Origin of the sequence: Leisingera sp. ANG-Vp (assembly GCF_000813725.1) — a bacterium.
Taxonomy (GTDB): domain Bacteria; phylum Pseudomonadota; class Alphaproteobacteria; order Rhodobacterales; family Rhodobacteraceae; genus Leisingera.
In genome coordinates this window covers 1-55,602 of record NZ_JWLD01000019.1, presented here as the reverse complement: position 1 = coordinate 55,602, position 55,602 = coordinate 1, and the positions used below count along the sequence as shown (strand labels likewise).

The 55,602-nt window shown below is 62.8% G+C and carries 53 protein-coding genes and 3 tRNA genes (1 of these 56 only partly in view); 17 read left to right on the top strand and 39 right to left on the bottom strand.

What is annotated here, in order from left to right; translation table 11 throughout:
- From prfA to RA20_RS07615, 3 genes are all read left to right on the top strand, one after another.
- Positions 1 to 1,048 carry the 3' portion of a peptide chain release factor 1 gene (prfA, locus tag RA20_RS07625; RefSeq protein ID WP_039126269.1) on the top strand. Its footprint begins 8 nt before the window's first position, so the window shows 1,048 of its 1,056 coding nt (coding positions 9-1,056); the start codon falls outside the window, past its left edge; the stop codon is at positions 1,046 to 1,048.
- Positions 1,049 to 1,064: 16 nt separating this feature from the next.
- Complete coding sequence (prmC, locus tag RA20_RS07620; RefSeq protein WP_193748795.1) at positions 1,065 to 1,916, top strand: peptide chain release factor N(5)-glutamine methyltransferase; 852 nt, start codon at positions 1,065 to 1,067, stop codon at positions 1,914 to 1,916.
- Between the two features lie 212 nt (positions 1,917 to 2,128).
- A complete protein-coding gene (locus RA20_RS07615; protein ID WP_039126262.1) occupies positions 2,129 to 2,854 on the top strand; it encodes a DUF4167 domain-containing protein in 726 nt (241 codons plus the stop codon).
- 27 nt (positions 2,855 to 2,881) lie between these two features.
- On the opposite strand, the gene RA20_RS07610 is transcribed toward RA20_RS07615, so the two are convergent.
- The 9 genes from RA20_RS07610 to lptF form a co-directional block, all read right to left on the bottom strand.
- Complete coding sequence (locus tag RA20_RS07610; RefSeq protein ID WP_193748794.1) at positions 2,882 to 3,448, bottom strand: TetR/AcrR family transcriptional regulator; 567 nt, start codon at positions 3,446 to 3,448, stop codon at positions 2,882 to 2,884.
- Between the two features lie 99 nt (positions 3,449 to 3,547).
- The gene (locus tag RA20_RS07605; protein ID WP_052248881.1) at positions 3,548 to 4,102 is read right to left on the bottom strand and encodes a YHS domain-containing (seleno)protein; all 555 of its coding nucleotides are present in this window, start codon (positions 4,100 to 4,102) and stop codon (positions 3,548 to 3,550) included.
- A 168-nt stretch (positions 4,103 to 4,270) separates the two neighbouring features.
- On the bottom strand, positions 4,271 to 5,038 hold the full coding sequence (locus RA20_RS07600; protein ID WP_039126258.1) for a pyridoxine 5'-phosphate synthase: 768 nt from the start codon (positions 5,036 to 5,038) through the stop codon (positions 4,271 to 4,273).
- 41 nt (positions 5,039 to 5,079) lie between these two features.
- Positions 5,080 to 5,922, bottom strand: a complete 843-nt coding sequence (gene rsmA, locus RA20_RS07595; RefSeq protein WP_039126253.1) for a 16S rRNA (adenine(1518)-N(6)/adenine(1519)-N(6))-dimethyltransferase RsmA — start codon at positions 5,920 to 5,922, stop codon at positions 5,080 to 5,082.
- Between the two features lie 82 nt (positions 5,923 to 6,004).
- Positions 6,005 to 6,976, bottom strand: a complete 972-nt coding sequence (gene pdxA, locus RA20_RS07590; protein WP_039126250.1) for a 4-hydroxythreonine-4-phosphate dehydrogenase PdxA — start codon at positions 6,974 to 6,976, stop codon at positions 6,005 to 6,007.
- Positions 6,973 to 8,232, bottom strand: a complete 1,260-nt coding sequence (locus RA20_RS07585; protein ID WP_039126247.1) for a peptidylprolyl isomerase — start codon at positions 8,230 to 8,232, stop codon at positions 6,973 to 6,975. The genes pdxA and RA20_RS07585 overlap by 4 nt, the downstream gene beginning before the upstream one ends.
- A complete protein-coding gene (locus RA20_RS07580; protein ID WP_193748793.1) occupies positions 8,217 to 10,400 on the bottom strand; it encodes an LPS-assembly protein LptD in 2,184 nt (727 codons plus the stop codon). Before RA20_RS07580 ends, RA20_RS07585 begins: the two co-directional genes overlap by 16 nt.
- Positions 10,384 to 11,487 (bottom strand): LPS export ABC transporter permease LptG, encoded by a 1,104-nt coding sequence (gene lptG / locus RA20_RS07575; RefSeq protein ID WP_039126245.1) that lies wholly within the window; start codon positions 11,485 to 11,487, stop codon positions 10,384 to 10,386. Before lptG ends, RA20_RS07580 begins: the two co-directional genes overlap by 17 nt.
- On the bottom strand, positions 11,484 to 12,611 hold the full coding sequence (lptF, locus tag RA20_RS07570) for an LPS export ABC transporter permease LptF (protein WP_039126340.1): 1,128 nt from the start codon (positions 12,609 to 12,611) through the stop codon (positions 11,484 to 11,486). Before lptF ends, lptG begins: the two co-directional genes overlap by 4 nt.
- Before the next feature lie 200 nt (positions 12,612 to 12,811).
- Between lptF and RA20_RS07565 the strand changes: the two genes are divergently transcribed.
- The 3 genes from RA20_RS07565 (at position 12,812) to RA20_RS07555 (ending at position 15,439) form a co-directional block, all read left to right on the top strand.
- Complete coding sequence (locus tag RA20_RS07565) at positions 12,812 to 14,287, top strand: leucyl aminopeptidase (RefSeq protein ID WP_039126243.1); 1,476 nt, start codon at positions 12,812 to 12,814, stop codon at positions 14,285 to 14,287.
- A gap of 6 nt (positions 14,288 to 14,293) precedes the next feature.
- Positions 14,294 to 14,752: a DNA polymerase III subunit chi gene (locus RA20_RS07560; protein WP_039126241.1), complete on the top strand. Its 459-nt coding sequence runs from the start codon at positions 14,294 to 14,296 to the stop codon at positions 14,750 to 14,752.
- A 141-nt stretch (positions 14,753 to 14,893) separates the two neighbouring features.
- A complete protein-coding gene (locus RA20_RS07555) occupies positions 14,894 to 15,439 on the top strand; it encodes a CHAP domain-containing protein (RefSeq protein ID WP_039126239.1) in 546 nt (181 codons plus the stop codon).
- A 19-nt stretch (positions 15,440 to 15,458) separates the two neighbouring features.
- On the opposite strand, the gene RA20_RS07550 is transcribed toward RA20_RS07555, so the two are convergent.
- From RA20_RS07550 to RA20_RS07535, 4 genes are read right to left on the bottom strand one after another with little or no spacing between them, the layout of a single operon-like run.
- A complete protein-coding gene (locus RA20_RS07550) occupies positions 15,459 to 15,956 on the bottom strand; it encodes a globin domain-containing protein (protein WP_241482223.1) in 498 nt (165 codons plus the stop codon).
- A 37-nt stretch (positions 15,957 to 15,993) separates the two neighbouring features.
- A complete protein-coding gene (locus RA20_RS07545) occupies positions 15,994 to 16,575 on the bottom strand; it encodes a retropepsin-like aspartic protease family protein (RefSeq protein WP_039126234.1) in 582 nt (193 codons plus the stop codon).
- A 44-nt stretch (positions 16,576 to 16,619) separates the two neighbouring features.
- Positions 16,620 to 17,240 (bottom strand): MarC family protein, encoded by a 621-nt coding sequence (locus RA20_RS07540; RefSeq protein WP_039126231.1) that lies wholly within the window; start codon positions 17,238 to 17,240, stop codon positions 16,620 to 16,622.
- Positions 17,237 to 19,093: an ABC-F family ATP-binding cassette domain-containing protein gene (locus RA20_RS07535; protein WP_039126337.1), complete on the bottom strand. Its 1,857-nt coding sequence runs from the start codon at positions 19,091 to 19,093 to the stop codon at positions 17,237 to 17,239. Before RA20_RS07535 ends, RA20_RS07540 begins: the two co-directional genes overlap by 4 nt.
- Before the next feature lie 200 nt (positions 19,094 to 19,293).
- On the opposite strand from RA20_RS07535, the gene ndk reads away from it, so the two are divergent.
- Positions 19,294 to 19,716 carry a nucleoside-diphosphate kinase gene (gene ndk / locus RA20_RS07530; RefSeq protein ID WP_019298521.1) on the top strand — a complete coding sequence of 141 codons (423 nt, stop codon included), beginning with the start codon at positions 19,294 to 19,296 and terminating at the stop codon, positions 19,714 to 19,716.
- A 62-nt stretch (positions 19,717 to 19,778) separates the two neighbouring features.
- Here the strand turns inward: ndk and RA20_RS07525 are convergent, their stop codons facing one another.
- Entirely contained in the window at positions 19,779 to 20,141 is a 363-nt protein-coding gene (locus RA20_RS07525; protein ID WP_039126228.1) for a TfoX/Sxy family protein, read from the bottom strand.
- 168 nt (positions 20,142 to 20,309) lie between these two features.
- On the opposite strand from RA20_RS07525, the gene RA20_RS07520 reads away from it, so the two are divergent.
- Positions 20,310 to 21,539 carry a cytochrome P450 gene (locus RA20_RS07520; protein ID WP_039126224.1) on the top strand — a complete coding sequence of 410 codons (1,230 nt, stop codon included), beginning with the start codon at positions 20,310 to 20,312 and terminating at the stop codon, positions 21,537 to 21,539.
- Positions 21,540 to 21,566: 27 nt separating this feature from the next.
- Here the strand turns inward: RA20_RS07520 and RA20_RS07515 are convergent, their stop codons facing one another.
- Positions 21,567 to 22,181, bottom strand: coding sequence for a response regulator (locus tag RA20_RS07515; RefSeq protein WP_039126334.1), 615 nt, complete (start codon positions 22,179 to 22,181; stop codon positions 21,567 to 21,569).
- A gap of 319 nt (positions 22,182 to 22,500) precedes the next feature.
- On the opposite strand from RA20_RS07515, the gene RA20_RS07510 reads away from it, so the two are divergent.
- Positions 22,501 to 22,998 carry a molybdopterin-dependent oxidoreductase gene (locus tag RA20_RS07510; RefSeq protein WP_039126223.1) on the top strand — a complete coding sequence of 166 codons (498 nt, stop codon included), beginning with the start codon at positions 22,501 to 22,503 and terminating at the stop codon, positions 22,996 to 22,998.
- Between the two features lie 25 nt (positions 22,999 to 23,023).
- The gene (locus RA20_RS07505) at positions 23,024 to 25,507 is read left to right on the top strand and encodes a hybrid sensor histidine kinase/response regulator (protein ID WP_039126216.1); all 2,484 of its coding nucleotides are present in this window, start codon (positions 23,024 to 23,026) and stop codon (positions 25,505 to 25,507) included.
- A 56-nt stretch (positions 25,508 to 25,563) separates the two neighbouring features.
- Here RA20_RS07505 and RA20_RS07500 read toward each other — a convergent pair whose 3' ends face one another.
- From RA20_RS07500 to RA20_RS07480, 5 genes are all read right to left on the bottom strand, one after another.
- The gene (locus RA20_RS07500; RefSeq protein ID WP_052248880.1) at positions 25,564 to 25,938 is read right to left on the bottom strand and encodes a GtrA family protein; all 375 of its coding nucleotides are present in this window, start codon (positions 25,936 to 25,938) and stop codon (positions 25,564 to 25,566) included.
- Entirely contained in the window at positions 25,935 to 26,930 is a 996-nt protein-coding gene (locus RA20_RS07495) for a glycosyltransferase family 2 protein (RefSeq protein WP_082017938.1), read from the bottom strand. The genes RA20_RS07500 and RA20_RS07495 overlap by 4 nt, the downstream gene beginning before the upstream one ends.
- Complete coding sequence (locus tag RA20_RS07490) at positions 26,927 to 28,450, bottom strand: ArnT family glycosyltransferase (protein WP_152618454.1); 1,524 nt, start codon at positions 28,448 to 28,450, stop codon at positions 26,927 to 26,929. The genes RA20_RS07495 and RA20_RS07490 overlap by 4 nt, the downstream gene beginning before the upstream one ends.
- 125 nt (positions 28,451 to 28,575) lie before the next feature.
- Positions 28,576 to 29,880 carry a sensor histidine kinase gene (locus tag RA20_RS07485; RefSeq protein ID WP_052248878.1) on the bottom strand — a complete coding sequence of 435 codons (1,305 nt, stop codon included), beginning with the start codon at positions 29,878 to 29,880 and terminating at the stop codon, positions 28,576 to 28,578.
- Between the two features lie 25 nt (positions 29,881 to 29,905).
- Complete coding sequence (locus RA20_RS07480; protein ID WP_039126213.1) at positions 29,906 to 30,583, bottom strand: response regulator transcription factor; 678 nt, start codon at positions 30,581 to 30,583, stop codon at positions 29,906 to 29,908.
- Between the two features lie 518 nt (positions 30,584 to 31,101).
- Here RA20_RS07480 and RA20_RS07475 point away from each other — a divergent pair.
- The 3 genes from RA20_RS07475 to RA20_RS07465 all read left to right on the top strand — a co-directional run bounded on the left by RA20_RS07475 (position 31,102) and on the right by RA20_RS07465 (position 34,148).
- On the top strand, positions 31,102 to 32,217 hold the full coding sequence (locus RA20_RS07475) for a hypothetical protein (RefSeq protein WP_039126211.1): 1,116 nt from the start codon (positions 31,102 to 31,104) through the stop codon (positions 32,215 to 32,217).
- Positions 32,218 to 32,283: 66 nt separating this feature from the next.
- A complete protein-coding gene (locus RA20_RS07470) occupies positions 32,284 to 33,258 on the top strand; it encodes an amidohydrolase family protein (RefSeq protein ID WP_193748792.1) in 975 nt (324 codons plus the stop codon).
- Between the two features lie 35 nt (positions 33,259 to 33,293).
- Positions 33,294 to 34,148, top strand: a complete 855-nt coding sequence (locus RA20_RS07465; protein WP_039126208.1) for an alpha/beta hydrolase — start codon at positions 33,294 to 33,296, stop codon at positions 34,146 to 34,148.
- Between the two features lie 117 nt (positions 34,149 to 34,265).
- Here RA20_RS07465 and RA20_RS07460 read toward each other — a convergent pair whose 3' ends face one another.
- The 14 genes from RA20_RS07460 to RA20_RS07395 form a co-directional block, all read right to left on the bottom strand.
- Entirely contained in the window at positions 34,266 to 34,874 is a 609-nt protein-coding gene (locus tag RA20_RS07460) for a YceI family protein (RefSeq protein ID WP_039126205.1), read from the bottom strand.
- 102 nt (positions 34,875 to 34,976) lie between these two features.
- Positions 34,977 to 35,768 (bottom strand): alpha/beta fold hydrolase, encoded by a 792-nt coding sequence (locus RA20_RS07455; RefSeq protein ID WP_039126203.1) that lies wholly within the window; start codon positions 35,766 to 35,768, stop codon positions 34,977 to 34,979.
- Between the two features lie 254 nt (positions 35,769 to 36,022).
- Positions 36,023 to 36,982, bottom strand: a complete 960-nt coding sequence (locus tag RA20_RS07450; protein ID WP_052248877.1) for a LysR family transcriptional regulator — start codon at positions 36,980 to 36,982, stop codon at positions 36,023 to 36,025.
- Between the two features lie 91 nt (positions 36,983 to 37,073).
- Complete coding sequence (locus RA20_RS07445) at positions 37,074 to 38,387, bottom strand: TRAP transporter large permease (protein WP_039126198.1); 1,314 nt, start codon at positions 38,385 to 38,387, stop codon at positions 37,074 to 37,076.
- Position 38,388: 1 nt separating this feature from the next.
- Positions 38,389 to 38,892 (bottom strand): TRAP transporter small permease, encoded by a 504-nt coding sequence (locus RA20_RS07440; RefSeq protein WP_039126196.1) that lies wholly within the window; start codon positions 38,890 to 38,892, stop codon positions 38,389 to 38,391.
- A 68-nt stretch (positions 38,893 to 38,960) separates the two neighbouring features.
- Positions 38,961 to 39,932 (bottom strand): TRAP transporter substrate-binding protein DctP, encoded by a 972-nt coding sequence (gene dctP / locus RA20_RS07435; protein ID WP_193748791.1) that lies wholly within the window; start codon positions 39,930 to 39,932, stop codon positions 38,961 to 38,963.
- 510 nt (positions 39,933 to 40,442) lie between these two features.
- On the bottom strand, positions 40,443 to 41,792 hold the full coding sequence (locus RA20_RS07430) for an amidase (RefSeq protein WP_052248876.1): 1,350 nt from the start codon (positions 41,790 to 41,792) through the stop codon (positions 40,443 to 40,445).
- Entirely contained in the window at positions 41,792 to 42,913 is a 1,122-nt protein-coding gene (locus RA20_RS07425; RefSeq protein ID WP_039126191.1) for an iron-containing alcohol dehydrogenase, read from the bottom strand. Before RA20_RS07425 ends, RA20_RS07430 begins: the two co-directional genes overlap by 1 nt.
- A gap of 90 nt (positions 42,914 to 43,003) precedes the next feature.
- Positions 43,004 to 44,170: a VOC family protein gene (locus RA20_RS07420; protein ID WP_039126186.1), complete on the bottom strand. Its 1,167-nt coding sequence runs from the start codon at positions 44,168 to 44,170 to the stop codon at positions 43,004 to 43,006.
- Positions 44,171 to 44,430: 260 nt separating this feature from the next.
- Complete coding sequence (locus tag RA20_RS07415; RefSeq protein WP_039126183.1) at positions 44,431 to 45,003, bottom strand: cytochrome b; 573 nt, start codon at positions 45,001 to 45,003, stop codon at positions 44,431 to 44,433.
- 109 nt (positions 45,004 to 45,112) lie between these two features.
- Positions 45,113 to 46,078: an amidohydrolase family protein gene (locus RA20_RS07410; protein ID WP_052248875.1), complete on the bottom strand. Its 966-nt coding sequence runs from the start codon at positions 46,076 to 46,078 to the stop codon at positions 45,113 to 45,115.
- Between the two features lie 331 nt (positions 46,079 to 46,409).
- A complete protein-coding gene (gene pcaF, locus RA20_RS07405; RefSeq protein WP_039126308.1) occupies positions 46,410 to 47,612 on the bottom strand; it encodes a 3-oxoadipyl-CoA thiolase in 1,203 nt (400 codons plus the stop codon).
- Positions 47,613 to 47,625: 13 nt separating this feature from the next.
- Complete coding sequence (locus tag RA20_RS07400; RefSeq protein WP_039126180.1) at positions 47,626 to 48,312, bottom strand: 3-oxoacid CoA-transferase subunit B; 687 nt, start codon at positions 48,310 to 48,312, stop codon at positions 47,626 to 47,628.
- The gene (locus RA20_RS07395) at positions 48,309 to 49,016 is read right to left on the bottom strand and encodes a 3-oxoacid CoA-transferase subunit A (protein ID WP_039126177.1); all 708 of its coding nucleotides are present in this window, start codon (positions 49,014 to 49,016) and stop codon (positions 48,309 to 48,311) included. Before RA20_RS07395 ends, RA20_RS07400 begins: the two co-directional genes overlap by 4 nt.
- 131 nt (positions 49,017 to 49,147) lie before the next feature.
- Between RA20_RS07395 and RA20_RS07390 the strand changes: the two genes are divergently transcribed.
- A complete protein-coding gene (locus tag RA20_RS07390; RefSeq protein ID WP_039126305.1) occupies positions 49,148 to 49,909 on the top strand; it encodes an IclR family transcriptional regulator domain-containing protein in 762 nt (253 codons plus the stop codon).
- Between the two features lie 144 nt (positions 49,910 to 50,053).
- Here RA20_RS07390 and RA20_RS07385 read toward each other — a convergent pair.
- The 3 genes from RA20_RS07385 to RA20_RS07375 all read right to left on the bottom strand — a co-directional run bounded on the left by RA20_RS07385 (position 50,054) and on the right by RA20_RS07375 (position 51,470).
- Positions 50,054 to 50,128: transfer RNA gene (locus tag RA20_RS07385), tRNA-Asn, on the bottom strand.
- Between the two features lie 280 nt (positions 50,129 to 50,408).
- Positions 50,409 to 50,483: transfer RNA gene (locus tag RA20_RS07380), tRNA-Asn, on the bottom strand.
- A 69-nt stretch (positions 50,484 to 50,552) separates the two neighbouring features.
- The gene (locus tag RA20_RS07375; protein WP_039126174.1) at positions 50,553 to 51,470 is read right to left on the bottom strand and encodes an MBL fold metallo-hydrolase; all 918 of its coding nucleotides are present in this window, start codon (positions 51,468 to 51,470) and stop codon (positions 50,553 to 50,555) included.
- A gap of 84 nt (positions 51,471 to 51,554) precedes the next feature.
- Here RA20_RS07375 and RA20_RS07370 point away from each other — a divergent pair, with 84 nt between their 5' ends.
- Positions 51,555 to 52,874: an ATP-binding protein gene (locus RA20_RS07370; RefSeq protein ID WP_039126170.1), complete on the top strand. Its 1,320-nt coding sequence runs from the start codon at positions 51,555 to 51,557 to the stop codon at positions 52,872 to 52,874.
- A 149-nt stretch (positions 52,875 to 53,023) separates the two neighbouring features.
- Positions 53,024 to 53,287, top strand: a complete 264-nt coding sequence (locus tag RA20_RS07365; protein ID WP_039126167.1) for a spike base protein, RCAP_Rcc01079 family — start codon at positions 53,024 to 53,026, stop codon at positions 53,285 to 53,287.
- Between the two features lie 149 nt (positions 53,288 to 53,436).
- Here RA20_RS07365 and RA20_RS07360 read toward each other — a convergent pair.
- Both RA20_RS07360 and RA20_RS07355 read right to left on the bottom strand, forming a co-directional pair.
- A tRNA-Ile gene (locus tag RA20_RS07360) sits at positions 53,437 to 53,512 on the bottom strand.
- 37 nt (positions 53,513 to 53,549) lie between these two features.
- Complete coding sequence (locus RA20_RS07355) at positions 53,550 to 54,485, bottom strand: LysR family transcriptional regulator (RefSeq protein ID WP_039126164.1); 936 nt, start codon at positions 54,483 to 54,485, stop codon at positions 53,550 to 53,552.
- A gap of 120 nt (positions 54,486 to 54,605) precedes the next feature.
- On the opposite strand from RA20_RS07355, the gene RA20_RS07350 reads away from it, so the two are divergent.
- On the top strand, positions 54,606 to 55,580 hold the full coding sequence (locus tag RA20_RS07350; RefSeq protein WP_039126160.1) for an MBL fold metallo-hydrolase: 975 nt from the start codon (positions 54,606 to 54,608) through the stop codon (positions 55,578 to 55,580).
- The last annotated feature ends 22 nt before the right edge of the window (positions 55,581 to 55,602 follow it).

The following is a 55,602-nucleotide window of genomic DNA, read 5'->3' as shown; positions in this document are numbered from 1 at the left end:
CGAAGAACGCCTGGAACAGATCCTGCAGCGGTTTCAGTATCTTGAAGCCGCAATGGCGGATGGCGCCGGGGGCGGGGATATTGCGGCGCTGGCCAAGGAATACTCCGACCTGCGGCCGGTAGCGGAACAGATCGGCACCTACCGCAGGCTGCTGAGCGATCTGGAGGAGGCCGAGCTGATGCTGGCGGATCCGGATATGAAGGATCTGGCGGAGGAAGAGATCCCGGAGCTGAAGGCCGCGATCCCGGAAGCGGAGCATGCTTTGCAGCTGGCTTTGCTGCCCAAGGATGCGGCCGACACCCGTCCGGCGATGCTGGAGATCCGCCCCGGCACCGGCGGTGATGAGGCGGCGCTGTTTGCCGGCGACCTGTTGCGCATGTATCAGCGTTATGCCGAGGCGCAGGGCTGGAAGTTCGACATCATCGAAGAACAGCCGACCGAGCTGGGCGGCATCAAGGAAGTGGTGGCCCATATCAAGGGCGAGAACGTCTTTGCCCGGCTGAAGTATGAATCCGGCGTGCACCGGGTGCAGCGGGTGCCAGCGACAGAAAGCGGCGGGCGCATCCATACCTCTGCGGCGACGGTGGCGGTGCTGCCGGAGGCGGAGGATGTGGATATTCATATCGACCCGAACGACATCCGCATCGATACCATGCGGGCGTCGGGGGCTGGCGGGCAGCATGTGAACACCACCGACTCGGCGGTGCGGATCACCCACTTGCCGACGGGGCTGATTGTGACCTCCTCGGAGAAATCCCAGCACCGCAACCGCGAGATTGCCATGCAGGTGCTGAAAACACGGCTTTATGATCTGGAGCGGCAGCGGATCGACAGCGAGCGTTCGGCGGACCGGGCCAGCCAGGTGGGCTCGGGCGACCGCTCGGAGCGGATCCGGACCTACAACTTCCCGCAGGGCCGGATGACCGACCACCGTATCAACCTGACGCTTTACAAGCTGGATCAGGTGGTTGGCGGCGACCTGGATGAGATCATCGATGCGCTGACGGCCGACAACCAGGCGCGGCTGCTGGCCGAGATGGGCCAGTGAAGAAGGAGCGGTGAGCATGGCGGAAACCGCGGCACAGGCAATGGCAGCAGCAACGGCCCGGCTGCGGGCGGCAGGGGTGCAGGACCCGGCGCGCGATGCGCGGGTGCTTTTGGCCCATGCCGCGCGGATCGAAGCCAGCCGGGTCACGCTGATTGCGCCGGAAGAACTGGCGCCGGAAATTGCGGAACGCTACGAGCAGCTGATTGCGCTGCGCGCCGTGCGGGTGCCGGTGTCGCATCTGATCGGCGAGAGGGAATTCTACGGGCGCCGCTTCAAGGTGTCGCGCGATGTGCTGGACCCGCGGCCTGAAACCGAGATTCTGATCGAGGCGGCGCTGGCCGAGCCTTATGAAAGGGTGCTGGACCTGGGTCTTGGGTCGGGATGCATCCTGGTGACGCTTCTCGCGGAGCGGCAGGAGGCCACAGGGCTGGGGGTGGACATCAGCGAGGCGGCCTGCCTGCAGGCCAGTGCCAATGCGGTGCTGCACCGGGTTGAGATGCGCGCGGATATCCAGCAGTCAGACTGGTTCGGGAAGGTTGAGGGGCAGTTCGATCTGATCGTTTCAAACCCGCCCTATATCGCGCTGGACGAGATGGACGGCCTGTCGGCAGAGGTGCGCGGCCATGAGCCGGGGATTGCACTGACCGATGGCGGCGACGGGCTGGGCGCTTACCGCAGAATTGCGTCCTCGGTGGCGGCGCATCTGGCACCGGGCGGGCGGCTTCTGCTGGAGATCGGCCCGACGCAAGGGCAGGCCGTCAGTGCGCTGCTGGAAGCCGCAGGGCTAAGCGGCATCTCGGTGCTGCCTGATTTGGATGGCCGTGACCGGGTGGTGCGGGCGCATTCCGGCGCAAAGAGCGGAATTTAGCGCCAAAATTCGTGTTTTAGAAAGAAAAATCCCTGAAATTCGTCTTGTGCCCCTTGTAAGGGGCTCTGTAACATGGTTACTCAGAGGGGCTGCTTGAGGAGAGAGCTCTGCAAGCCCTCCCGCAGCATCAAGCCCAAAATAGCTGATGATCCGGCGCTGAGGCGCGCTGAACAGGGTCTACGGCGCATTAATTCAAGGCTGACGTTAGGCAGATGAGATCGTCCAAATCACGTTCACGTTCCAAGTCGAACCGGAATCGCCCCAATGGCGCAAATGTCGTCAACCGGGTGTTCGACAGCTCGGGCCCCGAAGGCAAAGTGCGCGGAACCCCGCAGCAGATCATTGACAAGTACAACCAGCTGGCACGCGATGCCCAGCTGAGCAATGACCGGGTTGCGACGGAGAACTTCCAGCAGCACGCCGAGCATTACCTGCGGATGCTGAACGAGGCACAGCGCGAGATCGAAGCGCGCCGCGAGGAGCAGGAGCGCCAGAACCGCGAGCGCCAGGCCGAGCGCGACCGCGAGCGTGCCGAACGGCTTGAGCGCCAGGAGCGTGAAGCGGCGGCAGCTGCAGCGGCGGCACCGGCTCCGGCTGCAGACCCGGCGGCGGCACCGCAGCCCGAAGTGATCGACCCGCGCGGCGACAACGGCAACGGCGAAGACAGCGGCCTGGTCGAGACCCCGGAAAGCCAGGCGGCAGCGCCTGCCGATGCTCCGGCTGAGGCCCAGGCTGAAGCACCTGCAAAGAAGGCTCCAGCCCGCAAGCCGCGCACCCGCAAACCTGCGGCTAAGGCGGAAGAGGCGGCGCCGGTACCGGCGGCTGAGGGCGGTGACGCGGAAGCAAAGCCGAAGAAGGCCACCCGTTCACGGGCCAAGCCCAAGCCGAAGGCCAAGCCGGACGAGGGCTCTGCCGACGCTCCGGAAGCGGCGGAATAAGCTCAACCTTCCCGCAGCTGTCCCGGGTCAGAGCAGCTCTTGCAGCAGATCCGGCCAGGCATCAAACGACGCTCCCATGCGGCCCATTGCGTGGGAGCCCAGATAGAGCCGCTGCAGCGCGGTGGCTTTGCGCTCCAGCACATCGCGCGGCTGATCGGGTGCCGATTCCTGTACAATCGAATAAAGTGCGGTCCAGAGCCGCTGCGAAATCCGATGGCAGCGGGCTTCGCTTTCTGCGTCAAACGGCGCCATTTCCACCATCACATTACAGAGGAAACAGCCGATCCGCGGCGCCGGGCGCAGCGGGGTGTTTTCAGTGCGGTAGAAGAAATTGGTCAGCCGCTCATGCGGCGGCGGGCCGTTCCGGTCGGTAAGCTCGCCAAGGGCTCTGGCCATCCGGGTCTCGCCGTAGTGGTCCAGCGCCTGCAGGTAGACCGAATGCTTGTCGGTGAAAGCCTTGTAGAAAGACCCGCGGGTGAGACCCATCGCGTCCAGCAGGTCAGGCAGGTTGGTGCCCCCATAGCCGCGCTTCCAGAACAGCATCATGGCGCCTTCCAAAGCGTCTTTCTCATCGAATTGCCGGGGTCTGCTCATGCGCGGGGCCTCACTCGCTGCAAACGCCGCCCGGCAGGATGCAGGGCGGCGCAGAGGGAGCATAGTTGCGGGCAGCTTGGGGTTCAACCGCAGCTGGGGTCAGGAGTCCGGCAGCTGTTGCGGATGCTGAAAGCCCAGATTCGGGCGCTGCGAATGGGAGACGAACTTGACAGAGCCTTGCTGCAGCCCGGCATGAACGGTGCTCCAGTTGGCCTGGTTCTGAGCCAAGAGGCTGGCCTTGTCCTGCAGGAAGCGGTCTTTTACCTCGGCCGACCAGGTGACGTAGAGCTTATCGTCCGCAATAAACCAGCCGTTGATAAAGTCGGTCTCCGCAGCATAGCCGTGTGCCACCGCCCAGGCGCACCAGCCATTGTTCTGCGGTGCATACTTCTCCGGCGCAGCGGCAAAGCTGTCGCGGTTCTCTGCTGAAGCAAACAGCCAGGTACGGCCCTTGTATTGGTGCCGGTGGGCCTGATCGCCCTTGGTCGCAGTCTCTGCAGTGAAATAGGCGACCGGATCGAAGCCGTCCATGGCAATGCCGCGGCTGGTGGAATTCACAACATGGGTTGCCAGGCTTTCAGAACCTGCTTCCGCCTGCGGGCTGCTGAACATCAGCGACAGGGCGCAAAGCGATGTGACCAGAAGTTTCTTCATGGGTACCTCCCTTTGGTACTGATTGATTATTTTTATGGGAACCAATCAGTACATAATGAGAGGAGCCAATCAATTCACAACAGTGTCACGAAACTGTGAGTCATGACGCTGCAGGGCTCTGGCCGCACAAAGGCCGGAGCCGCTAAGTAGTTGAAACGCCTGTGTTGTTTAATCGTTGTGGCCGAGCACCCTCAGGTAGCGGCGTACAGCTTCGGGGAAACCCAGCATCAGCGCGTCGGCGGTTAGGCCGTGGCCGATGGAGACTTCGGCCAGATCCGGGATCGCCTGGCGCAGGCCAGGCAGGTTCTCGACTGTCAGGTCGTGGCCTGCGTTGATCATCAAGCCGCCAAGCGCGCGGGCGGCGTCGGCGGTGTCCTTGATCTTGGCCAACTCGCTGGCAACTGCTTCCGGCGCAGTTTGCTCGGCATAGGGACCGGTGTAGAATTCGATCCGGTCTGCGCCTGCTTGCTGTGCCAGGGCTGGGTCGGCGGGGTTGGCATCCACGAAGTATGAGACGCGGATGCCCGCAGCTTTGAATTCCTCGGCGATGGGCAGCAGCATCTCGCCGTCTTTGGCAAAATCCCAGCCGTGATCCGAGGTGGATTGCTCCGGCGTGTCCGGCACCAGCGTGACCTGATGCGGGTTGTTTTCCAGCACCAGGTCGATGAAGTGGCGGGTGGGGTAGCCCTCGATGTTGAATTCGGTGTCCGGGAATTCCTCGCGGGTGAGTTTTGCCAGTGCGGGCAGGTCGGAAAAGCGGATGTGGCGCTCATCCGGGCGGGGATGCACGGTGATGCCATGGGCGCCGGCCTCAAGGATGGCACGGGAGATGTCGATCAGGTTCGGCCAGGGCACCTCGCGCCGGTTGCGCAGGTAGGCGACGGCATTGACATTGACGGACAGAAGCGTCGGGCGGGAAACAGCGGCTTGGGTCATCGGAAAACGGACCTCCGGAGAAAGACAGGAAAAACGATGCGTCAGGCTTTGGCGACTTCACGCGCCAGGGCACAGAAAGCCTCCAGGCTCACCTGCTCAGCGCGTTCAGTGGGCGGAATGCCTGCGGCTGTGAGATGCGCTTCGATATCGGGTGAGATGCCCTTGAGCGACGCACGCAGCATCTTGCGGCGCTGGTTGAAGGCAGCGGCAACAACGCGCGACAGGACTGCCGCGTCGGCCTCGAACCGGGGCGCGGGCAGGGCGTCCAGATGCACCACCGCGCTGGAAACCTTGGGCGGCGGTGTAAAGGCGCCGGGCGGCAGCGACAGCACGATTTTTGCATCCGCGCGCCACTGGGCCAGAATGGCCAGGCGGCCATAGGCCTTGGAGCCGGGCTGGGCCACGATGCGCTCGGCCACCTCGCGCTGGAACATCAGGGTAAGACTCTGCCAGAACGGCGGCCATTCCTTGGGTGTCAGCCAGCGCACCAGCAGCTCGGTGCCGACGTTGTAGGGAAGATTGGCGGCGATGCGGATCGGCGGTGTGAGGTGCTCGAGCGGGTTGATCTCCAGCGCGTCTCCGTTGATCACGTCGAACCGGCCGGGGTAGGCGTCAGCGATTTCCTGCAGTGCGGGCAGGCAGCGGCTGTCTTTCTCCACCGCCAGCACCCGGCGGGCGCCTTCGGCCAGCAGTCCGCGGGTGAGGCCGCCGGGGCCCGGGCCGATTTCCAGCACGTCGCAGCCGGTGAGGTCGCCGGCCTGGCGGGCGATCTTGGCTGTGAGGTTCAAGTCCAGGAGGAAGTTCTGGCCCAGGGATTTGCGGGCCGACAGCTGATGCGTTGCGATCACTTCGCGCAAAGGGGGAAGGCTGTCGATAGCGCTCATGATGTGGACCTTGGGACAGGGCGCAGGCAACACGCCGGAACATTCATGCCTCTGGCGGGGATATTTCCCGCCAGAAGAAGAATCAAGGGCTGGCGGCCATCCGCTGCGCCAGCTTCAGGGCTTCGATCAGGCTGGCGGGGTTGGCCTGGCCGGTGCCTGCGATGTCGAAGGCGGTGCCATGGTCCGGCGATGTGCGGATGAAGGGCAGGCCCAGGGTCACATTGACGCCGCGGTCGAAGTCCAGCGTTTTGATCGGGATCAGCGCCTGATCGTGATACATGCAGACCGCCGCGTCGTAGCGGGCGCGGGCGGCGGCGTGAAACAGCGTGTCCGCCGGATGCGGACCCGTGACACTCAGCCCTTCGACTTGCATTTGCGCTATCAGGCCGTTGATCCAGCTCAGTTCTTCGGACCCCATGGCACCGCCTTCGCCGGCGTGCGGGTTGAGGCCCGCGACCGCGATGCGCGGCGCGTCGATGCCGAATTGGCCGCGCAGGCCGGCGGCGGTGATCTCTACGGTTTCACGCAGCAGTTCCGGGGTCAGCGCCTTGGGCACCTCGGCAAGGGCGATGTGGATGGTTGCGGGCACCACCCGCAGCTGCTCGCTGGCCAGCATCATCACAACCCGATCGCGGCCGGCCAGCGCAGCCAGAAACTCGGTATGGCCGGGATAGGCAAAGCCAGCGCCGTCGATCAGTGCTTTCTTGTGAATGGGGGCAGTGCAGACGGCGGAAGCCTCGCCTGCCTGAACCAGACGGACTGCGGTTTCGATCGACTGGATCACTCCGGCGGCATTGCCCGGGTCCGCGGTGCCCTTGGCTGTGCTGCCGCCGAAGGCGAGCGGGAGCACCGGAAAACTGTCAGCAGATGCGGCCTTGGCTTCCGCCGGGGCGGCGATCTCTTTGACCGGTGTCCCGGCGGGCAAGTGGCGCGGGTCGCCAATCCAGAAGAACGGGCAGCTGCCGCGCAACGCTTCCCAGGCCTTCACCGCGATTTCCGGACCGATGCCTGCGGGTTCTCCGCAGCTGAGCGCAATGGGTCCGGAACCGCTCATTTGATGTCGATCCGCGCGTCGGCGCGCAGCTGCACCAGGAAACTCTCGACCAGAGAGGTCATCCTTTGCGCGGTGAGCGCATTGGCGACGGTGTCGCGCGAGCTGTCCTCACCCAGGTCGGCAGTGCGGCCGCAGAGCATCAGCACCATCAGCGTCTGGCCATTGTTGCGGGTCAGCGCGGTGGAGGTTTCATTCGGGTCCAGTTTGGCCAGCTCAAGGGCGACATCGGAAGGAATCTCCGAGGGCGGCAGGCTCTGGACGTCCAGCACCGAAGGATCCTGGCCCTGGGCAAGCCCGTAGAAATCATCGCAGGTATCGGTGCTGTTCACCACCCTCTGCGCGGCGGCGAGAGTTTCGGGGCTGCGGCCGCCGGCCAGGTAATAAGTTGCATATTCAATGGCAGTGTAGCGGGGGGCAGCGCCTTCCACTTCGCGCACGCCGCGCATTTGGAACAGCGCAACCGCGCCTTGCAGCGGCAGGGGCTCGGAAATCTCTCCCGGCTTCAGCGCCAGCACGACCTCCTGCAGCTGGGGCGGCAGCTTGGTGAGCGGCATCCAGGGCAGGCGGCCGCCGTCATTGCGGCTGGCGGCGGCGGAGTACTGGGCGGCAGCGGCCGAGAAGCTGTCATAGCTTTTGAGCTGGGCAACCTGATCGACCAGATCTTCGACCTGGGCCGCGTTCTGATCGTTGATCGGCACGATGAATTCGCTCAGCAGGACCTGGACGCTGCCGGTGCCGGAGGCGCCCATGGCGCGGTCGATTTCATCCGGCGTAGGGCGCGCGCGGGCCAGAAAGCGGGCGCGGGTGTATTCGCGCCAGCCCAGCCCGACCTTGGCAAAGTCGCGCAGGGTTTGCGGCTCAACACCCTGCTGCTGCAGCGCAGTCAGGAAGTCGTTCAGCGACAGGTTGGCGCGGCCGGCCAGCTCTTCCATGCCCGCAGTAACATCCTCGTCGGAGAGGATGATCCCGGCCTCCTCCAGCACCGCCAGTTTGAGACGGTCGTCGATCAGCTCCTTACGGGCCGTTTCCAGAGGATCGCCAGGCACCCGCAGTGCGGCCTGGAAGCGGGCGCGCTGTTCCAGCTCGTAACGGGTGATGACCTCGTCATTCACCGTGATTGCCGGGGCAAAGAGGTTTTGCGCGTCTGCGGGCAGGCCGCTCAGGCTTAGGCCTGCAGCCAGTGCCAGCGCAGCGGCTGATTTGAGAGCGCGGGAAAGGAAAGATGCCGGGAACCGGGTATTCACGTCTTGCTGCATGACCGCCTGTACTGTTTTTTGCCGCTTTTCACGGAAAATCCGCTGAGCGAGATGGTAAAGCCGAAATCGGTTGTCGGCTCAACACTTGTTGTTGAGGTATAGCGGCGGTTGACCGATAGGTCGACCGTTACGCATTCATTGCTGTAAGCGACACCAAGGCCGGCGCGGGTGGCGCGTGCGTCAGAGACGTCATAGCGTAGCCGGGCGCTGGCCGACCAGCTGGGATTGAAATCGTAGCTGCCGTCGAACCACAGTTCCGAGGTCTCCTCGGTGCGGTCTTCCTCCGGGTCGGTGCCGAGCCACAGGTAAGTGCCGGAGAGGCTGGAGCGTTCAGTGCGCCAGTCGCCGCGGAATTCCGCCTTGGAGAAGTTCAGCGAGCCGTTCAGCAGGCCGCGGCTGGAGATCGCCAGCCCGTCGCCGAATTTCAGCTGGCCTGCCAGCAGCAGGTCCGAAGACGTGCCGCCGAGACCGGAGCTTTTAGTGAAGCGGCTGTCGCCCTCGCGGCGCAGCACCTGGCCCACGGTGGCATAGGCCTGCCAGCCGGTCGGGGCATAGCGGGCCCAGTTGGCGCCATAGACCAGGGTCAAGCCATCCTCGCGGGCATCCGTGGCCGGGAACCGCGACAGCGACAGCAGGTTGCCCTGGCCGAATTCGACAAAGCGGCTTTCTTCGCTCACAACATCGCCGCCCCCCTCGTCGCGCCAGCCCAGCTGCAGGATCGGCTCCAGATACTGGGTGGCGCCGCCGGCTTCGCGGCGGCTCATCGGCAGCCGGAAGGTCACGGCGCTGCGCGGGGTCAGGCGGGTGACCTCTTCGGTGAAAAGATCGTCGTCGTATGCGCGGAATGCGTCGGCTGCAGCACCCACCTCCCATTCCGCCAGTATTCCGCTGCCCAGCTGCCAGCTTCGGCGCCAATCGATGTCAGCAGTAAGCCTGGTCAGGTCGCGCCCGTTGGCATCCGTTATTGAGAGCGCGGATTCACTGGAACTGCGGTAATGGCCATGGCCCTGCAGCGTCAGCCGCAGCTCGCCGCCTGTGAGCGCGGGCCGGTGGCGTGCCTGATAGAAGGCTTCGGCAATGCCGGAGGGGATCTCGCTTTGAATTTCGCTGTCGCGCAGGGTTTTGTAGTGCGTCAGCGAGGCACGGAACAGGCGGTCGCGCTTTGCTCTGGTCAGCACCGCCTCGGAACGCAGGCGGTCCAGATCGGGCAGGCCGTAGTCGGCAAGATAGCCGTCGTCCGAGACAGCCTTGACGTCAAAGGTGAAGCGGAAGTCGTTGGGCAGATCGAACCGGCCTTCGCCAAAGATGTAGCCGCGGTCCTCACCCGGGAACAGGTCATCCCGGGTGTAGGCGCCATTAAATTCGATCCGGCCGCGGCGGAAAGCCTGCCGGTAGCGCAGATCCAGCGTCTGGGTGCTGGAAGAGACATAAGGCGCAACGGTCAGGTCGCGGTGCGGGCCGAGCGTGAAGAAGTAAGGCAGCCGGACGCCGGTGCCGAGGTTCGAAGTGGAACGCAGCGACGGAATCAGGAAACCTGAGGAGCGGTCCAGCGACGGGTCCGGCAGGCGGATCGCCGGGAAGTAGAAGACCGGCACATCCAGCACCCGCAGCTGAGCGCTTTCAAAGTAGAGCTGGCGTTCCTGTTGGTCATGGGTCACCCGCTCGGCGCGGATCTGCCAGAGCGGCGGCCGGCCGTCGTCGCAGACGTGGCAGGAGGTAACGGCGGTCTTGTAGAGCTGGGTGTAACGGCCGCTGACCCGGGTCATCTGCAGCGAGGCCAGCTGCAGCTGCTGCTGGAAGACCATGCGGGCGCCGGTCAGCAGGCCGTTGCGCAGGTCGCGGTCCATCTCGGCAGCATTGGCCAGAATGGTGATGTCGCCATCCTGGTCGATGCGGATCGGGCCTTCGATCTGCAGGGTGCCGTTGCTCTGGTCAAAGGTGATCTTTTTGGCTTTCAGGCGGATATTGCCTTGGAACGCCTCGACATTGCCCTCCGCCACCAGGGTGCGGTCAGGAGTGATAAAGACCTGATCAGCGACCAGCATGGCGGGCTGCGCGGGATCCGGCGGCGCGGCGGTCTGTGCCTGCGGGGCAGGGGCCGTCAGCGCCAGCCAGGGCAGCACGGCGGAAAGGAGCAGCGCCCGGCGCAGGTTACCCGTCTTCGGCATGGAGAAGCAGTCCCAAGGTCAATAGTATCGCGGCGGCAGGCGGAGCCCAGGCAGCGAGCGCCACCGGAATTTGCCCGTTCTCGCCAAGGATTTGCGCGAAATTGCGGATGAAATAAAGCCCGAATCCCAGCAAAACGGCCATCAGCACCGCCAATCCGGTGCCGCCAAAGCGTGCATGCCGCATGGTAAAGGACGCGCCGACCAGCACCATGGCGATCAGGAACAGCGGCCGGGCCAGCTCAGCCTGATAGCGGACTTCGTAGCGTTTGGTGGTGAAACCGGCGGCCGAAAGCTCACGGATGGTGGCGGGCAGGTCATAGATCGAGATGCCGCTGGCAGTGCCCAGCGTATCTCGGATGCGGTCGGTGGTGAGTGTTGTGGGCAGCTGCAGCTCTTCGTGCTGGGCAGCGCCGGATTCCGGGTTGATGCCCGCCGCAAGCGGCCAGGATTTGGCGTTGGTCAGCACCCAGTGGCTGCCCATCAGCCGTGCGCTTTCAGCGGTGATCCGGCGCACCGGCCCGCCTGCAGTCGTGTAGCTGTGGATCGAAACGTCGTGCAGGGTGATATCAGCGCCGTCGCCGCTGTAGCCCTTGGCGTGGATCACCGACTGGCCCTGGGCGCCGCCCTGGCGCAGCCACAGGCCTTCACCTGACAGCGACAGCGCCGACGGGCCGCCGTTGTGGTAGGTCTCGGCCAGATCCTGGTAGCGGTTGGCGGTGGCCGCGGCGATGGGGTTCAGCATGGTGACCGCCAGCCCTCCGATCGCGGCTGCGGCCAGCACCGGTGCCGCCAGCGCCCGGATGCCCGAGCGGCCGATGGCGCGGGTCACCACCAGCTCGCTGCTGCGGGCCAGGCCGACAAACAGCACGATGGTGGTCAGGATCATGATCAGCGGCAGGAATTCACTAAGCGCGGGCGGAACATTCAGCAAAGTCAGCCCAACGAGCTGCGCCAGGCTTAGGTCAAGCGCATCAAAGCGGCGCACCTGTTCATTGAGGTCGATCAGCACGACCAGTGTCATCAGCACCGCGCAGATGATCAGGAACCATTGCAGGAAGCGGCGGGCGTAGTAGAAATCAAGCTTCATGCCGGTGCCTCCGGCAGCCGGCCGCGTATCCGTTTGGGACGGGCTGCAAGGGTCAGGAACACAAAAGCGATGCCGATCCCCAGCGCCGTCGGCAGGTAGAGCAGCGGCCAAAGGCTGGCATTGTCCAGCACCGGTTCGGAGACCACGCCGCGCAGCCCTTCGACAAAGATCAGCACAACAAAGGCCAGGAAAGCTTGCCGCCAGACCCCGAAGCGCGAAAATGTGCCCATCATCAGTGCCGAGAACCCGATCAGTGTCACCGCCACGCAGACCAGAGCGCGGGCAAACCGAAGATGCAGCTCCTCGGCTTGGGCGCCGGCGGAATACCCGTCTTTTGCAGTCACTGCGGCGGTGCTGGTCAGCAGCTCAAGGCTGGGAATGGCACGGATATTGCGGGCCGGATTCTCAGCTTGCCGCGCCAAAGCGCTGATATCATATGAGAAATCCGAGAAGAAGGTAGTTGAAAGCCGCTGGGTCTTCTTGTCCAGCCGCTGTGCCATCCCTTCAACCATAATCAGGTGGGCACTGCCTTCGTCGCGCACCAGAAAGGCGCGGGCACCGGTGTAGGTCACGGTCACCTCAGGATCGCGGCGGTCCGACAGGAAGACATCGTTCAAGGTGCCGTCCGGGTCGATCTGGCGGATGTAGAAGGTGACACCATCCGCAGGGTGGAGGAAATCCCCCTCGCTGAGGAGCTTGGCAGTGATATTGCGCGAGACTTCGCTTTCGCGCACCTCCAGCTGGCTGATCGAGGCAGGCAGCAGATAATGCGTCAGCGCCGACATCATCAGCGCGGTGATGACGCCAAAGGCCAGGGCGGGGCGTGCCATCTGCCAGGGGCTGGTGCCGGTGGCGCGCAGCACCGTCAGCTCGCTTTCGCTGTTGAGCCGGTTGGTCACCCAGACAGACGCCCCGAAGGCGGCAATCGGCAGCACCATGCGAATGAGGTTCGGCAGGGTGAGCGCGGTGAACTCCAGAAACACCAGCGCCGACTGGCCGTTGCCGATCAGACGGTCAAACAGAACAACAGCCCGGTTGACCCAGAAGACGGCCACCAGAATCAGCGCGAAAAAGCCGAAGAAGAGCAGATACTGTGACAGCACATACCTGTCGTAGCGTGACACCCGATCCCCCCAGATCTTGCCATTGTTATTTTGCGGGACCTTAGAGGATTTGCCGGGCGGGGAAAACTGCATTCTCACCCGGTGCCTGTGACAGGCGGCGGACCGCGGATGGCGCGGGGTAACACCAGGTCTGGCCAAGCCCGTTCCGGCACGGTACCTCTTTACCCAACAATCAAGCGATACCAGCAGGAGAGAGTGGAATGAGCAGCCTTACCCCGATCCGGTTTGCCGAGTACGACCCCAAGGCCCTGGCCGGGATGACCGGCCGCGTGGCGGTGATGGTCACGCCCGAGGGCAGCATGGATCAGGCCGCCCGCAGCGCCAACCGGCTCTCCAAAGGCGCAATTGCCCGGCTGATCGAATCGGACGGCTTCAAAAAGGCGAAGACCGGCGATGTGATTGCGCTGGGCTGGCCTGCGGGCATGCAGGCTGAGGCTTTGCTGGTTCTGGTGCTGCCGCGCAAGCTGACCCCGGTGGAGGCCCGCAAGGCGGGTGCCAAGCTGGCCAAGGCTGCGGCGGGCAAGGTGCTGACCGTCATGGCGGGCAGCATGAACAAGGCAGCCGACCTGACCATGGGGATTGCCCTGCGCGATTATGGCTTTGACAACCACAAATCGCCCAAGGACGACAAACCTGACGCCGAAGTGGTGATTGCCTCCAAGGCCCCGGCCGATCTGGAAGCCGTCTGTGCGCCGCTTCTGGCTGTGGCTGAGGGCGTGCATATGACCCGTGACTTGGTCAATGAACCGGCCAATGTGCTGACCACAACCGAGTTTGCCCGCCGCATCGAAGAGATGAAGGACATTGGCCTGGAGGTCGAAGTTCTGGAAGAGGCGGATCTGGAGAAGCTCGGCATGCGCACACTGCTGAGCGTCGGGCAGGGCTCTGACAGCCCCTCTAAGGTGGCTGTGATGCAGTGGAAAGGCGGCGCCAAGGATGCGGCCCCCTTGGCACTGGTCGGCAAAGGCGTGGTGTTTGACACCGGCGGTATCTCCCTGAAGCCTGCGGGCGGCATGGAAGACATGACCATGGACATGGGCGGCGCGGGTGTTGTCACCGGCACCATGAAGGCGCTGGCCTTGCGCAAGGCGCAGGCGAATGTGGTGGGCCTGGTTGGCCTGGTCGAGAACATGCCCTCCGGCAACGCCACCCGCCCGGGCGACGTGGTGAAGTCGATGAAGGGCGACACGGTGGAGATCATCAACACCGACGCTGAGGGGCGCCTGGTTCTGTGCGATGTGCTTTGGTACGCGCAGGAGCGGTTCAAACCCGCGGGTGTCATTGACCTGGCCACACTGACCGGTGCGATCATCATCGGCTTGGGGCATGAGAATGCTGGCGTGTTCTCCAATGACGACGATTTGTGCAATGCCTTCCTGAAGGCGGCCAGGTCCGAGGATGAGGGCGCCTGGCGGATGCCCTTGGGCAAGGCCTATGACGACCAGCTGAAGTCGCGCATTGCCGATATGAAGAACGTCGGCGGCCGCCCGGCAGGCTCGATCACCGCGGCACAGTTTCTGCAGCGGTTCATCAAGGAAGACATGCCCTGGATCCATCTGGACATCGCCGGCGTGGCCTCGGTGAAGTCTGACACCTCTTACGCGCCCAAGGGTGCCACCGGCTGGGGTGTGATGGCGCTGAACCGGCTGGTCGCGGATAAGTTCGAGGCGGAATAAGCGGTCATGGGGGCTGCCTATTTCTATCATCTGACGCGCGGGCCGCTGGAGGAGACCCTGCCGGTGCTCCTTGGCAAGGCGCGCGGGGCGGGCTGGCGCATTGCGGTGCGCGGCCGCGACCCCGAGCGCATGGCCTGGCTGGATGACCGCCTGTGGCTGGGGCCGGAGGAAAGCTTTCTGGCCCATGGTCTGGCGGGCGGTCCCCATGATGCGCTGCAGCCGGTGCTGCTGACGGCAGGGCAGGAGGCAGCCAACAATCCTGAGTGTGTGATGGCGGTGGATGGCGCCGCGGTCACGCCGGAGGAGGTGCAGGCTCTGAACCGTGTCTGCGTCCTGTTTGACGGAACAGATCCGGAAGCGGTGCAGCACGCCCGCGGCCAATGGAAAAGTCTGACTGACGCCGGTTGTTCTGCCCAGTACTGGTCCGAAGAAAGCGGGCGCTGGGAGAAGAAGGCTGAGAAATAGCCTTTAACCCCGCGGCTTTCGGCGGTTTTCTGCCAATTCTGGTCAGATTTGTTTCAATTGTGCAGGAAATGCTCGCCTGAAACGCAGTTCCGCAGTATTGCTCCCCGCCAAAAGAACAAGACGACTGGGGGACAGATCACCATGAAGCGTGCGTTTTCGCGGGCGCGGCAGCTGCCGCTTGCAGCCGCTGGGCTGCTGATCCTGGCCAATTGCGCAAGCCCGAACGGGGGGCAGGTCAGCCGGACTGAGGTTGAGGCCGCACGCTTGGAATATGCTGTGAGCCAGGTGGAAAACCTGCAGTCCAGCGGCAAGCGCGTGTGGTGCGTCCCCTTTGCCCGTAACGCCAGCGGTATCGAAATCTATGGCAACGCCAAGACCTGGTGGGGCCAGGCGAAGGGGCTGTTCGACCGGGGCCAGAACCCGGAGCCTGGTGCAGTGATGGCCTTCAGTGCCACGCGGTCCAACCCTCTGGGCCATGTGGCGGTAGTCTCCAAAGTCGAGGATTCCCGCAGGATCGAGGTCAACCACGCCAACTGGCACCGAAACAAGGTCTCGCTGGGTATGGCGGTGATTGACGTTTCCGAGGACAACGACTGGTCCGCGGTCCGCCTGGAAAGCAATCCTGGTGCCTTTGGCCGTGTTTACCCGGTCACCGGTTTCATTCTGCCAACTGTCGAAGACAGCTGAGCCGGAGCCGCTGCCGGGATTAGCTTTCCGGAATACCGCCGCGCTGGATCATTCTGTCCGCGATTTCTTCAAAGGCCTGGCGCCAGAGTTTTTCAAGCTCCGGGGTAAGGTCTTTTCCCAGCGCGTGGCGCAGGGTGTCGATCAATGCGTCTTCCATCGGTGCAAAGTGCAGCGTTTGGACTCCAAGGCTGGCGTGCTTTTTGCCCAGTTCCTGGAAATGCGCGGCGACAGCGCTTTCGTCATTCAGTTTGGCAAGAATGACACCGAGCGTTGTCATGAACTTCATACCCTGGCCTTCCAGATCCTCACGGAACATCCGGCGCAGGTTTGGCGCATGGCGGAACAACGCTTCGTAGAAGAAGACGGGGGTATCCCCAGCGCCGTCCTTCAGCTTGCTGTAACTCTCTTGGAGCTGCTTCAGTTCTGCTTCTGTCACGGGGACGTCACGCTCCTTTCTATTTGGACTGATGCTGCCCATAGTAAAACCTTGCGGCTGGAAATCCTTGATCCGCCTCAAGTGTCAGAAAGGTGTTTTTGAAGGCGCCGCAGAGGGGTCAGCGGGTCAGCACCAGCGCGCCGTTGCGGATTTCAATGCTCGACCAGCGCTGCAGATAACCCATGCCAAGAAGGGATTGTTCCAGTTCTCCCTCGTTGACCCAGACCCGCACCCCGGTGTCCGCGATGCCGCCAAGAGAGATTTCGTCGACCCAGACAGAAGCCGTGCGCACCTCGCCGTTGGCAGTGCGGGCGCGGCCGAGATAGGCGAGGTTGTCGGTGTCGATTCCGGCGCGCTGGGCGTCGGCCGCGTTCAGCACAACCTGGCTGGCGCCGGTGTCGACCAGAAACTCGATGGCCGCGCCGTTCACGTCCAGTGTCAGGTAGTAGTGGCCGTCCGGCGCGCGCGGCACCTCGACACGGCCGGCATCAACCGCAACGCTTTGCTGGGGGCGAACGGTGTGCCGGATGTCCTCCCACAGACCGTAGGAGGCAATGACACCGAGGAAAATAAATCCCCAGACAGCAAACATTTGCAGGGTTTTGCCGATGCTCTGCCGGTTTTGCACAAAAACCCAGGACCCCACTGCAATCAGCAGCAGCACCAAATAGATAAACCGCCCGATTTCTATTTCGCCCATCTGCTCACCTCCTGAGTTTAATGTAGGCGGGCCGGGACGTTATGCTAGCCGGCAAAGCCGAATGCGCGCAGCCCGTCGAGCACAAACTGCACAGAGAGCGCGGCCAGCAGCATGCCCAGAAGGCGGGTGACAACGGTGATGCCGGTCTTGCCCAGCAGCCGTTCGAACAGGCCGGAGAACAGGCACATCACCAGGAGGATCGCCAGCACCGCCGCCACGACACCCATGACCATGGCAAAACCTGCCAGCCCGGGCTGCTGGCCCGCCAGCAGGATCACCGTGGCGATGGAGCCGGGACCCGCAATCAGCGGGATCGCCAGGGGGAAAATGGAGGGATCGTCGAAATCATCCTCTTCGCTGCGGTCTTCGCGCCGTTTGTTGCGGCGTTCGAACAGCATGTCGAGCGCAGTGAGGAACAGGAGAATACCGCCGGCCACCCGGAAGGCCGGCATGGAAATGCCAATGAATCCCAGAACCGCCTCGCCCAGGGCTGCAAACAGCGCTAGCAGCACCGCGGCGGTGATGGTGGCCCGCAGCGCGATGGCGCGGCGGCGGGCCGGCGGCATGCCTTGGGTCAGCGCGATGAAGATCGGTGTGAGGCCAATCGGGTCGATAATCACAAACAGCGTCACAAAGGATGTGATCAGTAATGCGGTGTCGATCATTGCGCCTCAGCCTGCTCCAGCTTCTCCAGCGCCTCCATCCACAGGCCCTCGGCCCGTTCCAGCGCTTCCAGGCATTCAGCGTGTTTCTTCTGCCAGACCTCGATGTCGGCGGCCTTGCCCGGTTCATACAGGCTAGGGTCGGCGAGCTTTTCGTCAAGCTTTTCACGCATTTCGCTGAGCTTTTCGACGCGGGACTCGGATTTGCGCACCTCGGAGCGCAAGCCCAGCAGCACATCGCGGGAGGCACGTTTGGGTTTGGCAGGTTTTGGCGCCTCTGCCTTGGGCGCGGGTTTTTCGCGCGCCAGCAGCAGCGACCGGTAGCTTTCCAGGTCGCCTTCGTAGGGTTTGACCGACCCGCCGGAGACCAGCCACAGCCGGTCTGCCACCAGGCTGAGCAGGTGCATATCGTGGCTGACCAGAATGACCGCGCCGGAATAGGCGGTGAGCGCCTCGACCAGCGCTTCGCGGCTCTCGATATCCAGGTGGTTGGTCGGCTCGTCGAGGATCAGCATATGCGGCGCGTCGATGGTGGCGATCAGCAGGCTGAGCCGCGCCTTCTGACCGCCCGACAGCCGCCCTACCTCGGTTTCCGCCTGCGCCGCACCCAAGCCAAAACCAGCAAGGCGTGCGCGCAGTTTGGCCGGGGCCTCATCCGGGCGCAGGCGGCGCAGGTGGTCGATCGGGGTTTCATCGACATAGAGCTCATCCACCTGATGCTGCGCGAAATAGCCGATGCGCAGCTTGGAGGAGCGGGTCATCTTGCCCGCCATCAGCGGCAGCCGGTCGGCCAGCAGTTTCGACAGCGTCGACTTGCCCTGGCCGTTCTTGCCCAACAGCGCGATGCGGTCGTCCTGGTCGATACGGAGGTTCAGCCGCTTCAGGATTTCCGTGTCGCCATAACCGGTTGTGCCGCCTTCCAGATGGATGATCGGGGGCGACATTTCTTCCGGCTCGGGGAAGGTGAAGGCGCGCAGGGCCGCCTCCTGCGGGGTAGTGATCGGCTTCATCTTGGCGATCATCTTGAGGCGCGACTGGGCCTGGACCGCCTTGGTGGCTTTGGCGCGGAAGCGGTCGACAAAACTTTGCAGATGGGCGCGGCGCGCCTCCTGCTTCTTGGCCTCGGCCTGGGCCGCCAGAATGCGCGCAGCACGGGTTTCGGCAAAGGTGTCGTAGGTCCCCTGATAAAGGGTCAGCTTCTTGTCTTCCAGATGCAGGATCGCACCCACGGCGCGGTTCAGCAGACCGCGGTCGTGGCTGACGATCAGCACCGTATGGGGGTATTTCGCCAGATAGCTTTCCAGCCACAAGGCGCCCTCAAGGTCGAGGTAGTTGGTCGGTTCGTCCAGCAGCAGCAGGTCGGGCTGTGCGAACAGGACAGCGGCCAAAGCCACCCGCATCCGCCAGCCGCCGGAAAAGTCGGCGCAGGGGCGCTTCTGGTCCTCATCATCAAAGCCCAGCCCCTTGAGGATGGAGGAGGCGCGCGCCTCGGCCGACCAGGCGCCGATATCGGAGAGCCTAGTCTGGATCTCGGCAATGCGGGCCGCGTCAGTTGCGGTCTCTGCCTCGGCCATCAGGGCTGTGCGTTCGGTGTCGGCGGCCAGCACCGTATTCACCAGCGAGACATCGGACGCCGGCGCCTCCTGCGCGACACCGCCAATGCGGGCCTTGGTGGGCAGGGAGATGCTGCCGGTCTCCAGCGCCAGCTCGCCCCGGATCAGGCGGAACAGGGTGGTCTTGCCGGTGCCGTTGCGCCCGACCAGGCCAACCTTGTGGCCGGTGGGAATGGTGGCGGAGGCGCCATCGATCAGCGGGCGGCCTTCGACGGAATAGGTGATGTCCTGAATGCGTAACATGGACAGCGGTGTGGCCCAGGTGCCCGGGGCTGTCAATCAGGCCCTTACGCTTCTTCCTGCAGGAAATTTACCCGCCTGAGGCCCGCGGGCCTGCGCGCGTCCTGAAAACGTCTTCCCAAGCGGCGCCAGCCATGTTACGCGGCGCGCGGAGTTTCCGGCCCGGGCATTGGCCCGCGGCCCATCAATCAGGAGAATGCCAAATGGCTCTGGAACGCACTTTCTCGATCATCAAGCCCGATGCAACCCGCCGCAACCTGACCGGCGCAATTAACGCCAAGTTTGAAGAAGCCGGCCTGCGTGTTGTTGCGCAGAAGCGCATCCACCTGACCAAAGCGCAGGCAGGCGAGTTCTACAAAGTTCACGCCGAGCGTCCGTTCTACGACGAACTGTGCGAATTCATGGCTTCCGCTCCGATCGTTGCTCAGGTTCTGGAAGGCGAAAACGCCATTGCCAAGAACCGTGAAGTGATGGGCGCCACCAACCCGGCAGACGCCGCGGCCGGCACCATCCGCGCTGAATTCGCTGAGTCGGTTGGCGAAAACTCCGTGCACGGTTCCGACGCTCCGGAAACCGCAGCGGTGGAAATCGCTTACTTCTTCTCCGGCCTCGAGCTGGTCGGCTAAGCAATCCGCTTACCGGAAGATTTTGGGCCGTCCTTTCTGGGGCGGCCTTTTCTTTTGGGAATTCAGCGCGGCGCCGGTTCGCATACTTTCAAGTCCGCAGGCGTGGCCCGCACGCCGATGGCGTCCAGCTCCGACAGCAGTTTTGAACTGTGCTGAGGGCGGACATCCGCCTTGATCATGTCGAAGCGTTTGCGCAGTTCTTCCTTTTCCTTGCCCTTGCAGTCATTCCAGGGCCGCCCCTGCAGCGCCATGACCAGCACGTAGTAACCGATGAAATGCGGCCGGGTGCCGGCCTGCAGCAGCCGGGCATAGGCGGCATCGGCACCGATGGCGCGCAGCTCCTCGGCTGAGGTGATACCGGCGCGGTGGCAGGCCTCCTCGTAGGCGGGGCCAAGATTGCGGATCGAAGAAATGGCTGTGTTCATGGTTTGTTTCTATCCGCTCCGTTTGCGGCTGTCACCCTAGAATTCACGATGTTCGTTAACCGCGCAGGACCGGTGTGACGCAGGGTTCACTGCTGTCTCAGCAATTGACAGTCGCATTTCTGGCGGGAAGCTGTTGCCCGAGGCAAGCAGAACCGCCGGAGGGGTGAAATGAGGCAACGCCAGCAAGTATCTGTGAGTGCACAAGGTTTTGATCTCGCAAATCCGCCTCCGGGATTTGCCGAAGATCCGTTTCCATTTTATGACGCATTGCTGCGGGATGCGCCGGTCCTGCCGCAGCCGGATGGGTCTTTGCTGATTTGCCGCCATGCGGACCTGGACCGGATTTACCGTGACACTGTTTTGTTTTCCTCGGACAAGAAGAAGGTCTTTGCCCCCAAGTACGGTGCCGGCTCTCCATTGTTTGAGCATCACACCACGTCGCTGGTGTTTTCCGACCCGCCGCTGCACACGCGGGTGCGCAAGATCATGACCTCGGCCCTGACACCAAGGGCGATTTCAAAGATGGAACCGGGTCTGATCGAGACAGTGGATCACCTGCTTGAGCAGATGGCGGGCCGGGCACATGCGGATCTGATTGAGGATTTTGCCGCTTCGATCCCGATCCAGATTATCGGCAACCTGCTGGATGTTCCTTTGGCGGAGCGGGCGCCGCTCCGCGACTGGTCGCTGGCAATTCTGGGCGCATTGGAACCCGCTCTGAGCGAAGCGCAATTGGCGGCGGGGCATCAGGCTGTTGAGGAGTTCAAGGCTTATCTGGAGGATCTCATCGCCCGGCGCCGGGCTGAACCGGGCGATCCTGAGACGGATGTGCTGACGCGTCTGGTCCGGGGTGAGGGAGCAGATGAGAAACTGAGTGAGATCGAGCTGATCCAGAACTGCATATTCATTCTGAACGCAGGCCATGAGACCACCACCAACCTGATCGGCAACGGGCTGGCACTGCTGAACGATCACCCGGAGCAGAAGCAGCGTCTGCTGCAGCAGCCGGAACTGATCAAACTGGCGGTGGAGGAAATATTGCGGTTCCGCTCTCCCAACCAGCTAGGGAACCGCGAAACGGCGCAAGAGGTGGAGATTGGCGGCGTCCACGTTCCTGCGGGAACAAATCTGCATCTGGTAATCGGGGCGGCGAACCGCGATCCGGAAGTGTTTGAAAATCCGGGTATGTTCGACATCTCGAGGCGGCCCAACCGGCATCTGGCCTTTGCCGGCGGGCCCCATGTGTGCGTCGGGCTGACTTTGGCGCGGCTTGAGGGGAAGATCGCAATCGAGCGTTTCCTGCAGCGCTTTCCGGATTATTGGCTGAAGCCGGACCGGGTATCAGGCGGACGCATCCGCTTCCGGGGTTATACGGCACTGCCGGCAGATTTGCGCTGACTCCGGCGCTTTGCCAGGGCTGGCTTGTCAGAACAGGCCAGCCTCCTTGGCCGTAAGGGCGGCTTGGGTGCGGTTTTTCGCATCAAGCTTGCGGCAGAGCGTGCGCACATGCAGCTTGATCGTCACTTCCTGCAGGTCCAGTTCGCGGGCAATTTCCTTGTTCGACAGGCCGCGGCACAAGCCGTCCAGCACTTCAAGCTCCCGCGGGCTCAGCTTTTCGGCCAGGGGGTGGGTGCTTGCCGCAGCATCTTCGCGCATCAGGTCGACCGGAACATAGATCTCACCCGCGCTCATGAAGCGGACCGCGTTGAGCAGCGACTGCGCGCCCATGGTCTTGGGGATGAAGCCGATGGCGCCGGCATCCAGCGCGTCCTGCGCTGTACGGGCAGGTGCGCTGCCGGAGAGGATCGCAACACCTTTGCCGCCATTGGCTTCCAGCGCCTTGGCCAGGCCGTCAAGCCCCATCATTCCGGGCATATTGTAGTCCAGAAGCACAAGATCATAGGGGCCGTCGCCCGAAATCTGCTCGATCGCACCGGGCAAATCGGTTGCCAAAGTCACCTCGGCCCCGCCTTCAGAGCGAAGATAGGCGGAAATCGTTTCACGGACCATATCATGGTCGTCTGCCAGCAAAATTCGCATGAAGCCACTAGACCTGTTTAGAAATTCCCGATCCCAGTCTACCGCGACAAGGGTTTCGAAACCGTCAACCTTGGATTGCGGCATGGAAAACTGATTTAACATGGGCTGGTGCTCCGGGCAATTGCTGGAATTCTTCTCATTTTATGTCAGAGGGAGAAAGGCCGGTAAGTCAGCATTAGGGTGCCGGCGGTACTCTGGAGGTTGTGCACCCTATACGGAAGGATAGGAGCCTATCCTCTGGTGCCGGTTCCCGGGCAGCCCGTTTGTGGCATGCTTTGCCTGAATGTCGTGCAGAAGGATTGAGGAAAGGAAGGCTGGAATGAGAGGAATGATTGCAAGGGTTGCGGCGCTGGCCATTGTTGTATTCACGGCCTGTGCTGCTGCCGTCTCGGCCAGTGAAGAGGCACCGGTGCTGCTGTCCGTGCGCATTGCGGATGGCGATGCTCCGGCAGCGCAATACACGATTGATGACCTGCGGGCGCTGACGCAGGTGACATTTGAAACGGAAACCATCTGGACCAGCGGGCCGCAGCAGTTCACCGGTGTGCCGCTGGCGGTGCTGATGGAGCGGATGGGGGTGAGCAGCGGCCAGCTGGTTGCGCATGCGGTCAACGATTATTCTGTGGAGATTCCGGTTTCGGATGCGGTTGAGGGCGGCCCGATTGTCGCCTTTGAGCGCAATGGCGCGGAAATGTCGCTGCGCAACAAGGGGCCGCTTTGGGTGGTCTATCCTTATGACAGCAACCCTGCTTACCGGACCGAAGAGGTCTATTCGCGCAGTATCTGGCAGCTGGACCGGATCGTGATCCGGCAGTAAGCGGCGGCCAGGGGCCGGTCGGCTGATGTTTCGCGGGTTTCCCATCATGCCGCGCTGGGTGCTGGCACTGGTGCTGGCTCTTGCGGCAGCGCTGGCGGCGCAATCGGTGCGGCTGGGCCATCAGGTGCTGCAGCAGCTTGAAGGGCTGTCGACCGCTGCAACAGACAATATGCAGTGGAACCTGTCCCAGGCTGAAGTCGAGCACCTGAAACTGGAAACTGCGGTGCTGACCGCGCAGCGGCCGGACGATTTGCCGAAACTGCGGCGCCAGTTTGATATCTATTACAGCCGTATCGCCACCTTCCGCGAAAGCCCACTGTTTGAGGGCCTGCGCCGGAGCCCTGCAGGTGCCGCCCTGCTGCAGCAGATGACCGGCCGGCTTGAGCGGATGGCGGCGGCGGTCGACAGCAGTGATCAGAGCCTGATCGCCAGCCTGCCGGATCTGGCGGCGGAACTACAGCAGAACAGCGGCGATGTGCGCGAATTGGCGCTGTTCGGCGTGGTGCTGCAAGTGGCGGATTCCAAGGATAAACGGCTGAAGCTGTTCTCGATACTGGCGCGGCTGGGCTGGGTGGTTCTGGCGCTTGTGCTGGCACTTGCGCTGGCAACGCTGCTGCTGGGGCGGCTGTACCGGAAGGGGCGCCAGCTGGCAATGGACCGCAGCCGCGCGGCAGCAAGGATGGAGGCGATGATTGCCTCTTCGCTGGATGCAATTCTGGTTGTGGGAGCTGACGGGCGGATCCAGGCCTTCAACGGCGCCGCGGAAACCGTGTTCGGCTACAAGAGCGAAGAGGCCATCGGCCAGCCGATGGTGAACCTGATCGTGCCGGATCATCTGCAGGAAGCGCATAAGGTGGGGATGCAGCGGTTCTTGCAGACCGGCGAGGCCCGTGTGGCGGGCAAAGGCCGGCTGCAGATGGAGGCCAGGCGCAAGTCCGGCGAGCTGTTTCCGGTGGAGCTGTCGGTCTCGGTCAGCCAGTCAGGAACCGACATTGTTTTTGTCAGCTTTCTTAGGGATATCTCGGACCGCATTGCGGCTGAGAAGCAATTGCGCCGGGCGCGGGATGAAGCTTTGGCGGGCGAGCAGGCCAAGCAAAATCTGCTCACGGTGATGAGCCATGAAATGCGCACTCCGCTGACCGGAGTGCTGGGGGCCATCGAGCTGATCGAAAACACCGGCCCAACACCGGAGCAGCGCCGCTACCTTCAGGCGATGCGGGTGTCGGGCGAATTGCTGCTGCATCATGTGAACGATGTGCTGGAATTGTCGCGGCTTGAATCCGGCGCTGCCTCGGAAAAGCTGCGGATTTTTGATCTTGAGGAACTGGTTGGCAGCCTGGTGGAAAGCCAGCAGGCCAGTGCTCAGGGGCGCGGTATCGATTTGTCGCTTCATTGCAGTCTTAACGGCAAGAAGATTGTCGCAGGACGGCCTCGGGCCGTTCAGCAGGTGCTGCTGAATCTGATCGGCAATGCCCTGAAATTCACCGGCGAAGGTGCGGTCAGTGTTGATGTGATGCGGCTGCCGGACGGAAAAACCGTAGAGTTCCACGTCGCCGATACCGGTCAGGGAATAGCGCCCGAGGATCTGGAACGGATCTTCGAGGATTTCATTATGCTGGATGCCAGTTACGGCCGCGGCAGCGAAGGCACGGGGCTTGGTCTGTCAATTACCAAACGGCTGGTGCGGGCCATGGGCGGTACCATCAGCTGCGAGAGCGAACTGGGTGAAGGCAGCCTTTTCTCGATTTCTCTGCCGCTGCCTGCAGCCAAGGCGCCGCCGCCCCGGGCAGAGAAGGACAGGCCGAAGCAGAATGGAGCCTGCCGCCTGCTGATCGCCGAGGACAACGACATCAACCGTGAGCTCTTGGCCACCATGCTGCGGCAGGAGGGGCATCAGGTCACCGCTGTTCCGGGCGGGCGGGAAGCAGTGCAAGCGGCTGGGGAAGGGGTGTTCGATCTGATCCTGATGGACATCAGTATGCCGCAGGTGGACGGGATCGAAGCTTTGCGCCGGATCCGGGCTCAAAAACTGGCAGATGGCACGGATATCGTGGCGCTCACCGCGCATGCCGCGGCTGAAGATCATGCCCGTATCCTGGAGGCGGGATTTGCCGAGGTGCTGACCAAACCGGCAAACAAGGCCGGGCTTGCAGATGTGATTGCGCGCCGGGCCGGCGGCGGGGGCAAAGCACTGCCACGGGCCGAGTCGGATATTCAGCAGTTCTTCGATGCACTGGGACAGGAGAAGGCCCGTGTCTTTCTGCAGGCATTCTGCAAAGAGGTGAAGCAGCTGCAGGAGGAACTGGGCGACTGTGCAGCGCTGGAAGAGGACCATCGCAAGGAGGCACACCGGCTGGCGGGCTCGGCGGCGGTTCTGGGGTTGCCGGATCTGCGGGCCGCAATGCTGGCTATCGAGACCGCCAATGAAGACGCGGAACCGCCGCTTGCGCCGTTCCTGCAGGCCTGGGCAAACGCCGAGGCGGTGCTGGCTCCGCATCTGCAACCCTGACGCAGGCTGGCACGACGGGGTTTCCCGGCCATTCCGCTCCGGCACTTGGGGGCGCGTCAGGTGAAAACCCAGAGGCGGCCAAGCGTGAAATTTACAGCAGCGGAAAATGCCAGAGCCGGCAGGAATGCAGCCAGGGCGGGCAAGTCTGGAACGGCCGAGAGCACGCTCAGCAAAACTTGCCCGGCTGCAAAACCGCCAAGAGACACGGTTGCATATCTGAATAACGGCCGTCTCACGGGGAGGGCGCCTTGCCGGAACGTATACCGGTGGTGGCCAATGAATCCGGCAGCAAAGGCGCATGTGAAACCAAGCAGATTGGCCATCAGCGGCGGAAGTCCAGCGATCAGCCCGGCAGCTCCGGCGATGTAGTGGATCAAGGTGGCCAAGGCTCCCACCGAACAGAAGCGCAGCAGCACGCCGGGCAGTCTCATGATGCCTCCCCGGCCCGGAATTCCTCGGCGACGATGTATCCCGGGCGCTGCTTCACCTCGGCGAACACCCGGGAGAGATATTCGCCGATCACGCCGATGGACATGATCTGCAGCCCGCCCAGGAAGAAGACCGCAGTGGTAATCGTGGCGAACCCTGGCACATCCACGCCCCAGATCAGCGTCTTGAGCACGATCCAGAAACTGTAGGCGATTGACAGGCCGGCGATCCCCAGCCCGATCACCGTCCAGATCCGCAGCGGCCAGTCTGTAAAGGATGTCAGCCCGGTCAGCGCCAGCCTGAACAGGCGGCGGAAGCCGAATTTGCTGTGTCCGGAATGCCTGGGCTTCAGCTCGATCGGAACCGCGCAGGAACGGAAGCCGACCCAGCTGAACAGCCCCTTCATGAACTTGTTGCGCTCCGGCAGCGACAGAAGCGCGTCGGCGACTTTGCGGTCCATCACCCGGTAGTCGCGGGCGTTTTCCGGGATCGGGCATTCGCTGCCCATGGTCAGCAGCTTGTAAAACCCGCGGGTTAGGAAGCGCTTGATCGTACCTTCGTCCTGGCGGTGGGCACGGACAGCAAAAACGACCTCATAGCCCTCGTCGTAGCGGGCCAGCATGTCTTCCAGGGTGGAGACCGGCTCCTGCAAATCAGCGTCCATAATCACCACCGCCGCGCCAGTGCTGCGGGAGAGGCCTGCGCACATGGCCTGCTCTTTGCCGAAATTCCGCGACAGACGCACCGCTGTCAGGGGGATTTGCGGAGCGAGGGCAGTTGCAGCCTCGTAGGTGCCGTCGGTGCTGCCATCGTCGGCCACGATGATTTCATAGGTTCTGCCCAGACGCGTGGCCTCTGCGGCCACGGCCCGCAGGGTCTCTTGAATGTTGCCTGCCTCGTTGTAGGCCGGGATGACAAAGCTGAGGTCCGGAACCGGGTCTGGAACAGCAACAGGATGGGGCAGGTGCAGGCTCAAGGGCTCGGAAATGCTCATCTCAGAGCTCCTTCGCGGATGATGTTGCGAGAGTACAGAACATGCCGTCCGAACTGGCCGATCCGCTGGTACTCAGGAAGCAGATGCGGGACGGCGGAAAACTCATCGGCCTGCGGGATGGCCAGGGAATGCGGCCCGGGAGGCAGCAGGTGCAAATCCGAAAGGCCCGGCAGGGTGAGGGCTTGGCCGCGGGTGTAAAATTCGCCTGAAAAACTGCGCTTTCCAGCATAGTAGAGCGGGACAAGCGCATTGATCTCGTTGTGCTTGGCCACCAGTTCCCGTTCGCTGCGGAGATTGACTGCGTGCGGGGCGGCATAGGCAAGCACCGCATAAAAACCGCCTGTGAAGATCACAAAGACTGAGCAGATCGCAAACAGCACGCGCGGCGCGCGGGCGGGGCGGGCGCCCCAGGCATCCGTGCAGAGCAGGATCAGAAGTACAGCTGCGGCAGGCAGCCCGGGCAGGGTATAGGCCGCCAGGATGTTGGCGGAGGCGGTGAACAGCAGAAGCGGCGACAGGGCCCAGAACAGCAGGTAGCTGCGCAAATGCATCCGGTCGCTGCGGAAACCCTGCAGCACGCGGCGCGGCATGAACAGCAGCGGTGCAAAGGCGAGGGACCAGGGCAGGAAGGCCAGTGCCCAGTCGCCCCAGATCGCGCCTTTGGGCCGCTCATGGCCGTTGCCGTAAAGGTCGCCTTGCCAGTCCGGGACAGTGAAGCGCTCAAAATGCTCGCCGATGATGAAGTAGTTCAGGAAACCGGGAGTCTTCAGTTCCGCGGCAAGGAACCAGGGCAATGCAAGCAGGGCTGTCAGCGCAAGCCCGCTGGCCCAGGGCAGTTTGCCGGCTTCACGCCAGCGGCCCGTGGCCAGTCCCCAGAGAACAGCGGGAATACCGCAGAGAACAACGGCCACCGGTCCTTTGGCCAACAGCCCGACGGCAAGGCCGGCAAAGGCAAGCCAGCCGTGCAGACGGCTGCCGTTTGCTGTTTGCAGGCAGTTCCAGAGACCCACCATGGCCATGATGATGCCCAGAGTCATGACCAGATCGGTCATGACAAAGGCCGAAGCGCCGAAGAACAGGACCGAGCTCGACAGTACCGTCACTGAGACTAGGGCTGCGCCGGATCCTGCCTGCTGCCGGACCCAGCGGTAAAGCAGCCACAAGAGCAGGATAGCGCAGGCAAAGATGAAGATGCGGGCGCCAAAGCCGTTCACGCCGAACAGCTCCATGCCGACGGCCGACAGCCAGGTATGCAATGGCGGTTTGCCCCAGAAAGGAACGCCATAGTCGAATTGCGGAGTGATCCAGTCGCCGGTCTCCACCATCTTGCGGGCAATCTCGGCATAGCGCGCCTCGGTGGTGTCGGTGAAGGGCAGGGTAAAGACGGCTGCCAGCCGCACCAGCCCCAAGGCAGCAAGGATCGACAGCAAGGTGAGGGTATCGGTGCGGGATAGGCGGAGTATCCCGGCGTCGGAAAGGTCCCGGTCCCTATCGGGGTGCGGCTCTGCAATCTCTGACACGGCGTGCGCTCCTGTGAATTAGAGCGGCACAGATAGGCAGGCTGCTTGTCTGAAAAATCCAGGCAAACTTACAAATCTGTAAGCATGTAATTTTCTGTAACGCGTTACTTTTTAGAGACAATTCCCTAGGCGGAAAACCGCGCCCGGACGTGAAGGCCGCGTCCGCCTGAGCCGGGGGACAGGATGAGCCTGGCGTCATGCGCGTCGGCAATCGCTTTGACCAGGGCCAGTCCCAGCCCGGCGCCCGGCGTGGTCCGGCTGCGGTCCAGCCGGACCGAGGGTTTAACGACCTCGGCATAGGCGTCCGGCGGCAGCCCGGGGCCAGTGTCGGCCACTCCCAGCTCGGTCTGGCTGGCGATCAGGGTGATGCGGCTGCCAGGCGGAGTGTGGCGCATTGCATTTTCGATCAGATTGGTGAGCATCTGTGTCAGCAGGACTGCGTCACCCTGCACCCGCCTGTTGCCTGAAATTTCGGTGGCGAATTCAAACCCGGCATCCTCTGCCACCGGGGCAAAGGTGGTGGCAGCCTCGGCAGCGATCTCGGGCAGGCTGACCTGTGCAAACCGTTTGCGGGCATTGCCGCTTTCCAGCCGCGCGATACGCAGGAAGGCTTCAAACACGGCAATGATGTGGTCAGCCTGGGTAAGGGCCGCCGCCACGTTGCCCTTGGTGTCTTCAGGATCCTCCAGCAGCAGTGCGTTTTCCAGCCGAAGGCGCAAGCGGGCTAGCGGGGTTTTCAGGTCATGGGCGATATTGGCGGCAATGTTGCGGGACTGGTTGAACAGCACTTCAAGCCGCTCAAGCGTGCGGTCGATGTTCTGGGCGAGGTCATCAAGGTCGTCCCGTGCGCCTGCCGGGGCTACACGCGCCTCCAGCCGGCCCGAAGCGACCTGGTCCAGCACCCGTGCCATTCGGGATAGGCGTTTTTGCGAATGAAAGCTGAAGACTGCCCCCAGAAGAACTGCAATCAGCGACACGGCCAGGCCGATCGTGAAAAAGGTCAGAGGCACAATGATGAGTGTGAAGGTACCGGTGCCAAGGTTGCTTCCAACTACCAGGACACTGCCGCTTGCTTCGCCGGCGTAATAGTACCAATGCCCCCCCGACATCGCCAGCGGGGAGTCGGTGCTGCGGTCCCACCGGTCATCGTCAAACAGCCCTCGCAGGGTAAAGATGCCTTCGGGCGCTTCGGCGGCGCTAGACGCGTTTGCTTGAAAATAGACGGCGTCCTTCCCGTCGTTGGCATAGTCGGCGGGATCGAAGCCGCGGGATCGGATGTCCTCGGCAATCACCGCGAACCGGGCGCTCAGATCCTCTTCGACCCGCTGATCGAATTCGCTGCGCACAATCAGGCCGGCCAGGACCGCTCCGGCGATCTGCAGCAGGAACAGGCACAGCGCCAGCACCAGCGACTGCCGCAAGGCGGACATCCGCAAATACCGCCGGAAGAGCCGCCTATGGGTCAAACACATACCCCGCGCCGCGAATGGTCCGGATCACCGCATCTCCAAATGGTTTTTCGATCTTGCCCCGCAGGCGGCTGACATGGGTTTCCACCACGCTGGTGGTCGGGTCGAAATTCAGCCCCCAGACCTTCTCCAGCAGCATATTGCGGGTCAGCACCCGGCCCTTGGACCGCATGAAGGCTTCCAGCAGCCGGAACTCTTTGGTGTTCAAGTCCACCGGCTCACCGCGCCGGGTGCATTTCTGCTTCAGCAGGTCCAGCTTGATATCGCCGCAGCTGAGCGCGGTTGCCTCAGACGCGCCGGGCCGCAGGGCGCGGCGGCCCAACGCTGCGACCCGGGCTTCCAGTTCGGAAAAGGCAAAGGGTTTGGACAAGTAATCATCGGCGCCGGCCTCCAGCCCCTCGACCCGGTCCTCAACCTCGCCCAAGGCGGTAAGGAACAGAACCGGTGTCATGACCTCAGCCGCCCGAAGGGTCCTCAAGACGCCAAGCCCGTCCAGGTCCGGTGTCATCCGGTCGAGGACCAGAACCTCGTAATCCGATGTGGTTGCCGCGATCAAGGCTTCGCGGCCGCTGGTGAACCAGTCGACAACATGGCCGCTGCGGGTCAGCCCGTCGCGTACCCAGCTGCCAATCTCTCCATCATCTTCCAGCAGCAGAACGTGCATTCTGTCTCTCTTGTTTACTGATGCCCGCAGCGCAGCCGAATGTTTGCCCGCTGCTGCCGGGAGGCCCGGGAAGAGCTTGGGAAGGAGGCCCGCTCTTCGCGGCTTTGCAGCTTAAAATAATGCCGCAATTGCCGTGGCGCAAAGGCGAACTGGCAAGTTTACAAAACTGTATGGATTGCGTCAGGCCGCTGCCAGTGGCGGACCTGCGCGGCGGGCCCGGCAGGGCGTCTTTGACAAGGCTCTGTGCAGGCCTTTGAATTTGCGTGAAAACTCAAGCCTCATGACGCCCGGTTATAGGGCGCGTTCCTGAATTCATTACCTTTCGCCAGGCCTGCAGGGTAGCAGTTGCGGCGGCACGAGAACACTCGGCGGCAGTTACCAAAATCGATCAGGACAGGCTTTCCGGCGATGGCCGGAAGCCCACGGAACCGGTGTGCCAGGCACAGCCGGCCGGCGGTGCCTTGCTTGAGGAGGCAGGCAGCGCCGGGAAGGGACGGAACTAGGGAGGACCCAAAAACATGACATCCACCACACTGAAAATCGCGGCGTTCAGCGCAGCGCTGATGATGCCCGCCGCTGGCTGGGCTGATGAAGATTATGACGCCAACCTCGCGGTGCCGGATGAAGAAGAAGACGAGGGTTATGATCCCAATAAGCCCTACTATGCCGAGCTGGAGCTGGAGTACTTCAATAACAACTCAAACTTTGAGTCTGAGAACGAGTATTCGGCGACCCTAAGCCTTGGGTACTATTTCAACGAAAACTTCTCAATCAACGGCGTGGTACTCGGCGCGCCTGTCAAAGGCGACGGCTTCTTCCCGAATGACTATGACTTCTACTTTGAAGAATTGTACCTTGCGGCGGAATTCGACCGCTTCGGTTTTTTCGGGGGCAAGTTCAACCCGACGTTCGGCATCGGTTATGACGACGCAGTGGGCTATCTCTACAGCGCCGAATACTTCTATGGCTATGAGCTGGTCGAGCGGCTTGGCGTTGGCGCCACCTATACATTCGGCGATGCTTCGGGCGGCGAGCATACCCTTGGCGCCAGCGCCTTTCAGCTGGACACCAGCTCGCTGGCCCGCAGCTTCTTCCGCGGCGAACAGCTGGCCTCGCGGGCAGACGGCGGCCTGAGCAATCACAGCGGCCTGGGGTCCTACAATCTTTGGCTGGAAGGCAACGATGCCTTTGGCGTCGAGAACTCGCGCTACAACGTGACTTACCGGTCGCAGGACGGCGGTGCGCCGGATGAGGAGACCGAGACCGGTTTTGCCATCGGCGGCGCCAAGCTGTTTGAACTTGCCAACGGCAACGAGCTGGAAGTCTACGCTGAACTGGTCAGCCTGGATAACTCGCTGGACGAGGGGATTTCCTTTGACCAGGATTCGCTGATGGCAACCGGCGCCTACTACTTTGGCGGCGATTGGGTCGCGTCACTTGGCGGCGGCATCCAGCGGATCGGCAACAGCAGCGACACCACCGAAATGGCCAATGGCAACAACCGTTTTGTCACGGCTTCAATCAGCCGGAACTTTGGCGATCTTTATGCAGAGCTGGCCTACAAGCGCGATGAGACCAACGGCGTGTCGTCCAATTCGGCCGGTATCTTCCTGTACTACGGGTTCGAGTTCTGATCCCCAAACAACCTGAGACAGCGCGCCGGACCCTGTTCGGCGCGTTCTTTAGCAAAGGAGAACCCCTTGTCAAAAAACGGTAATCTGCGCGGCGGCGCTGGGCTGATCGACGTTCACACCCATCTGCTGCCCTCCTGGTACACCTCGCGGCTGGGCGAGCAGGGCATGGTCACCATCGGCGGGCGCAGCCTGCAGGAGCCGGATCTGCAATGGACGCCGGAACGGGCACTGGACTACAAGGACCGCTGCGGCATTGAAACCTCGATCCTCTCCTTTACCGACCCCGGCGCCTCGATCGGGCCTAAGGATTTCTCGATTGCCCTGGCGCGGGAGTGCAACGAGTACCTGGCCAGGCTGAAGCAGGACCACCCAACACGGTTCGGGGCCTTCGCGGTGCTGCCGCTGCCGCATGTGGACGAGGCGCTGGCGGAGCTGGAGTATGCGCTGGACACGCTGAAGCTCGACGGTCTGGTGCTGCTGTCCAACTATCAGGGGATTTATCCCGGCGACGAGCGGTTTGAGCCGCTGTTTGCCGAACTGTCGCGCCGCAAGCTGCCGGTCTTCATCCATCCGGGCCTGCCGCAGTACGACCTGCCGTTGCCGTATTACCCCTGGATCATGGAGTTCGTCTTTGACACCACCAGGGCCGCGGCCAACATGGTGCTGTCGGGCACGCTGGACCGGCACCCGGGCATTCCGATCATCCTGTCCCATGGCGGCGGCACGCTGCCGTATCTGAGTTTCCGTCTGAAGTCCGCTGACATGATCCATGGCTTCGATCTGGAGCGGGACGTGCTGGAGTATCTCAAGGACTACTACTACGACACCACTTTCTCGGCGGCGGCCTTCCCGATTGCCACGATGCTGGAGCTGGTGGAGACCGATCACATCCTGTTCGGCTCCGACTATCCGTTTGGGCCAGGCTGGCTGACCGAGCATTCGGTCAAGGATCTGGCGGAAAACAGCAGGCTGAGCGATGCGGACCGGGCGCTGATCCACCGCGGCAGCGCCGAAAAGCTGTTTCCGCAGTTCGGACGGTAATCCATAGGCAATCCGGAAGCAGAAGGAGGCAGCACATGGCCAATCTCTACCGCAAGTTCAAAACCCAGGCCGAGCTGGATGTTCAGTATGACGTCGAAAGCTCGGTGCCGGATTTCGGGGTCTACCTGCGCCATTTCGAGGAGCAGAACGCCAAGGCATTGGCCACCCTCAGCCCGCAGATGAAGCTGCGTTATGGCGAGACGCGGCCGGAATACCTGGATTTCTACCCGGCTGAAGGCGAGGCGCCGCCCTTGCTGGTATTCTTCCACGGGGGGTACTGGCGGATGCTGGCAAGCGAGGATTTCGCCTTTGCGGCGCTGGGGCCCGTGGCGACGGGCTTCAGCGTTGCCAATGTGAACTACACCCTGTGCCCGAACGTGACCATGGACGAGATCGTGCGGCAGTGCCGCGCGGCCGTCGCCTGGCTGATCCGCAACGAGGATCTGAAGTTCGACCGGCGCAGGGTGATCGTGGCGGGGCATTCCGCGGGCGGCCACTTGACCGCCATGTGCCTGCTGACCAATTGGGAAGAGGACTACGGCCTGCCAAATGACTGCCTGGCAGGCGGCATTCCGGTGAGCGGGCTGTTCGACCTCAAACCCTTTCCATACACCTTCCTGCAACCTGCCTTGCAGCTGGATATGGCGCAGATCCTGCGCAACAGCCCGCAGTTTCACATCCGCTCCGGCTTGCCGCCGGTGCATGTGACTTACGGTGCTGCAGAGTCCACCGAATTCCACCGCCAGTCCGAGGAATTCGCCGATGCCTGGGAAGCGGCTGGAAATTCCGTGACCCGCTACGCGCAGCCGGACAAAAACCACTTCACCGCAATGGCTGAGTTCGAACAGGCAGGCACCCCGGTCATGGAGGTTCTGCGGGGGATGGTCTGAACCGCCAGCGCAAGGGGTAAGTCTGAAACAGGCCGGTGCAGAGATCTGCACCGGCCTGTTTGTTTGCCGCGCCTTGCGGAAAGAGTGCGGAACGCGGCGGCGCTCCGCACCGGCAGTTCATTCCACGATCTGGTGGAACTCAGCATTGATGAACAGGGTGACTTCGTCGCTGGCGACCGGGATCAGCATGCCAAAGCCGAAGTCCGAACGGTTGAACTTTGCCATTGCCTCAAACCCCATGACAGCGCCGTCTGCGTGCTTACGCTCTCCCAGCGCGCCGATCAGGCTGACCTCCATCGAAATGGGCTTGGTGACACCGAGAAAGGTGAGGTCACCGGTCATCTCGCCGCTGTTGTCTCCGGTCATGCTGAGGCTGGTAGCAGTGAACTCGGCCTTGGGGAATGCATCCGCGTTGAACCATTCAGGCCCTGCCATTTCCGCGTTCCAGTCATGCGCCTCCGGCCAGGGGAAGCCGGTATCCACCGAGGCGGTATTGACGGTGGCAGTCAGCTGGCTGTTTTCCGGATCTGCGGCATCCAGTTCCAGCGTGGCACTGAGGCCGGTAAAGCTGCCGGTGTAGTTCGAGATACCGAAGTGTTTGACCTGCCAATGCAGGCTGGAGTGGGTGGGTTTCAGTTCATAAGTGCCGCTGGGCACCGCCAGCTCTGCTGCATAGACCGGGGCAGCGGCGAGTGAGCCTGCCAGGATGATGTTTGCCAGACGCATGGGTTTTCTCCTGTTGGATAGTAAGAAAAGGCCGCTGCCGGAAGCTGTCCGGCAGCGGCAAGTCAAGCCGCTGCGAGGTGTCCGCGGCTTAGGGGATAGGGGTCAGCCGACGAAGTCGCAGACTGCAGCTGCATAGGCTTCGGGCGATTCCAGGGTCGGGAAGTGCGACACGCCGGGCTGCAGGCGGTAATAGGTGAACCAGGGGTTCGCCTCGGCAGCCTGTTTGTGCAGGGCTTCGTATTCTTCGGTCGCGGGCTGCGAGAAGATATGGGCCACAGGGCGCGACGGTGCCAGCGCCATGATGCGTTTCAGCGGGGTTTCCCATTCGTTGTGAACGCCTTCGATCACGCGGCAGGAGCGGACCCACATCTCCTGGCCGTATTCTTCGAACTCCTTGTAGCAGTGATCAATCACGTCCTGGGACCGGGAGCCGCCGATCCAGATCTTGTAGAGATGATTGCGCACCTCGCTCCAGTGCTCGTCGGTCTGGCCGCGCTTGATACCGTCGTGGAATTCCTGCGGCGGGTTCATCGCCCAGTCGGTCACGATGCAACGGGGAATGCGTTCAATACCCAATTTCTCCGCCAGGCCTATGTTGACCCAGCCGCCGTGCGAACAGGAGATTGGGACGGCCTGCTTGACGCCCTTGAGGTCCAGCACGGCAGCCATATCTTCGATCAGCTCCGCCGCGCCAAATTCGCCGTCGTAGGCGAGGCCTTCGCGATGGCCGCGGTAGTTAACCTGCAGCACGTGATAGTGTTCGGCCAGCAGCGGGATCACATGGCGGTAGAGCCGGTCGTCCTGGCACCAGCCGGTCATCAGCAGCAGCGTTGTTTCGCCTGATCCGGCTTCCTGATATTGCAGCGTGTTGTTGCCTACTTGAATTTCTTGCACTTGAGAGCACTCCTGTTTTGCATGTGCTGGCTGGGACGGGTCCGGTTTTTGTGGTGGTTGTGTCCGGGCGCCCTGCCATGTCCGGCCCGCATGCAAAGAGCAGTCTCTGATTGCGGGCTGCGCGCGATCTGCTGCATCCGCGGGCGGGGCCCGGGATGCCTCCGTTTCCTGCCTGAAATTTACTGGAGCAGCGGGGGCGGGGATAATGAATTTGGCACCTGCCGGTATAACCGTGCGGCAAGACCCGCGGCCTTTCATTCGGGCCGCGGCAGGTTGTCTGCGCCCTCGTTCTCCAGCGCCACAGCCTCCTCCAGCTCGTCAATGAAGATGTCGCGCAGCTGATCCACCACCCGGTCCGAACGCCAGATTGCCACCAGCGGGCCAACCGAAAGCGGCAGCTCGCACGGCACGATCCGCAAGCCATGGCTGCGCTCCAGCGCCTTGGCGACGCATTTCGGCATCATCATGATCGAGTCTGTACTGCGGATCAGCCCGGTGTTGATCGGGATTGACAGCGATACCACCGAGGTTTCGCTCAGCTGTGCGCCCATGGCCGAGACCTCCAGCTCCAGCTGCATGCGGACATGGTTGTCTTTGGGCGGCAGCACCCAGGGGTAGTCGAGCAGCTGCCGGAAATCCGGCTCATCAGCCTCCTGCAGCAACGGGTGTTCCTGGCGGACAACGGCGACAATCCGGTCCCGGGTGATGCCGTTGATGGTGTGATGGCCCTGCTGCGCGGTGTAAGGATAGCGGCCGATCACCACGTCCAGCTGGCCGCCGTCCAGCTTCTCGATCAGATCCTCCATCTTGCCGGTGTCGATCACCAGCGTCAGGCCCGGTGCTTTGGCCTTGGCCTGGATAATGGCCTGGTTGATCGCCTCCCAGTCGGAGATCAGCGAGAACACTCCCAGCCGCAGGCTGCCGGTGTCGCCGCGCAGGGTGGCCTCCAGATCGTCCTGCATGCGCTGGATATCGGCCAGCACATTGCGTCCGTGGCGGATCACCACTTCGCCGGCCGGGGTGGGGCGGGCACCATAGGGCGTGCGGTCGAACAGACGCTCGCCGATATCCTCCTCGATCACTGTGAGCGCCTTGGAGATGGCAGGCTGGGTTATGTGCAGCTTGCCGGCGGCCCGCAGCAGGTTGCCCATGTCGGCAATGGCCAGAACAACCTGGATTTGCCGGATTTTCAGGCGGAGGCGGATGGGCTTCATGGTCTTTCCCTCCGTTTGCCGGGGCGGTCCCGCACCCGCATGGCAAACACGTCTTGAAGGCAGCCCCGAAGGGCTGCCGCAGGAGCCGGTGTCAGGACATGATGCTGACCGGCCAGGTCACCAGTTGCGGGAACAGGTAAAGGATGACGATCGCCAGCACGTCGCAGATGATGAAGGGCGTGGCAGCCTTGTAGATGTCATTCATCGTGGTGCCTTTGGGGGCGACCGCTTTCATCACAAACAGCGCTCCGCCTAGCGGGGGCGAGGTCGATCCGGTCTCAATCGCCACCAGGTACATGGCGGCAAACCAGATCGGGTTATAGCCGAACTGGATCACCACCGGCACGAAGATCGGCAGGGTCACCAGCATGATCGGGATCGGCCCCATGAACATGCCGAGAAACACCACGGTGGCAATCATTACCAGAACAACCGAGCCGGAGCTGATCGGCAGATTGACGATGGTCTGCACCATGCCTTCGGTAGCGCCGGTGAAGGCCAGGATCTGGGTGAAGGCGACGGCGCCGGAGACGATCATCAGCAGCATCACCGAGATATTGGCGCTGCCGAACATCGACTTGCTGAAGGCTTCCCAGGTCAGACGGCGCTTGGCGGCGGCCAGGAGCAGAGTGGCAACCGCGCCTGTTGCGGCGGCCTCGCTGGGAGTAGCGATGCCCATGAAGATCACGCCGACGACCGAGAAAATGATGACACCCAGCGGCACGATGTTGACCGCAGTGGCCGAAAGCTTTTCGGACAAGGGCACCGGTTCCACGTCAAAGGAAGGTGCGACGTCAGGCTCGATGGTGCAGCGGATCAGGATATAGGCGGTGTAGAGCACAGCCATCAGCAGCCCAGGCAGGATGATGGCGATCAGGATCTTGCCGATGGAAAGCTCGGCAACCACCCCCAGAACCACCGCCAGCGAGCTCGGCGGGATCATGATGGCAAGACCGGCAGAGCCCAGGATCGGCCCCAGCGACATGGGCTTCTTGTAGCCGCGCTTCTCCATCTCCGGCACCAGCGAGGATCCGAGGAGCGCAATCGAGCCCATGGAGTTGCCGGTCAGGGTGGAGAACAGTACGCCGCCGCCCACTGCCATGAAGGCCAGGCGCCCGCGCAGCCTCCCGAACCATTTGTCTATGGTGTCCATCAGGTCGACGGCGATCCGCGACTGGAACATCGCCTCGCCCATGATCATGAACAGCGCCACCGGCACCAGGGTAAAGGTCGACAGGGAGTCGACGATGTTCACCACCAGCTGCTCGACCCCGCTCATGCCGCCGAACAGCATGTAGGCGCCGATGAGGTTCACCAGCAGGAAGGAGAAGGCGACCGGAAGGCCCAGCATCATGAAGGTGAGCAAGCCGCCGGTGATCAGGGCGATAACCCAATACCATTCCATGTCAGGCCCCTTTCGCCTGGACGATTGTCCGCAGGAGTTTTCCGGCAAACTGCAGAGCCATCAGCAGCATCACGCCGGGAAAGATGAGTGAGATCCAGTATTTCTGCGGCGCCATGACCGAGGCTTCGCGCACACCGGTGGCGGCCTGGTCCAGCACCACTTGCAGCCCTGCATAGGCCAGCGCCAGGCACAGCAGGGCGCCAGCCGTGTTGTTGAACACCGCCAGCAGCAGTTTCGGCCCGCTGCGCACCGCGTCATAGATCAGGTCGATGGTGACATGCTGGTTCTTCTCCAGCAGGTACGGCGCGCCCAGGAAAGTCAGGTAGACCAGCCCGTATTCGGCAACCTCGATCACCCACAGCCGGGAGACACCGAGGAAGGTGCGCGAGAAGACCTCGAAAAAGATGATGAGAGCAATCCCTGACAGGACGCAGGCCCCCAGGACCGCCAATATCAGGTTGATCCGGCTCAGCAGCCGGCTGCTTCGTTCGTATAGTTCTGGCATGGGGCTTGTCCCGTTTGAACAAAGGGCCGGGCGCTGCTGCCCGGCCCTTTAGCGGTGAGGGGCTGCGGTTACTTGTTCAGCATTTCGCGGAGTTCGGCGGCGGTTTCCGGGTCAATGGACTTGGCCATGGTTTCCCAGGCGGATTCCATTGCCAGCCCCTGGTATTTCTCCTGCTCGGCCTCCGGCAGGTCATAGAGCGCATAGCCGGCCGCTTCCATCTCGCCGAAGGCGTCGCTGATCACACCGCTCCAGCTGGCGTCGATGCGCGGCGCCAGGTCATTGCGGACAAAGTCGACGATGCGGGCCTGCAGCTCCTCGGGCAGCTCATTCCAGGCGTCCTGGTTGACCACGGCGTTGAAGCCGCCCTGATAGAAGCCCGGGGTCACAACCTGCTTCACCACGCCCTTGAACTGGTCGCCCCAGCCCACCGGGCCGAAGACAAACCCGTCAATCGCGCCGCGCTCCATGGCGGTGTAGATTTCGCCGATCGGCAGCACCAGCGGTGCCGCACCCAGAGCCTCGACCATCGGCTGCACGGTGGGAAAGGAGCGGATGCGGCGGCCTTTCAGGTCTTCCAGGGTCTCGATTGGCTCGCGCAGGTAGAAGTGGAACTTGATTTCCGAGGCGGGCACCGCTCCCAGGTAGAACAGACCGCTTCCCTCGTGCAGCGCCTGCATCTTCTCGTTGAAGCCTGCGGCATTCACGCCGGCGTAGTCCGCATTGGTGAAGTAGCGGGTCTTGGCCGCCGGAACCAGCCCGGCATAAAAGCTGGGGTCGGTGAAGGCGATGTCGATGGCGCCGTTGCGGGCGGCGTCGGCCTGGCCGAACATCTGGATCACCTCCGGGCCGCCGCGCCAGTTGATCTGGAACTCGCCCTCGAACTTGGCGTTGATCTCGTCAATGAAGATCCTGAACCCGTGCGACAGGTTGTGGGTCTTCGGGGTCATTGTCACCGCATTCATGGTGATCTCCTCCGCTGCCACGGCGGGGGCCATCATCATGGCGCCAACGGCGGCGAACGACGAAAGAAGGCTCTTCATTTTCATACTCCCTTTGATGTCAGCCGGCAGGCTCCGCCTGACGGCAGGACGCACCGGTCCGGTCCCGGCCGGGTGTCCCGGCGGGATGGTGTGAATTGATGCGTCCGCTGAGTGTTTTCTGAGGGTGGCCGCCGGTTCAGGGCGGCCAGGCCCAATGTCACAAGCCGGACAGTTCCGCGCATTGCGCGGGGATCTGCCGGGACCTGACGCCGCACGAACGGGTTTTCAGGAAGTCCCGGGAGAGGGCCGGTTTCTGCCGCGCTGCTTCCCCGCGCTTCGCAGCCTGCCTCTCAGGACGCAGATTACTGAGCGGTGCCGGCGAAAGGTAATGAATTGGCAGCCCGGTGGTATAACCAAGTAATCGCCTCGCCTCCTTCTGTCTGATGCCTGCCAAGGGCAAATTGCGATAGTTGCATTCTAGGCTTACCGGGGCTGACCCGGCGTTCCAGTGTTTTCCTCTTTGTTTTCAAAAATGTAATCCTCGGGCCAAGCGGGCTCGCGCCACGCGTGTCAGGCGGCAGGCTGCAGAATTCCTTCCAGGCGCCTGGCCAGCCCAAGCAGCATTTCATCATTGCCCGACGCGGCAACCAATTGAACGCCAACAGGAAGTTCCGAGCCGGTCAGATGCTGAACTGGCAGGGACAAAGCCGGTGTTCCGGCCAGATTGAAGGGGGCGGTATAGGCCATCAGGACCTGCCGCTCCGATCCGCTCCAGCCGCCGATAGTCAGCTCTGCCTGGCCGCGCAGCGGGGCAGTGCAGGGGCAGGTGGGCAGAATCAGGAAGTCAAACTCTTCGAACAACCGCGCGAGATCGGACTGGAATTGCCAGGTCCGTTTGCGGGCCGATGTCAGGTCGGACACGGATTTTGCCTGCGCCAGTTCGATCCGCGAGGCGGTCTCCGGTTGATAGGTCTCGCGGATGAACTCCGGGTCGTGCAGGGCGCTGTGCTCGGTGCCGGCCTCGACAAGCACAGTGTCAGCAAAGGCATCGAACAGGCCTTCGAACATCTCCGTATCTTGCAAAGGCGTGATGCGGGCCAGCGGCTCCAGCTGCTGGCAGAAGGCTTTAAAGGCGGCGGCGGTCGCCGTATCTGCCGGGACCGGCGGCAGATGGGGTAGCGCGGCAATCCGCAGTTTTTCCGGCGGGCGCTGCGCCTCCAGGCCAAAGACGGCGGATAGCGCAATCACGTCCTCCATCGCGGCGCCAAGGATCCCTGGGTGGTCCAGTGACTTTGCCAGCGGAAAAATCCCTTGCGATGGCAGGCGGTTATACGTCGGCTTGAACCCCACGGTGCCGCACAAAGCCGCCGGGATACGGACTGATCCGCCAGTGTCGGTGCCCAGCCCCGCGCTCACCGCTCCATAGGCGATGGCTGCGGCCATCCCGCCGCTGGAGCCGCCGGGGATCCGGGACTTATCATGCGGGTTGAGGGTGTCGCCGAAAGCCTCGCTGGCGGTGGTGACGCCCCAGGCAAATTCATGAGTCGTGGTCTTGCCTGTGATGACGGCACCCGCCTCGCGCAGAGAACGGACGATGGCGGAATCTCGGATGGGAACATTGCCGACAAAGGCTTGTGAGCCGTAACGTGTTTCGCACCCTGCGGTATCGATCATGTCCTTGACTGCCACCGGCACCCCTTCCAAGGGCCGAGGAGTGCCGTCTTTGTACCGGCGCTCGCTTTCTGCCGCAGCTGCCAGAGCGCCTTTCTTGTCCAGCACCGAGAATGCGTTGATGTCGATCCGGCAGCGTTTGGCACGGGTCAGCGCCTCCCGGGCGGCATCCAACGCACTGATTTCCCCGCATTTGAGCCCGGCGAGGGTTTCGGAGACTGGCAGCGCGCGGTCCTTGCCCCGGAGCATCACCAGATGGCCTCGAGCAGATCGTCCAGTTTTCTCGCCGCATCCCCGCCCAAATCAGCGACTTCGTTGGGATAGCTTTCCCGCAGAAGGCGGGAAACTTCCGGCAGTTTTTCGTCGGACAGGCCGAAAGCGCTGATCCTGCTGGGCAGGCCTAACGAGCGGACCGTTCGTTCAATTCGGTCCGCCAGTGCTGCGGCAGCATTGCCGCGCGCATCGGCGGCCACAAACCCGTTCAGTTTCCCGCCGTACATGTCCGCACAGGCGCGGATCACCGGCGCCAGCGTGATGCACGACGTCATGCTGTGCGGCAGCTCGAATGTGCCGCCCAGGATGTGGCCGATGCGGTGGCTGAGGCCATAGATCATCGAAGCGGGGGTGAAATAGCAGTACCAGCCGCCCAGCTGCAGTTGCACCAGATCCCCGTCCGTAATAAGGCCCTGGGCCAGGGCGTCCTGGGTGCTGAGTTCTGAAGGCCAGCGTTCCAGCACCGACAGGAACCGGTTCACGCCATCAGCGGCGATAATTGCGTGCGGGTGGTCCGCCTCAACCTTCCGCATGCCTTCGACGGCATGGTCGATGCCCTTGATGGCAGAGGACAGCAGCAGCCCGCGCGGTGCGGTGCGCAGCAGCACCGGGTCCAGCGCGACAACCTTGGGCGTTGTCTCCCGCACCGCATAGCTGCGTTTGAACAGCTGCGGGCCGTCGGTTTCGGTGATGCCGAAGTAATGGGAATATTCCGAACCGGAAACCGTGGTCGGCAGGGCAGCGATCGGCAGATAGCGCCCGGTCTCCTGGTAGTGCAGGTATGAGACCGCCTTGGCCGCATCCAGCACCGAGCCGCCGCCAACCGCGATGATCGAGCCCGCGCCTAGCCGTTTGCACGCCTCCAGGGCCGCGCGGATGCCGGTGTCGGGCGCATGGGCGGGCAGGTCGGTGACCAGGCCCAGATGCAGCTCGGCCAGATGCGGCAGCACGTGCTCCTGTGCCAGCGCCTCGAGCACATCGGCGGTAAAGACAACCGGACGGGAGATGCCGAATTCCGGAAACCGGCTCAGAGATGCCGGCAGGCTGTTCTCGCCCCACAGGATTGTTTCTTGCGGCAGGGAAATGAAGTGGCCCATGCTGTGCCTCGCCCTTTGGAAATGGTTGGGAAATTCAAGATGTCAGGCCGGCGGTCGAGGGTGCGCCGCCGGCCTGTCCGCACTTGGCGCTTAGTCCGGCAGCCGGGGAGTGGGCGCCGGCCGCAGCGCCGCGGCGCGTTCGATTTCGGTGCGGTCCGCTTCATGCTCTTCCGACAGGCAGAGCGACTGGCCCAGCGAGTCCGCATCTTCGTCGATGGTGAAGTCCGAAGGCGTGGAGACGGCGCAGATATGCCCATCCGGGTCCAGGAAGTGGAACTGCTGCGAATAGACCGCGTTCTGGATGCCGGAAACCTCGACGCCCGCTTTGATCAGACGGTCGCGCTGGTCGGCCAGGGCGGCGTCGTTTTCCACTTCCAGGGTGAAGTGGTGGGTGAGGCCGGTGCCCAGGCGGCCCTTGGCATAGTTGGGCAGGCCGAAGAAGGTCAGCACCGAGCCCGGCGACAGATCGTCATCGCAGGCGTAATAGTAGTGGGTGCCGCCCTTTTCATCCAGGTAATCGGTTTTCTTGATCAGGTGCAGGCCAACGGTTTCGACAAAGAATTTCTCGGTCCGTTCGGCGTTGCTGGAGATCGAGGTGATGTGGTGGAAGCCGCGCATTGCGTAGTCGCTGGTGATGGTGCTGCAATCATGCGGCCAGGTTTCCGAGGCCACCGCCAGCTCGCTGCGGCCGCCGACCAGGTTTTCCTCCGGCTGCGGGCAGAACTTGGAGCCCAGCACAGCCTCGTCGTGGCCGAAGCCCGGCTCGGAGGTCGCGATTTCGATGATCGCGCCATCCGGGTCGCGCAGATAGATCGCGTGGAAATAGTTGCGGTTGTAGGGGCCGGTGCAGTGGATGCCCATGTCGGTCAGGCGGCGCTTCCACTTCAAAAGGCCGTTGCGGTTCGGCACATGCAGTGCCAGGTGGTGGTTGGTGCCCGCGCCCCAGCGGCCCTTGGGATCGCCGACGCGCGGGTTGGCAACGCCGTCCTTGGTAGCGTCCGGGTCCACAAAGCCCTTTTCCGGCATCATGTAGAAGATCGGGTTCCACTCGACATAGGTCACGGTCTCGGTGCGCTTGGGCTCGCCGGGGAACTGCTCAAAGCCGAAGGTGACCACCGGCAGATGGGCATCATTGTGATGCACGGTGCGCTTCAGCACCTTCATTCCCAGCGCCTTGGTATAGAACTCTTCCGAGCGCCGGATGTTGGAGCAAACGAAAGTCTGGCTGTTGACGCCATTAATCGTCATGTTGTTCATGGGTTTTCTCCTGATTTCATGGGGCTATGCCCATATCTGGTTGGTTCGCGCACACGGGGCATTGGCCGCGTGGCCGGAGGGTCAGTCCGCGCGTGTCGGGTGTTTCGGGTTCTCGAAGCGGTCTTGGTTCGGGGCGCTGGCGGCCGGGGCAATGGACCGTTGCGGGCCAGGCGCTGGCAGAGGGCAGGGCGGGTAAGGTTTCAGCTGGCAGGCTTTGGGGGAGGCGATGGCCTAAAGCGGTCATCGCCGGAGTTTTGCAGTTATTCGGCTTCGGACTCTTTGCCGATGCCCATCCGCGGCAGAACGTCATGCCCTTCCATGCGGTGTTTGATGACGGCCGCGATGTGGACAACAACCACCGCCAGCATCGTGTAGGCGACCCAAAGGTGCCAGGTGGCCAGTAGGTTCTCGAGCACTTCGCTTTCGATGGTCGGGAACAGTTTGGGCATCTCAATGCCGCCCCACCAGGTTACGCCGTGGCCGCCGAAATCGGTCTCGGCCCAGCCGATGAATACTGCCAAGGCCGGCAGGATGTAGAGCAGCGCATGGCCGATCTTGGAGCCTTTGGCCTCCAGCGGCGACAGCCCTTCGGGCTCGGCTGGGCGCGGTGCTGTCAGCAAGAGCACAAAGCGCCAGATCAGCAGCATGCCGATGGTCACGCCGGTCCAGATGTGCAGGTCGAACAGGGTCTCCTGCAGCGGGCTGTCTTCTTCGACAAGTTCCACCATCGAGTAGCCGCAGACCCACATGAAGAGAAAGCCTGCTGCCATCAGCCAGTGCAGCATCCGCGCTGTCTTGCTGTATTTGGTGACCGTTTGGTCTGTTGTCGCCATCTTCCTATCCTCCCTGGGTAGCGGCTGTCGTTTAGATGCACCGATTGGTTCTGCGCCCGGGGCACGGGGCAGATGGGCCAACCGGCAGGGCCGGGATGAGATCCGGCGGCTAGAAGGGGCCGATTTTCAGCAGCTTCTCGGCGTTTTTGTGGGCGATCTTCTCTTTGGTGGCCGCGGGCAGATCCACGGCGTGGAACCAGTCGGCCCCCAGCTTGTTGCTGACAAAGGGATAGTCGACCGAGAACATCACCCGGTCCTCGCCCATCACCGACAGCGCCAGGCGCAGCAGGTCATCGGAGAAGAAGGCACTGGTTGTGATCCAGAAATTATCGTTGAAGTACTGCTGGACAGGTTTCTGCAGCTTGCCCTTGGTGATCGCGGTCAGGTCGTCGCCGAAGCGGTAGTAGTAGAAGGGGATCGCCTCGCCCATATGGCCGATGATGATTTGCAGGTTCGGGTATTTGTCAAAGATCCCGCGGCAGACCAGGCGCAGCGAGCAGATGGCCACTTCCTGGTGCCAGCCATAGCCCGGCCCGCTGAGGATGTTGCTAACCCATTGGTCGTCCAGGTCGTTGTAGTAAAGGTCCTTGGCCGCATCGGTGGCAAAGTTCGGGTGGATGTAGATCGGCACGCCCAGGGCTTCGGCCCGTTCCAGCAGCGGTGCATACATCGGGTCGTCCAGGAACTTTCCGTTGGTGAAGCCATAGACCATGGTGCCGAGGAAGCCGTAGTCGCGCACAGTGCGCTCCAGTTCATCAGCTGAGGCCTCAGGCGAGGCCAGCGGCAGCACCGAGAAGGCGCGGAACCGGTCCGGGTAGGCAGGGATTACCTCTTTCGCCAGCCAATCGTTGATCTTGCGGGCAAAGGCGATGCCTTCCTCGCCGGGCAGGTTCTGGGCGCCGGGGGTCAGCGCCGACAGCACTTGCATGTCGATTCCGGCCTCATCCATATGGGCAATCCGGCCCGCGCCAACATCGTTGATATCGAACCGGGGATAGCCTTTGGCAAACTTGATGCCGTTCAGCTCTTGCATCTCGGGGGTCGCGAAGTGCTCCTCCAGACCAATCAAGAACATATTTGTCTCCTTACGAGCCTTCTGCCGCGGATTTGGCTGCCATCTGACAGCCCCTCCGGACCCTGTGTTAAGCTCCGGACGCCGGTGGATAGCCCTGCGCCCGGAGTTGGCCTGTCCTGCACGCCGCCACGCAGATGCGGTGCGCCGAGACCGGCCGTTTCCCAGGCTACCTATGAATGAGGGGCTGCGGTCAGTCGATTGAATGTTGGGACCGGCAGCTTGTGCCTTTGGTTATATGCCTTTGTTTCTAACGGCTTGTGCTTGAACAGCAGAAAGGCCCCGCCGGAAACCGGCAGGGCCTTGGGACGCGCGGGACTGTTTCAGAGCCGGGTCACACCCGTTCCAGCGCGATGGCAATGCCCTGGCCGACGCCGATGCACATGGTGCTGAGGGAACGCTTGGCGCCATTCAGGGACAGCTCCAGCGCGGCGGTGCCGGTGATGCGGGCTCCGGACATGCCCAGCGGGTGGCCAAGCGCAATGGCGCCGCCGTTGGGGTTCACCCGCGGATCGCCGTCCGTAATGCCCAAGGCGCGCAGGGTGGCAAGGCCCTGGCTGGCGAAGGCCTCATTCAGCTCGATCACGTCGAAAGCCGCGTGGGTCAGCCCCAGCCGCTGCATCAGTTTCTTCGAGGCGGGTGCTGGGCCAAATCCCATGATCCGGGGCGCAACGCCAGCTGCCGCGCCGCCCAGTACCCTGGCGATAGGGGTGAGCCCGTGCGCCTTGACCGCCGCTTCCGAGGCCAGGATCAGCGCCGCGGCGCCGTCGTTCACACCCGAGGCATTGCCCGCCGTCACACTGCCGCCCTCGCGGAATGGAGCGCGCAGTTTAGCGAGGGCTTCCAGCGTGGTGCCGGGGCGGGGGTGCTCGTCTGCCTCAACGGTGACTGGTTCGCCTTTGCGCTGGGGTATAACCACCGGGGTGATCTCCTGTGCGAGGCGCCCGCTGGCCTGTGCCGCCCCCGCCTTCTGCTGCGAGCGCAGGGCAAAGGCGTCCTGATCGGCACGGCTGATGCCGAATTCTTCGGCTACGTTCTCGGCGGTTTCCGGCATTGAGTCGACGCCGTATTGCGCCTTCATCAGCGGGTTGATGAAGCGCCAGCCAATGGTGGTGTCATGCACCTCATTGGCACGCGAGAAGGCCGCTCCGGCTTTGGGCATCACAAATGGCGCGCGGGTCATGCTCTCGACGCCGCCGGCAATCACCAGATCCGCCTCGCCGGCCTTGATGGCACGGGCCGCAGTGATCACCGCATCCATGCCCGAGCCGCAGAGCCGGTTCATGGTGGTGCCGGGCACGCTGTCAGGGAGCCCCGCCAGCAGCGCCGACATGCGGGCGACGTTGCGGTTGTCCTCGCCGGCCTGGTTGGCGCAGCCAAAGATCACCTCGTCCACCTGGGCCCAATCGATATCATGTTTGGCTATCAGGGCTTTCAGCGGCACCGCGCCCAAATCGTCGGCCCGCACTTGGGCCAGCGTGCCGCCAAAGCGGCCGATGGGGGTGCGGATGTAGTCGCAGATGTAAACCTCTTGCATCATCAGCCTCCTGTTACAGTGCGGGAACAATCAAGTCGCGGACAGTTCCGTCGACCTTGAGTTCGGCACCGGTCACTGCCTGCAGATCGTCAAAATAGATCGCCGGAAGTTTCTCGCGCAGGACAAAGCGGCCGTCTTCGATGTCGATCACAGCCAGCGAAGTATAGACCCGGGTCACGCAGCCCACACCGGTGAGCGGCATGGTGCAGGCGGCCATCAGCTTAGGCTCACCCTTTTTGGTGATGTGATCGGTGATCACAGCCACCCGCTTGGCGCCATGCACCAGGTCCATGGCGCCGCCGACCGCAGGCACCCCGCCTTTGCCGGTGGACCAATTCGCCAGATCGCCGTTCTGCGCCACCTGATAGGCGCCAAGGATGGCCACATCCAGATGGCCGCCGCGCACCATGGCAAAGCTGTCCGCGTGGTGAAAGAACGTCGAACCCGGCTTCAGCGTGATCGCCTTCTTGCCCGCGTTGATCAGGTCCCAGTCTTCTTCGCCTGCCTCCGGCGCCTCTCCAAAGCCGAGCACGCCGTTCTCGGTGTGAAAGACGGCTTCCCGCCCGGCAGGCTGGAACTTGGCCACCATCTCGGGGAAGCCGATGCCGAGATTCACATAGGCGCCGTCCTCGATGTCCTGCGCCGCGCGCCAGGCAATCTGCGCGTTGGAAAGCTTGATGTCGTTGATGGCTGCGCTCATGGGTAGACGGCCTCCTGCCGGTTGAGGATCTCTTCCTGCTGCGGAATGGCCGCCTCAGTGACGCTGTTTACAAAGATGCCGGGGGTGACCACCTGTTCCGGGTCGATGCCGCCCGGCGGCACGATGCGCGAGACCTGGGCAATCGTATGCTTCGCCGCCGTCGCCATCAGCGGATTGAAGTTGCGCGCCGCCATCCGGTAAGTGAGGTTGCCCATCGGGTCGCCCAGCTCGCCTTTGATCAGGGCAAAATCCGCTTTCAGCCAGCGTTCCTGCACATATTGGCGGCCGTCGAATTCCGCCACCGGCTTGCCCTTGGCCAGATCGGTGCCAAAGCTGGTTGGCGTGTAAAACGCCGGGATGCCGGCGCCGCCCGCGCGGATGCGTTCGGCTAGGGTGCCCTGGGGCACCAGCTCCAGTTCAATTCCGCCCGCCAGATAGAGATCTGTGAACACCTTGGGGTCGGCGGAGCGCGGGAAGGAGCAGATCATCTTCCGCACCATGCCCTGTTCGATCATCGCGGCAATGCCGACATGGCCGTTGCCTGCGTTGTTGTTGATCACGGTGAGGTCCTTGGGCCCTTTGTCGATCAATGCGTGGATCAGCTCTATCGGCGCACCTGACCCTCCAAACCCTCCGATCATTACCGTTGCGCCATCCTGGATGGGCGCAACTGCTTCCGCCAATGCGGCGACTGTCTTGTCCATTGTTTCTCCTGTTCCTGTGCTGCCCGGGGCGGGCAGGGGTGATGGCAGGAAGGTAGGCAGCCGTATTCGGACGGGCGAGGAATGTTGTTCGGATATTGATTTTTGTTCAATTTGCACACAAAGATGTTCACATGATGAACAAATCAACAGACTTCGTCGCGTCTTTGGCCAAGGGGCTGCGGGTGATTGAAGCGTTTCACGCGGAAAAGCCGCGACTCAGCATTACTGACGTCGCGCAGGAAACCGGACTGGACCGGGCCACTGCCCGGCGCTGCCTGCTGACTTTGGCTGAGCTGGGATATGCCGATTACGATGGCAAATTCTTCTCGCTGACGCCGCGCATCCTGCGGCTGGGCGTTGCTGCGCTGGCCTCCATGCCGCTGCCGCAGATTGTGCAGCCCTGGCTGGACCAGCTTTCCGAACGGGTAGGCCAATCCTGTTCGGTGGCAATCCTGGAAGGGACCGAAATCCTGTACGTGGCCCGCGCCGCGCAGCGGCGGGTGATGTCGATCGGGCTGATGCCGGGCTCACGGCTGCCGGCCTTTTGTACCTCGATGGGTCGGGTGCTGCTGGCAGCCTTGCCCAGGGATGGAGCGAGGAAGATCATCGAACAGTCCGACCTGTCGCCGCGGACGCCGAACAGTCTGACAGGGGTCTCTGAACTGATGCAGGAACTCGACCATGTCCGGCTGCAAGGATATGCCCTGGTCGACCAGGAGGTCGAGCTTGGCCTGCGTTCTCTATCGGTGCCCATTCTCAACCAGCGCGGCGACACCGTGGCAGCGCTGAACATCGGCTTGGCCGCCTTGCAGCCGGGGGCGGCTTCGGTGGTGTCAGACTACCTCGAAGACCTTTTGCGGGTGCAGGCTGGACTGAAGCGGGTCTTTGGGTAAGCGGCCTGAAAGCGAAGGGAAAGGACGCGTTGAAAGGGAGCAGAGCGCGGGCGGGCAGCGGCGTTTGAATAGGCAGGGTAAAAAACAAAAGCGCCCCATTGTGGAGCGCTTTGTCGTTTTCTTCCAACCTCTTAAGAGGGAGGTTGGCTCCGGCGGTAGGGATCGAACCTACGACCAATTGATTAACAGTCAACTGCTCTACCGCTGAGCTACGCCGGAATGTGAGGCGTCGTATAGAAGGTCCAATCTGCGGCGTCCAGAGAAAAATTCGCTTTCCCCGTGATTTTTTTGAAGCGGTAAAATGCAGTGCGGAACAGAGCGGTCCAAGGTCCAACTCCGCCGTTTGGCAGCGGTCCGGACAGGGCGAGTTTTGTACGGTCCTAGCTGCTGAGAAACCCGCGGAAACTGCCAGGGAAACCCGCCGGGCAGTCAGCGGAAGGCATTAAAGCACATCCATGCGCACGGCGGCAAAAGCCCTGTGTTTTCATTTGCTTGGAAATGGCTCCGGCGGTAGGGATCGAACCTACGACCAATTGATTAACAGTCAACTGCTCTACCGCTGAGCTACGCCGGAACGGTCTGTGCCGTATAGCGCCCCCCGCAACAGGCGTCCAGAGGGGCGGGGAAAGTTTTTTGAAAAAATTCAGCGGCTCTGAAGCTCAAAGACAGCCGTAGCGGACAGCGGACCTTGCGGCGCTGCCAGAGCGCGGGCGGTGAGGTCCACCAGATGAGCAAAGACATTGCGCTCTGCAGCTTTCATCAGCGCAGACGGAGTATCGGTATAGATCTCCACTGCCAGCGCGCGGGCGGTTGCAGGCGTTTTCGCCAACGCCTGCAGAATCGCGGCCTCGCGCGATTCCCGGTGCGCAATCAGCCAGTCGAGCCGCCCGGCAGGATCTGTCACAGGCGCACCATGACCAGGGTGGAAGACGCGCCATTCACGCGCCCGCAGGCGGCGGCAGGACGCCATGAAATCGGTCAGGTCGCCATCCGGCGGAGACACCAGCGAACTGGCCCAGCCCATGACGTGGTCGGCGGTGAAACAGGCGTCACCCCAAGCAAGTGCAATGTGGTTGCCCAAATGCCCGGGAGTGTGGATCACTTCCAAGGCCCAATCGTCGCCTTGGATGATTTCACCGTCCCCAACGGCAATGTCCGGCGCGAAACCTGTGTCGATTCCCTCGCCGCCGCCGGCCAGCCCGTCTGCAGCCAGCTGTGCCATCACTGCGCTGCGCCCGGCCTCCGGCCCGCCGAAAGCAAAAACGGGTGCGCCGGTGGCCTGGCTCAGGGCAGGGGCCAGCGGGGAATGGTCCAAGTGGCTGTGTGTCACGATGATATGGCTGATCCTCTGGCCGGGCTGCACTGCCGCCAGGATCGCTGCGAGATGTGCTTGCGAATCCGGACCGGGATCGATCACCGCCAGACTGCGGCCGCCCAGCAAATAGGTATTGGTGCCGCGGTAGGTCATCGGCAGGGGATTCGGCGCCAGAATGCGGCGCAGGCCGGGTTCCAGTTCCTCAGCGTTCCCGGGGGCCGGGTTGAAATCATCTGGTGCCTGCATTGGTCTTGCCCCTCGTCTGTTTTCCTGGCCGGTTTGCACCCGGAGCATCTTTCCTCTTTTCCAAGCGCCCGATAGGTTTAGCTCATGTTCTTCAAATGGCTCAAACGATATATGCCGCGCAGCCTCTATGCCCGGGCCGCGCTTATCCTGGTGTTGCCGATCGTGGCGCTGCAGATCGTGGTTTCGGTTGTGTTCATCAAGCGCGACCTCGAGGACGTCACCGTGCAGATGACCGGGACGATCCTGCGGGAGGTGGTGATGCTGCAGCAGGTCATGGCTGGGGAGCCAAACCAGGAAGCGGCACTGTCTCAGGTTGCTCCGCTGCTTCAGCCGCTGAAGATGCAGGCCCGGTTTCTGGCGCCGGATGCTCCGCCGCCGCACAACGAGTTCACCTTCGACGAATTCTCCGGCCGGGTTGTGGGGAGGCAGCTGGAGGAATCGCTTCCGGCATTCCTGGCTGTCCGATTCCCTGCTGACAGCACAGTGCATATCTATTTCGAGACGGTGCACGGACCGATGGTGCTGAGCTTTGACCGCCGCCGCCTGACCGCTGCCGCTCCGCATCAGCTGATCGTTACCATGGCGCTGTTCGGCTTTCTGATGATGCTGATCTCCTTTCTCTACATGCGCAACCAGCTGCGTCCGATCAAGCGTTTGGCCAATGCTGCCGAGGCGTTCGGACGCGGGCGGGCGGTGCCGTATTCCCCGTCCGGCGCCCTGGAGGTCCGGGCTGCGGGCAGTGCCTTTCTTGATATGCGGGCACGGATCGAGCGCCAGATCGAACAGCGCACCCTCATGCTGTCTGGCGTGAGCCATGATTTGCGCACGCCGCTGACACGCATGAAGCTGGAACTGGCGCTGCTGGATGAGGAGGAGGCCGCGCCAATGCTGCGCGACGTCGATGAGATGCAGGCGTTGCTGGATGCCTTTCTTGATTTCTCCCGCGGTGCAGCGGTCAGCGAACCGGAACTGGTAGATCCGCAAAAACTGATCCGCACCATCGCCGCCGACTGGCAGCGCCAGGAAAGACAGGTGGTGCTTGGCGAAATGTCCGGTGAGGGCGAGGTGATGCTGCGGCGCCAGCCGATGCGGCGGGCGGTGGAGAATCTGATATCCAATGCCGTGCGCTATGGGTCGCAGGCGCGGGTCTCGGTGGCGCTGACCGACCGTTCGATGCGGATCCGGGTCGAGGACGACGGCCCGGGCATCCCGGCTGAACAGCGCGGGGATGCGGTCCGCCCGTTTACCCGGCTGGATCCGGCGCGCAACCAGAACCGGGGCTCCGGGGTCGGGCTGGGGCTGGCGATTGTGGCCGACACGGCGCGGGCCCATGGCGGCACTCTGCGCCTGGGCGAGAGCCTTAAGCTGGGCGGTTTGAAGGCGGATATCGTAATTGCCCGCTAAGCGGCCCTGGTGCGCGGTTCCGCAGGCGGGCCCGTTGCGCCGCCGCTGCAATGGGCGCACGCCTGCTTTTCCCAATTTTCTTTCTTTGCAGGTATCACCTGGATCCCGGGCAGCTTGCTCCGGAACGAAACACTGCTGGGAGTCCCCAAATGCCGCAGATTGATCCATTTGCACATTACCGCCGCGGGCTGGAAAGCCCCGTTACCCATCACTTGGCAATTACGCCCCAGAACGGAGTGGACCTGCCGGTCCGGCCCCGGGTGCTGCGGGTACTGACTTCGGGTGATCTGGTGCTGCGCGACGAGGCCGGCACTGTCATCACCTATGCCGTGGAAGCGGGCGAAACCATCGGTTTCTCCGCTGTCGGAGTTGAGGCCGCTGGAACCACGGCGACCGTTGCTGGGTGGTATTGAGCCAGGGCGCTCCGCCGGGGCCGCAGCACGCTGTCCCGGCTTGTCTGCGCAGGCCTGTTTAATGAAACAGTCCGTCTTGCACGCAAAAGCCTGTGCAGCTGCTTTGACAGGGTAATGCCCGGCAGATTGCAAATGACTGATTGGCAGGATGGTAGGCCCGGCAGGATTCGAACCTGCAACCAAAGCGTTATGAGCGCTCTGCTCTAACCGTTGAGCTACAGGCCCGCCATAGGCTTGTGGTTAGGAAATGGGGCGGGGGAGGTCAAGCGGTGATTGCAGGGCGGGCAGGTGAAACCGCCCTTGCGGACCGCTGCAAGGCTTCCAGGCGCAAGGTGGTGTTTTTGATAATCAGGTCGCGGCGCCGGTCGGGCGTGTGGCGCGACGGGTAGACGGCAAAGACGTCTTTGAGCGGTGCCTCGTAGTCAGGCAGTACCTGTTCATATGCGCCTGAGGCCAAATGCTCTTCAATCATAAAGCGCGGCGCGCGGGTAAATCCGGATCCGCTGCTGACAGCGCGCATGATCAGATCGGGGTCGTCAGCGGTGAACCCCACTTGCACCGGGGCCAGGTGCTCTTGCCCGCCGCGGCTGAGCGGGAAGAAACCTTTGGTCTGGTCTTCGTGGTGCTGAATGAACTTGAGCCGCTGCAGCTGCTCCGGGGATTGCGGACGGCCTTCGCGGTCAAGATACTCTGGAGTGGCAAACATGACGGTTTCCAGCGCCGAGATCTTGCGCCCGAACCCGTCGGTGTCGCCCAGTTGCCCGGTGCGGATGGCCAGGTCGTACCCCTCGCGCACCACATCGACCAGCCGGTCCTCCAGCCGCATCACGATATTCAGGTCAGGATGCTCTTGGTCCATGCCGACCAGCATCGGGCCGATCACGCTGCGGCCCAGGAAGGAGTTAACGCTGATCCGGAAGGTGCCGGAGACGCTGCCTTCCAGTGCGTCCAGTTCCGCAGTCATGCGGTTATAGCCCGTGAGCAGGGACTGAGCGTGGCTGTAGATCAGATCTCCGGCGCGGGTGGCATGAATGCCCTTGGCGCTGCGGTGCAGCAGCTGCTGGCCGATCAGGCCTTCCAGCTGCTTGATTTGCTGGCTGACGGCGGATTGGGTGATGCCGCGGCGCCGGGCTGCCTTGTTCAGGCTGCCTTCATCCAGGGCGATTGCAAAGGTTTCCAGGAGGGTCAGCCTGTCCATATCGATCCTATAAGCATTGCTGATAACTGGTATCGAAACTGCTTGGCTGCAAGAACCGGAACCGCAGGGTTATCTCCGGAATGCAGGAAAATTCTCCTCAATCGGATATCGGAGTTTCTTATGACAATCAATCGCAGGGTGTTTTTGACCGGACTGGCAGCCGCACCGGCAGCAGCGGCTGCCGCGGGCACCGCAGGCAGCGCATTTGCCGCAGAAGGGGCAGCCACTGCTGCGCCCGTACTTCATTCCTTTACTCTGGGGGATGCCAGGGTCACCGTTCTGCTGGACGGGCATCTGCCCTTGGGAACGCAGCTGTTCAACGGCTACGAAGCTGCCAAAGCCGAACAGGTGCTGGCACAGGGACTGCACCGGCTGCAAAACGATGCGCTGCAGATCCCGGTCAATGGCTATCTGGTCGAGCGTGCCGGGCAGACGCTGCTGATCGACACCGGCACGGCGCAGCTGATGGGGCCGGGGCTTGGCGCGCTGGGCGCTGGGCTTGCGGCCGCCGGGGTGGCACCTGAGGCCATTGATACGGTGCTGCTGACCCATATCCATCCCGACCACGCAGGCGGGCTGATTGCTGCGGACGGCTCTGCCGTCTTTGCGAACGCCGAGCTGGTGGCGGCGCAGCGGGAGTGGGACTTCTGGCATGATGACGCCATTCTGGCGGGCGTGCCGGAAAGCAGCCGCGGCTTCTTTGAAATGGCGCGCCGCTCGGTTGCGCCTTATGCAGACCGGCTGAAGCTGCTGCAGGGGGAAACAGAGGCCGTGCCCGGCTTCACCGCGTTGGAGCTGCCGGGCCACACGCCGGGGCATACCGGCTTCATGCTGGATGCCGGCGGCGAGGGGCTGCTGTTCTGGGGCGACCTGATCCACAGCACCGCTTTGCAGTTTGCTTTGCCGGAATGGACCATCGCCTTTGACACCGACCCGGCGCAAACTGTTCAGACCCGGCGGCAGATGCTGGACCGGGCAGCGGCAGACAATCTGCTGGTGACGGGCGCACATCTGGACTTTCCGGCACTGGGGCGGGTGCTGCGTCAGGGCGAGGCGTTTGCCTATCAGGCGGCCCCCTGGCAGTTCGGTCTCTGAGGCCCGGAAAACGTCTTGAAAA

Bases quoted from the DNA above. Each gene is read 5' to 3' on its own strand.
- RA20_RS07600 (WP_039126258.1), bottom strand. From the start codon at position 5,038: ATGACCCAAGCCGCTGTTTCCCGCCCGACGCTTCTGTCCGTCAATGTC.
- RA20_RS07395 (WP_039126177.1), bottom strand. From the start codon at position 49,016: ATGGACAAGACAGTCGCCGCATTGGCGGAAGCAGTTGCGCCCATCCAG.
- RA20_RS07540 (WP_039126231.1), bottom strand. From the start codon at position 17,240: ATGATCGACACCGCATTACTGATCACATCCTTTGTGACGCTGTTTGTG.
- RA20_RS07355 (WP_039126164.1), bottom strand. From the start codon at position 54,485: ATGGACAGGCTGACCCTCCTGGAAACCTTTGCAATCGCCCTGGATGAA.
- RA20_RS07510 (WP_039126223.1), top strand. From the start codon at position 22,501: ATGAGAGGAATGATTGCAAGGGTTGCGGCGCTGGCCATTGTTGTATTC.
- RA20_RS07585 (WP_039126247.1), bottom strand. From the start codon at position 8,232: ATGCAGCAAGACGTGAATACCCGGTTCCCGGCATCTTTCCTTTCCCGC.
- RA20_RS07465 (WP_039126208.1), top strand. From the start codon at position 33,294: ATGGCCAATCTCTACCGCAAGTTCAAAACCCAGGCCGAGCTGGATGTT.
- pcaF (WP_039126308.1), bottom strand. From the start codon at position 47,612: ATGCAAGAGGTTTACATCTGCGACTACATCCGCACCCCCATCGGCCGC.
- dctP (WP_193748791.1), bottom strand. From the start codon at position 39,932: ATGAAGAGCCTTCTTTCGTCGTTCGCCGCCGTTGGCGCCATGATGATG.
- RA20_RS07560 (WP_039126241.1), top strand. From the start codon at position 14,294: ATGGGGGCTGCCTATTTCTATCATCTGACGCGCGGGCCGCTGGAGGAG.
- RA20_RS07515 (WP_039126334.1), bottom strand. From the start codon at position 22,181: ATGCGAATTTTGCTGGCAGACGACCATGATATGGTCCGTGAAACGATT.
- RA20_RS07505 (WP_039126216.1), top strand. From the start codon at position 23,024: ATGTTTCGCGGGTTTCCCATCATGCCGCGCTGGGTGCTGGCACTGGTG.
- RA20_RS07565 (WP_039126243.1), top strand. From the start codon at position 12,812: ATGAGCAGCCTTACCCCGATCCGGTTTGCCGAGTACGACCCCAAGGCC.
- RA20_RS07430 (WP_052248876.1), bottom strand. From the start codon at position 41,792: ATGCTCCGGGGCAAGGACCGCGCGCTGCCAGTCTCCGAAACCCTCGCC.
- RA20_RS07480 (WP_039126213.1), bottom strand. From the start codon at position 30,583: ATGCACGTTCTGCTGCTGGAAGATGATGGAGAGATTGGCAGCTGGGTA.
- RA20_RS07410 (WP_052248875.1), bottom strand. From the start codon at position 46,078: ATGTTCTTGATTGGTCTGGAGGAGCACTTCGCGACCCCCGAGATGCAA.
- ndk (WP_019298521.1), top strand. From the start codon at position 19,294: ATGGCTCTGGAACGCACTTTCTCGATCATCAAGCCCGATGCAACCCGC.
- RA20_RS07495 (WP_082017938.1), bottom strand. From the start codon at position 26,930: ATGAGCATTTCCGAGCCCTTGAGCCTGCACCTGCCCCATCCTGTTGCT.
- RA20_RS07460 (WP_039126205.1), bottom strand. From the start codon at position 34,874: ATGCGTCTGGCAAACATCATCCTGGCAGGCTCACTCGCCGCTGCCCCG.
- RA20_RS07375 (WP_039126174.1), bottom strand. From the start codon at position 51,470: ATGCAGGCACCAGATGATTTCAACCCGGCCCCCGGGAACGCTGAGGAA.
- RA20_RS07555 (WP_039126239.1), top strand. From the start codon at position 14,894: ATGAAGCGTGCGTTTTCGCGGGCGCGGCAGCTGCCGCTTGCAGCCGCT.
- RA20_RS07350 (WP_039126160.1), top strand. From the start codon at position 54,606: ATGACAATCAATCGCAGGGTGTTTTTGACCGGACTGGCAGCCGCACCG.
- rsmA (WP_039126253.1), bottom strand. From the start codon at position 5,922: ATGAGCGCTATCGACAGCCTTCCCCCTTTGCGCGAAGTGATCGCAACG.
- RA20_RS07370 (WP_039126170.1), top strand. From the start codon at position 51,555: ATGTTCTTCAAATGGCTCAAACGATATATGCCGCGCAGCCTCTATGCC.
- RA20_RS07450 (WP_052248877.1), bottom strand. From the start codon at position 36,982: ATGAAGCCCATCCGCCTCCGCCTGAAAATCCGGCAAATCCAGGTTGTT.
- RA20_RS07500 (WP_052248880.1), bottom strand. From the start codon at position 25,938: ATGAGACTGCCCGGCGTGCTGCTGCGCTTCTGTTCGGTGGGAGCCTTG.
- RA20_RS07445 (WP_039126198.1), bottom strand. From the start codon at position 38,387: ATGGAATGGTATTGGGTTATCGCCCTGATCACCGGCGGCTTGCTCACC.
- RA20_RS07390 (WP_039126305.1), top strand. From the start codon at position 49,148: ATGATGAACAAATCAACAGACTTCGTCGCGTCTTTGGCCAAGGGGCTG.
- RA20_RS07475 (WP_039126211.1), top strand. From the start codon at position 31,102: ATGACATCCACCACACTGAAAATCGCGGCGTTCAGCGCAGCGCTGATG.
- RA20_RS07525 (WP_039126228.1), bottom strand. From the start codon at position 20,141: ATGAACACAGCCATTTCTTCGATCCGCAATCTTGGCCCCGCCTACGAG.
- RA20_RS07485 (WP_052248878.1), bottom strand. From the start codon at position 29,880: ATGTCCGCCTTGCGGCAGTCGCTGGTGCTGGCGCTGTGCCTGTTCCTG.
- RA20_RS07440 (WP_039126196.1), bottom strand. From the start codon at position 38,892: ATGCCAGAACTATACGAACGAAGCAGCCGGCTGCTGAGCCGGATCAAC.
- lptG (WP_039126245.1), bottom strand. From the start codon at position 11,487: ATGAAGCTTGATTTCTACTACGCCCGCCGCTTCCTGCAATGGTTCCTG.
- pdxA (WP_039126250.1), bottom strand. From the start codon at position 6,976: ATGAGCGGTTCCGGACCCATTGCGCTCAGCTGCGGAGAACCCGCAGGC.
- prmC (WP_193748795.1), top strand. From the start codon at position 1,065: ATGGCGGAAACCGCGGCACAGGCAATGGCAGCAGCAACGGCCCGGCTG.
- RA20_RS07535 (WP_039126337.1), bottom strand. From the start codon at position 19,093: ATGTTACGCATTCAGGACATCACCTATTCCGTCGAAGGCCGCCCGCTG.
- RA20_RS07365 (WP_039126167.1), top strand. From the start codon at position 53,024: ATGCCGCAGATTGATCCATTTGCACATTACCGCCGCGGGCTGGAAAGC.
- RA20_RS07420 (WP_039126186.1), bottom strand. From the start codon at position 44,170: ATGAACAACATGACGATTAATGGCGTCAACAGCCAGACTTTCGTTTGC.
- RA20_RS07605 (WP_052248881.1), bottom strand. From the start codon at position 4,102: ATGAAGAAACTTCTGGTCACATCGCTTTGCGCCCTGTCGCTGATGTTC.
- RA20_RS07615 (WP_039126262.1), top strand. From the start codon at position 2,129: ATGAGATCGTCCAAATCACGTTCACGTTCCAAGTCGAACCGGAATCGC.
- RA20_RS07520 (WP_039126224.1), top strand. From the start codon at position 20,310: ATGAGGCAACGCCAGCAAGTATCTGTGAGTGCACAAGGTTTTGATCTC.
- RA20_RS07580 (WP_193748793.1), bottom strand. From the start codon at position 10,400: ATGCCGAAGACGGGTAACCTGCGCCGGGCGCTGCTCCTTTCCGCCGTG.
- RA20_RS07610 (WP_193748794.1), bottom strand. From the start codon at position 3,448: ATGAGCAGACCCCGGCAATTCGATGAGAAAGACGCTTTGGAAGGCGCC.
- RA20_RS07400 (WP_039126180.1), bottom strand. From the start codon at position 48,312: ATGAGCGCAGCCATCAACGACATCAAGCTTTCCAACGCGCAGATTGCC.
- RA20_RS07415 (WP_039126183.1), bottom strand. From the start codon at position 45,003: ATGGCGACAACAGACCAAACGGTCACCAAATACAGCAAGACAGCGCGG.
- RA20_RS07425 (WP_039126191.1), bottom strand. From the start codon at position 42,913: ATGGGCCACTTCATTTCCCTGCCGCAAGAAACAATCCTGTGGGGCGAG.
- RA20_RS07545 (WP_039126234.1), bottom strand. From the start codon at position 16,575: ATGGGCGAAATAGAAATCGGGCGGTTTATCTATTTGGTGCTGCTGCTG.